General features: G+C 69.6%; 64 protein-coding genes and 1 tRNA gene (1 of these 65 only partly in view). 30 read left to right on the top strand and 35 right to left on the bottom strand.

Translation table 11 applies throughout. The features are described 5' to 3' along the window. The 4 genes in view from radA to alr are tightly spaced (each overlapping or abutting the next) and all read right to left on the bottom strand, a layout consistent with a single transcriptional unit that may run on beyond the window. Positions 1 to 1038, bottom strand: partial view of a DNA repair protein RadA gene (radA, locus tag FJM51_RS10850; protein WP_140454164.1) — the 5' portion only. The gene continues 369 nt to the left of window position 1, outside the view; only the first 1038 of its 1407 coding nucleotides appear in the window; it begins with the start codon at positions 1036 to 1038; its stop codon lies off the left edge, out of view. After that, the gene (locus FJM51_RS10845) at positions 1038 to 1808 is read right to left on the bottom strand and encodes an ABC transporter ATP-binding protein (protein ID WP_140454163.1); all 771 of its coding nucleotides are present in this window, start codon (positions 1806 to 1808) and stop codon (positions 1038 to 1040) included. Before FJM51_RS10845 ends, radA begins: the two co-directional genes overlap by 1 nt. Next, complete coding sequence (locus FJM51_RS10840) at positions 1808 to 2596, bottom strand: MlaE family ABC transporter permease (protein WP_140454162.1); 789 nt, start codon at positions 2594 to 2596, stop codon at positions 1808 to 1810. Before FJM51_RS10840 ends, FJM51_RS10845 begins: the two co-directional genes overlap by 1 nt. Further along, complete coding sequence (alr, locus tag FJM51_RS10835) at positions 2593 to 3663, bottom strand: alanine racemase (RefSeq protein WP_140454161.1); 1071 nt, start codon at positions 3661 to 3663, stop codon at positions 2593 to 2595. The genes FJM51_RS10840 and alr overlap by 4 nt, the downstream gene beginning before the upstream one ends. 221 nt (positions 3664 to 3884) lie before the next feature. Here alr and mgtE point away from each other — a divergent pair, with 221 nt between their 5' ends. Beyond that, positions 3885 to 5471, top strand: coding sequence for a magnesium transporter (mgtE, locus tag FJM51_RS10830; RefSeq protein WP_140454160.1), 1587 nt, complete (start codon positions 3885 to 3887; stop codon positions 5469 to 5471). Positions 5472 to 5489: 18 nt separating this feature from the next. On the opposite strand, the gene FJM51_RS10825 is transcribed toward mgtE, so the two are convergent. Beyond that, positions 5490 to 5633: an entericidin A/B family lipoprotein gene (locus tag FJM51_RS10825; protein WP_140454159.1), complete on the bottom strand. Its 144-nt coding sequence runs from the start codon at positions 5631 to 5633 to the stop codon at positions 5490 to 5492. An 87-nt stretch (positions 5634 to 5720) separates the two neighbouring features. After that, the gene (locus FJM51_RS10820) at positions 5721 to 7205 is read right to left on the bottom strand and encodes a replicative DNA helicase (RefSeq protein ID WP_140454158.1); all 1485 of its coding nucleotides are present in this window, start codon (positions 7203 to 7205) and stop codon (positions 5721 to 5723) included. Between the two features lie 173 nt (positions 7206 to 7378). Between FJM51_RS10820 and FJM51_RS10815 the strand changes: the two genes are divergently transcribed. Then, complete coding sequence (locus FJM51_RS10815; protein ID WP_140454157.1) at positions 7379 to 8047, top strand: DUF2270 domain-containing protein; 669 nt, start codon at positions 7379 to 7381, stop codon at positions 8045 to 8047. Between the two features lie 21 nt (positions 8048 to 8068). Here the strand turns inward: FJM51_RS10815 and FJM51_RS10810 are convergent, their stop codons facing one another. The 5 genes from FJM51_RS10810 to FJM51_RS10790 form a co-directional block, all read right to left on the bottom strand. Next, a complete protein-coding gene (locus FJM51_RS10810; RefSeq protein WP_210240266.1) occupies positions 8069 to 8656 on the bottom strand; it encodes a Uma2 family endonuclease in 588 nt (195 codons plus the stop codon). A 122-nt stretch (positions 8657 to 8778) separates the two neighbouring features. Further along, a complete protein-coding gene (rplI, locus tag FJM51_RS10805) occupies positions 8779 to 9360 on the bottom strand; it encodes a 50S ribosomal protein L9 (RefSeq protein ID WP_140454155.1) in 582 nt (193 codons plus the stop codon). A 10-nt stretch (positions 9361 to 9370) separates the two neighbouring features. Further along, positions 9371 to 9598, bottom strand: a complete 228-nt coding sequence (gene rpsR / locus FJM51_RS10800; protein ID WP_140454154.1) for a 30S ribosomal protein S18 — start codon at positions 9596 to 9598, stop codon at positions 9371 to 9373. 13 nt (positions 9599 to 9611) lie between these two features. Next, positions 9612 to 10004 (bottom strand): 30S ribosomal protein S6, encoded by a 393-nt coding sequence (gene rpsF, locus FJM51_RS10795; RefSeq protein WP_140454153.1) that lies wholly within the window; start codon positions 10002 to 10004, stop codon positions 9612 to 9614. A gap of 150 nt (positions 10005 to 10154) precedes the next feature. After that, complete coding sequence (locus FJM51_RS10790; protein ID WP_140454152.1) at positions 10155 to 11171, bottom strand: 1-aminocyclopropane-1-carboxylate deaminase; 1017 nt, start codon at positions 11169 to 11171, stop codon at positions 10155 to 10157. Positions 11172 to 11312: 141 nt separating this feature from the next. Here FJM51_RS10790 and FJM51_RS10785 point away from each other — a divergent pair, with 141 nt between their 5' ends. From FJM51_RS10785 to cysE, 25 genes are all read left to right on the top strand, one after another. Further along, a complete protein-coding gene (locus FJM51_RS10785; RefSeq protein WP_140454151.1) occupies positions 11313 to 11789 on the top strand; it encodes an Lrp/AsnC family transcriptional regulator in 477 nt (158 codons plus the stop codon). 184 nt (positions 11790 to 11973) lie between these two features. Then, the gene (gene fabD / locus FJM51_RS10780) at positions 11974 to 12912 is read left to right on the top strand and encodes an ACP S-malonyltransferase (protein WP_140454150.1); all 939 of its coding nucleotides are present in this window, start codon (positions 11974 to 11976) and stop codon (positions 12910 to 12912) included. An 11-nt stretch (positions 12913 to 12923) separates the two neighbouring features. Then, positions 12924 to 13658, top strand: a complete 735-nt coding sequence (gene fabG, locus FJM51_RS10775) for a 3-oxoacyl-[acyl-carrier-protein] reductase (protein ID WP_140454149.1) — start codon at positions 12924 to 12926, stop codon at positions 13656 to 13658. A gap of 176 nt (positions 13659 to 13834) precedes the next feature. After that, positions 13835 to 14068 carry an acyl carrier protein gene (locus FJM51_RS10770; protein ID WP_140454148.1) on the top strand — a complete coding sequence of 78 codons (234 nt, stop codon included), beginning with the start codon at positions 13835 to 13837 and terminating at the stop codon, positions 14066 to 14068. 128 nt (positions 14069 to 14196) lie between these two features. Then, entirely contained in the window at positions 14197 to 15465 is a 1269-nt protein-coding gene (fabF, locus tag FJM51_RS10765) for a beta-ketoacyl-ACP synthase II (protein WP_140454147.1), read from the top strand. A 9-nt stretch (positions 15466 to 15474) separates the two neighbouring features. Then, positions 15475 to 16482 (top strand): endolytic transglycosylase MltG, encoded by a 1008-nt coding sequence (gene mltG, locus FJM51_RS10760; RefSeq protein ID WP_140454146.1) that lies wholly within the window; start codon positions 15475 to 15477, stop codon positions 16480 to 16482. A gap of 164 nt (positions 16483 to 16646) precedes the next feature. Then, complete coding sequence (locus FJM51_RS24385) at positions 16647 to 16952, top strand: hypothetical protein (RefSeq protein ID WP_233713078.1); 306 nt, start codon at positions 16647 to 16649, stop codon at positions 16950 to 16952. After that, positions 16927 to 18255 carry a DNA-packaging protein gene (locus FJM51_RS10755; protein ID WP_306419429.1) on the top strand — a complete coding sequence of 443 codons (1329 nt, stop codon included), beginning with the start codon at positions 16927 to 16929 and terminating at the stop codon, positions 18253 to 18255. Before FJM51_RS24385 ends, FJM51_RS10755 begins: the two co-directional genes overlap by 26 nt. 139 nt (positions 18256 to 18394) lie before the next feature. Continuing rightward, positions 18395 to 19573: a phage portal protein gene (locus FJM51_RS10750; protein WP_140454144.1), complete on the top strand. Its 1179-nt coding sequence runs from the start codon at positions 18395 to 18397 to the stop codon at positions 19571 to 19573. Next, positions 19573 to 19824, top strand: a complete 252-nt coding sequence (locus FJM51_RS10745; RefSeq protein ID WP_140454143.1) for a GTA head formation protein, RCAP_rcc01685 family — start codon at positions 19573 to 19575, stop codon at positions 19822 to 19824. The genes FJM51_RS10750 and FJM51_RS10745 overlap by 1 nt, the downstream gene beginning before the upstream one ends. Positions 19825 to 19833: 9 nt before the next feature. Then, positions 19834 to 20406, top strand: a complete 573-nt coding sequence (locus FJM51_RS10740; protein ID WP_140454142.1) for an HK97 family phage prohead protease — start codon at positions 19834 to 19836, stop codon at positions 20404 to 20406. A 35-nt stretch (positions 20407 to 20441) separates the two neighbouring features. Next, positions 20442 to 21638: a phage major capsid protein gene (locus FJM51_RS10735; RefSeq protein WP_140454141.1), complete on the top strand. Its 1197-nt coding sequence runs from the start codon at positions 20442 to 20444 to the stop codon at positions 21636 to 21638. A gap of 145 nt (positions 21639 to 21783) precedes the next feature. Then, positions 21784 to 22383, top strand: coding sequence for a head-tail connector protein (locus FJM51_RS10730; protein WP_140454140.1), 600 nt, complete (start codon positions 21784 to 21786; stop codon positions 22381 to 22383). Further along, positions 22380 to 22721, top strand: a complete 342-nt coding sequence (locus tag FJM51_RS10725; protein WP_233713071.1) for a phage head closure protein — start codon at positions 22380 to 22382, stop codon at positions 22719 to 22721. The genes FJM51_RS10730 and FJM51_RS10725 overlap by 4 nt, the downstream gene beginning before the upstream one ends. Beyond that, positions 22718 to 23137 (top strand): DUF3168 domain-containing protein, encoded by a 420-nt coding sequence (locus tag FJM51_RS10720; RefSeq protein WP_140454139.1) that lies wholly within the window; start codon positions 22718 to 22720, stop codon positions 23135 to 23137. Before FJM51_RS10725 ends, FJM51_RS10720 begins: the two co-directional genes overlap by 4 nt. Positions 23138 to 23163: 26 nt before the next feature. Further along, positions 23164 to 23577, top strand: a complete 414-nt coding sequence (locus tag FJM51_RS10715) for a phage major tail protein, TP901-1 family (protein ID WP_140454138.1) — start codon at positions 23164 to 23166, stop codon at positions 23575 to 23577. Beyond that, positions 23577 to 23912, top strand: coding sequence for a gene transfer agent family protein (locus FJM51_RS10710; protein ID WP_140454137.1), 336 nt, complete (start codon positions 23577 to 23579; stop codon positions 23910 to 23912). The genes FJM51_RS10715 and FJM51_RS10710 overlap by 1 nt, the downstream gene beginning before the upstream one ends. After that, positions 23909 to 24130: a rcc01693 family protein gene (locus FJM51_RS10705; protein ID WP_140454136.1), complete on the top strand. Its 222-nt coding sequence runs from the start codon at positions 23909 to 23911 to the stop codon at positions 24128 to 24130. Before FJM51_RS10710 ends, FJM51_RS10705 begins: the two co-directional genes overlap by 4 nt. Then, a complete protein-coding gene (locus FJM51_RS10700; RefSeq protein WP_140454135.1) occupies positions 24120 to 24767 on the top strand; it encodes an RcGTA-type gene transfer agent tail tape measure protein in 648 nt (215 codons plus the stop codon). The genes FJM51_RS10705 and FJM51_RS10700 overlap by 11 nt, the downstream gene beginning before the upstream one ends. A gap of 8 nt (positions 24768 to 24775) precedes the next feature. Then, positions 24776 to 25405 carry a DUF2460 domain-containing protein gene (locus FJM51_RS10695; protein ID WP_140454134.1) on the top strand — a complete coding sequence of 210 codons (630 nt, stop codon included), beginning with the start codon at positions 24776 to 24778 and terminating at the stop codon, positions 25403 to 25405. Then, positions 25405 to 26292 (top strand): phage/gene transfer agent baseplate hub protein, encoded by an 888-nt coding sequence (locus tag FJM51_RS10690; RefSeq protein WP_140454133.1) that lies wholly within the window; start codon positions 25405 to 25407, stop codon positions 26290 to 26292. The genes FJM51_RS10695 and FJM51_RS10690 overlap by 1 nt, the downstream gene beginning before the upstream one ends. Further along, positions 26270 to 26734 (top strand): NlpC/P60 family protein, encoded by a 465-nt coding sequence (locus tag FJM51_RS10685; RefSeq protein ID WP_140454132.1) that lies wholly within the window; start codon positions 26270 to 26272, stop codon positions 26732 to 26734. Before FJM51_RS10690 ends, FJM51_RS10685 begins: the two co-directional genes overlap by 23 nt. Before the next feature lie 9 nt (positions 26735 to 26743). Continuing rightward, positions 26744 to 30634 carry a baseplate multidomain protein megatron gene (locus tag FJM51_RS10680; protein ID WP_140454131.1) on the top strand — a complete coding sequence of 1297 codons (3891 nt, stop codon included), beginning with the start codon at positions 26744 to 26746 and terminating at the stop codon, positions 30632 to 30634. After that, on the top strand, positions 30627 to 31340 hold the full coding sequence (locus FJM51_RS10675) for a DUF2793 domain-containing protein (protein ID WP_140454130.1): 714 nt from the start codon (positions 30627 to 30629) through the stop codon (positions 31338 to 31340). Before FJM51_RS10680 ends, FJM51_RS10675 begins: the two co-directional genes overlap by 8 nt. Positions 31341 to 31408: 68 nt before the next feature. After that, positions 31409 to 32221, top strand: coding sequence for a serine O-acetyltransferase (cysE, locus tag FJM51_RS10670; RefSeq protein WP_140454129.1), 813 nt, complete (start codon positions 31409 to 31411; stop codon positions 32219 to 32221). Between the two features lie 2 nt (positions 32222 to 32223). On the opposite strand, the gene FJM51_RS10665 is transcribed toward cysE, so the two are convergent. The 9 genes from FJM51_RS10665 to FJM51_RS10625 form a co-directional block, all read right to left on the bottom strand. Further along, a complete protein-coding gene (locus FJM51_RS10665) occupies positions 32224 to 32919 on the bottom strand; it encodes an ABC transporter permease (RefSeq protein ID WP_140454128.1) in 696 nt (231 codons plus the stop codon). Beyond that, positions 32920 to 33597: an ABC transporter permease gene (locus tag FJM51_RS10660; protein WP_140454127.1), complete on the bottom strand. Its 678-nt coding sequence runs from the start codon at positions 33595 to 33597 to the stop codon at positions 32920 to 32922. Positions 33598 to 33624: 27 nt separating this feature from the next. After that, entirely contained in the window at positions 33625 to 34395 is a 771-nt protein-coding gene (locus FJM51_RS10655; RefSeq protein WP_140454126.1) for a transporter substrate-binding domain-containing protein, read from the bottom strand. A 43-nt stretch (positions 34396 to 34438) separates the two neighbouring features. After that, the gene (locus FJM51_RS10650; RefSeq protein WP_140454125.1) at positions 34439 to 35236 is read right to left on the bottom strand and encodes an ABC transporter ATP-binding protein; all 798 of its coding nucleotides are present in this window, start codon (positions 35234 to 35236) and stop codon (positions 34439 to 34441) included. A 107-nt stretch (positions 35237 to 35343) separates the two neighbouring features. Continuing rightward, positions 35344 to 35529, bottom strand: coding sequence for a cbb3-type cytochrome oxidase assembly protein CcoS (gene ccoS / locus FJM51_RS10645; protein ID WP_140454124.1), 186 nt, complete (start codon positions 35527 to 35529; stop codon positions 35344 to 35346). Beyond that, positions 35526 to 37742 (bottom strand): heavy metal translocating P-type ATPase, encoded by a 2217-nt coding sequence (locus tag FJM51_RS10640; protein ID WP_140454123.1) that lies wholly within the window; start codon positions 37740 to 37742, stop codon positions 35526 to 35528. Before FJM51_RS10640 ends, ccoS begins: the two co-directional genes overlap by 4 nt. Beyond that, complete coding sequence (locus FJM51_RS10635) at positions 37742 to 38197, bottom strand: FixH family protein (protein ID WP_140454122.1); 456 nt, start codon at positions 38195 to 38197, stop codon at positions 37742 to 37744. Before FJM51_RS10635 ends, FJM51_RS10640 begins: the two co-directional genes overlap by 1 nt. Next, positions 38194 to 39606: a cytochrome c oxidase accessory protein CcoG gene (ccoG, locus tag FJM51_RS10630; RefSeq protein ID WP_181164526.1), complete on the bottom strand. Its 1413-nt coding sequence runs from the start codon at positions 39604 to 39606 to the stop codon at positions 38194 to 38196. Before ccoG ends, FJM51_RS10635 begins: the two co-directional genes overlap by 4 nt. Positions 39607 to 39684: 78 nt before the next feature. Further along, positions 39685 to 40572, bottom strand: coding sequence for a LysR family transcriptional regulator (locus FJM51_RS10625; RefSeq protein ID WP_306419425.1), 888 nt, complete (start codon positions 40570 to 40572; stop codon positions 39685 to 39687). Between the two features lie 133 nt (positions 40573 to 40705). Here FJM51_RS10625 and FJM51_RS24710 point away from each other — a divergent pair, with 133 nt between their 5' ends. Continuing rightward, positions 40706 to 40831, top strand: a complete 126-nt coding sequence (locus tag FJM51_RS24710; protein ID WP_267901407.1) for a hypothetical protein — start codon at positions 40706 to 40708, stop codon at positions 40829 to 40831. Between the two features lie 22 nt (positions 40832 to 40853). On the opposite strand, the gene ccoP is transcribed toward FJM51_RS24710, so the two are convergent. The 14 genes from ccoP to FJM51_RS24135 all read right to left on the bottom strand — a co-directional run bounded on the left by ccoP (position 40854) and on the right by FJM51_RS24135 (position 51837). Then, positions 40854 to 41723, bottom strand: coding sequence for a cytochrome-c oxidase, cbb3-type subunit III (ccoP, locus tag FJM51_RS10620; protein WP_140454120.1), 870 nt, complete (start codon positions 41721 to 41723; stop codon positions 40854 to 40856). After that, positions 41713 to 41895 (bottom strand): cbb3-type cytochrome c oxidase subunit 3, encoded by a 183-nt coding sequence (locus tag FJM51_RS10615; RefSeq protein ID WP_140454119.1) that lies wholly within the window; start codon positions 41893 to 41895, stop codon positions 41713 to 41715. The genes ccoP and FJM51_RS10615 overlap by 11 nt, the downstream gene beginning before the upstream one ends. Before the next feature lie 7 nt (positions 41896 to 41902). Beyond that, positions 41903 to 42730 (bottom strand): cytochrome-c oxidase, cbb3-type subunit II, encoded by an 828-nt coding sequence (ccoO, locus tag FJM51_RS10610; RefSeq protein ID WP_140454118.1) that lies wholly within the window; start codon positions 42728 to 42730, stop codon positions 41903 to 41905. Positions 42731 to 42740: 10 nt separating this feature from the next. Beyond that, positions 42741 to 44327, bottom strand: coding sequence for a cytochrome-c oxidase, cbb3-type subunit I (gene ccoN / locus FJM51_RS10605; protein ID WP_140454117.1), 1587 nt, complete (start codon positions 44325 to 44327; stop codon positions 42741 to 42743). 232 nt (positions 44328 to 44559) lie between these two features. Continuing rightward, positions 44560 to 45288, bottom strand: coding sequence for a transcriptional regulator FnrL (gene fnrL / locus FJM51_RS10600; protein ID WP_140454116.1), 729 nt, complete (start codon positions 45286 to 45288; stop codon positions 44560 to 44562). 58 nt (positions 45289 to 45346) lie between these two features. After that, the gene (locus FJM51_RS10595) at positions 45347 to 46420 is read right to left on the bottom strand and encodes a ribonuclease E/G (protein WP_140454115.1); all 1074 of its coding nucleotides are present in this window, start codon (positions 46418 to 46420) and stop codon (positions 45347 to 45349) included. Next, positions 46417 to 46983 carry a Maf family protein gene (locus FJM51_RS10590; protein ID WP_140454114.1) on the bottom strand — a complete coding sequence of 189 codons (567 nt, stop codon included), beginning with the start codon at positions 46981 to 46983 and terminating at the stop codon, positions 46417 to 46419. The genes FJM51_RS10595 and FJM51_RS10590 overlap by 4 nt, the downstream gene beginning before the upstream one ends. A 64-nt stretch (positions 46984 to 47047) precedes the next feature. Beyond that, on the bottom strand, positions 47048 to 47266 hold the full coding sequence (infA, locus tag FJM51_RS10585) for a translation initiation factor IF-1 (RefSeq protein ID WP_111428650.1): 219 nt from the start codon (positions 47264 to 47266) through the stop codon (positions 47048 to 47050). 136 nt (positions 47267 to 47402) lie between these two features. Beyond that, positions 47403 to 47888: an arsenate-mycothiol transferase ArsC gene (locus tag FJM51_RS10580; RefSeq protein WP_140454113.1), complete on the bottom strand. Its 486-nt coding sequence runs from the start codon at positions 47886 to 47888 to the stop codon at positions 47403 to 47405. Positions 47889 to 47895: 7 nt separating this feature from the next. Then, positions 47896 to 48402, bottom strand: a complete 507-nt coding sequence (locus FJM51_RS10575; RefSeq protein ID WP_140454112.1) for a UPF0262 family protein — start codon at positions 48400 to 48402, stop codon at positions 47896 to 47898. Then, the gene (gene hisD, locus FJM51_RS10570) at positions 48399 to 49712 is read right to left on the bottom strand and encodes a histidinol dehydrogenase (protein WP_140454111.1); all 1314 of its coding nucleotides are present in this window, start codon (positions 49710 to 49712) and stop codon (positions 48399 to 48401) included. The genes FJM51_RS10575 and hisD overlap by 4 nt, the downstream gene beginning before the upstream one ends. A 56-nt stretch (positions 49713 to 49768) precedes the next feature. Further along, positions 49769 to 50260, bottom strand: a complete 492-nt coding sequence (locus tag FJM51_RS10565; protein ID WP_140454110.1) for a DUF2948 family protein — start codon at positions 50258 to 50260, stop codon at positions 49769 to 49771. A gap of 19 nt (positions 50261 to 50279) precedes the next feature. Continuing rightward, positions 50280 to 51554, bottom strand: coding sequence for a UDP-N-acetylglucosamine 1-carboxyvinyltransferase (gene murA, locus FJM51_RS10560; protein ID WP_140454109.1), 1275 nt, complete (start codon positions 51552 to 51554; stop codon positions 50280 to 50282). Positions 51555 to 51636: 82 nt separating this feature from the next. Then, the gene (locus FJM51_RS24135) at positions 51637 to 51837 is read right to left on the bottom strand and encodes a hypothetical protein (protein WP_140454108.1); all 201 of its coding nucleotides are present in this window, start codon (positions 51835 to 51837) and stop codon (positions 51637 to 51639) included. 122 nt (positions 51838 to 51959) lie between these two features. On the opposite strand from FJM51_RS24135, the gene FJM51_RS10550 reads away from it, so the two are divergent. Further along, positions 51960 to 52034, top strand: a tRNA-Thr gene (locus tag FJM51_RS10550). Between the two features lie 97 nt (positions 52035 to 52131). Then, positions 52132 to 53595 (top strand): DUF6538 domain-containing protein, encoded by a 1464-nt coding sequence (locus tag FJM51_RS10545; protein ID WP_181164525.1) that lies wholly within the window; start codon positions 52132 to 52134, stop codon positions 53593 to 53595. Here FJM51_RS10545 and FJM51_RS24130 read toward each other — a convergent pair. Continuing rightward, a partial coding sequence (locus tag FJM51_RS24130; protein WP_210240265.1) for a hypothetical protein occupies positions 53592 to 53901 on the bottom strand: 310 nt, incomplete at its 5' end. The two genes, FJM51_RS10545 and FJM51_RS24130, sit on opposite strands and share 4 nt — an antisense overlap.

Genomic DNA, 53901 nt, shown 5'->3' with positions numbered 1-53901 from the left:
GATGCCGCAGCGCGATTCGAGTACCGCGAGCACCGTGGCGAGCCGGCCGGAATCCCAGCCCACGACGCTGCGCCTCGGCGTGCCGAGCGCGGAGGGGGCGACGAGCGCCTGCACCTCGACGAGCAGCGGCCGCGTGCCCTCGATCCCGGCGAAGACGACCGAGCCCGGCGAGGGCGTGCCGCGTTCGGAGAGGAAGAGCGCCGAGGGGTTGGTCACCTCCGCGAGCCCCGCGCCCGTCATCTCGAAGACGCCGATCTCGTCGGCCGGGCCGAAGCGGTTCTTGACCGAGCGGAGCAGGCGGAACTGGTGCCCGCGCTCGCCCTCGAAATAGAGCACGGTATCGACCATGTGCTCGACCACGCGCGGGCCCGCGATCTGGCCGTCCTTGGTCACATGGCCGACGAGGATCACCGCCGTGCCCCGCCGCTTGGCGAAGGTGACGAGTTCATGCGCCGCGGCGCGGACCTGGGCGACGGAGCCCGGCGCGCTCTCGACGTGATCGGCCCACATGGTCTGGATCGAATCGATGATCGCGACGGCGGGCCGCTCGGCCTCCAGCGTGGTCAGGATGTCGCGCAGGTTCGTCTCCGCCGCGAGCCGGATCGGTGCCTCGGTGAGGCCGAGCCGCGCCGCGCGCATCCGGATCTGCGCCGAGGCCTCCTCGCCGGAGACATAGATCGGCGCGGAGCCGCCCGCGCGGGCGAAGGCCGCGGCCGCCTGCAGGAGCAGCGTCGACTTGCCGATGCCGGGATCCCCGCCGACGAGGATGGCCGAGGCGGGCACCAGCCCGCCGCCGAGCACCCGGTCGAGCTCGGCGATCCCCGAGAGCGTCCGGGGCGGCTCCGGCTCGGCATGGGAGAGATCGGAGAGCGCGACGCGCCTGCCGCGCGCGCTTCCGAGCGATTTCGCCGGGCCGGACGAGAGCCCCGCGTCCTCGACGATCGAGTTCCACGCGCCGCAGGCATCGCAGCGCCCGGCCCATTTCGCATGGGTCGCGCCGCATTCGAGGCAGGCGTAGCGGGGACCGCGGGCGGCCATCAGCGGATCGCGGCGATCGGCCCGGTCGCCCGCCCGTGGATGAACTGGTCGAGGTAGGGATCCGTCGCGGTGTCCATGTCGGCGACCGGCCCGTGCCAGCGCACCAGCCCGTCATGGAGCATCGCCACGTCGTCCGCGACCGTGCGCACCGTCGTCATGTCATGGGTGATCGTCACCGCCGTCGCGCCCATCTCTGTCACGAGTTCGCGGATCAGGTCGTTGATCACGCCGGCCATGATCGGATCGAGCCCCGCCGTCGGCTCGTCGAAGAAGATCACATGCGGATCGGTCGCGATCGCGCGGGCGAGGCCGACGCGCTTCTGCATCCCGCCCGAGAGCTCGGCCGGGAACAGGTCCGCCGTCTCCGCGCCGAGGCCGACGCGGGCGAGTTTGGCGATCGCGCGCTCCCGCGCCTCCTTCTTCGAGAGCGAGAAGGGCTTGCGGCGCAGCCGGAAGGCGACGTTCTGCCAGACGGTGAGGCTGTCGAAGAGCGCGCCGCCCTGGAAGAGCATGCCGAAGTCGTTGAGGAAGGCCTCGCTGTCCACCTCGGCGAGCGGCGCGCCGTCGATCAGCACCTGGCCCTTCTCCGGCTTCAGGATGCCGAGCATGCATTTGAGCGTCACCGACTTGCCCGTGCCCGAGCCCCCGATGATGACGAGGCTCTCGCCGGGCATCACGTCGAGGTTCACGCCCGCGAGCACGCGTTTCGGCCCGAAGGACTTGTGCACGTCGACGAGCTGGAGCTTCGGCGTCTGGCTGGGATCGGGCATCAGAAGAAGGCCTGCGTCAGCGCGTAATTCGCGGCGAGGATCAGGATCGAGGAGGAGACGACCGCGTTCGTCGTCGCCTGGCCGACGCCGAGCGCGCCGCGGCCGGAGTTGTAGCCGTGGTAGCAGCCCATCAGCCCGAGGATGAAGCCGAAGGTGCCGGCCTTCACCAGCGAGGAGACGACGCTGACCGTGTCGATATAGTCGAGGGTGTTCTTGATATAGGCGCCCGGATTGAAGCCGAAGGTGCCGACCGCGATCAGATAGCCGCCCATGATCCCGATCACGTTCGCCACCGCGACGAGGAGCGGCAGCGCGACGAGCGAGGCGAGCACGCGCGGCAGCACGAGATACTTGAGCGGGTCGGTCGAGAGCGTGGTCAGCGCGTCGATCTGCTCGGTCACGCGCATCGTGCCGATCTCGGCCGCGATGGCCGAGGAGATGCGGCCCGCGACCATGAGCCCGGCGAGCACCGGCCCGAGCTCGCGCACGATGCCGATCGCGACCACCGAGGGAACGAGCTGCTCGCTCGCGACCTGCCCGCCGCCCGCCTTGATCTGCAGCGCGAGCGCGGCGCCGGTGAAGAGCGCGGTCATGCCGACGACCGGAAGCGAGAAATAGCCGATGGTCAGCATCTGCTTGCCGAACTCGCCCGGGTAGTAGGGCGGACGCACCGCGTGCGACAGCGTCTCCAGCGTGAAGAGCGCCACCCGCCCGGTCGCGGTCAGGAGCGCGAGGACGGACCGGCCGATGGAGGCCAGGAAGCCGATGACGAAGGTGGCGAGATTCATGCGGGGTCCAATCGGGAGGCCGCGCCCTTGTAGACGCGTTCGTAGCGGTCGCCAAGGCTGGTCAGGATCTCGTAGCCGATCGTGCCGGCGGCGCGGGCGAGATCGTCGACGCCCTGGTGCGCGTTGAGGATCTCGAGCTCGGCCGGCACCTCGGCGAGGTCGGTGACGTCGACCGTCAGCAGGTCCATCGAGACCCGGCCGATCAGCGGGCAGGCGGTCTCGCCCGCGTAGAGCGCGACCCCGCCCGAGGCGATCGCGCGGAGAAGGCCGTCGGCGTAGCCGCCGGAGACGGTCGCGACCACCGAGGGGCGCTCGGCGGTCCAGGCGGCGCCGTAGCCGACCGGCTCGCCCGGCGCGACCGCGCGGGTCTGGATCACCGGCAGCGCCAGCCGGACCACCGGCAGGGCGGCGGCGAAGGGCAAGCCGCCGAAGAGCCCGATCCCCGGCCGGACGAGGTCGAAATGCCAGGCGGGGCCGAGCAGCGTGCCGGGCGTCGCCGCGAGGCTGCGCGGCACGCCCGGAAAGAGGGCGGAGCCTTCGGTGAAACGGTCGAGCTGGACGGCGTTGCACGGATGGCCCGGCACGTCGGCGCAGGCGAGATGGCTCATCACCAGATCGGGGCGCAGCGCGCGCAGCCGCCCGGCGCAGGCGGTGAGCTCGGCGGGGGCGAAGCCGAGGCGCCGCATCCCGCTGTCGATCTGGAGGGCGCAGCGGGCGCCGGGAAGCTCCGCCTCGAATTCGGCGAGCTGCGCGGGGCTGTTGAGGCAGGGCGTGAGCGTCGCCTCGCGGCAGAGCGCCGCGTCGCCCGGCATCAGCCCGCCCAGCACGCGGATCGACGGCCCCGGCCCGAGCGCCGCGCGGAGCGCCGCGCCTTCCTCGGCGAGCGCGACGAAGAAGGACCGCGCCCCGGCTGCGGCCAGCGCCGGGCCGACGCGGTCCGCGCCGAGCCCGTAGGCGTCGGCCTTCAAGACGGCGGCGGTCTCGACCCGGGGCCCGGCGATCGAGGCGAGGGCGCGCCAGTTCGACGCGATCGCGTCGAGGTCGATGGTCAGACGGGCGCGCGCCAAGGTGGAACCTCCTCTTTCGCGGATGCGAACACTGGGACCGATGCCGCGCCGGGGGTCAAGCCCCGACCCGCGGAGCGGGACGCCGGAGCGGGCGCCACACCTCCGGAAACATTCGCGAAAAACCGACGGCGGGACGCGGAATCTTGAGCGAGGCGGCTTTCTGTCCGGGGCGATGTCCGTGTAAATGGCCGCGGGCTTGCGCGGTCGGCGAGGAGAAGGTGATGAGCGAGGACGAGAAGAAGATCCCGACGCCCGACGACGCGGAAGAGTCGCGCGCCCGCCCGTCCGGGGCGCCGGAGGGGGACCGGACGCCCGAGGAGGCCGAGGCCGGGGACCGCGCCGCGGCGCGCGCCGAACGCGCCGCCGCCGAGGAAGCCGCACGCGCCGAGAGGGCGGCCGCGGAGGAAGCCGCGCGCGCCGAGGAGGCGGCGCGGCTCGAAGCCGAGATCCTGGCCGAGATCGAGGGCGACAAGCTTACCCGGCGCAAGGTCGAGGCGGTGCTGGAGGCGGTCGAGGCGGAGGACCGGCCCCGGCTCGAGGAACTGCTCGAACCGCTGCACGCCGCGGACATCGCCGACCTGCTCGAACAGATCAACCGGGGCGAGCGGCGCGACCTGATCAAGCTCTGGGGCGACGGGTTCGACGGCGCGGTGCTCTCCGAACTCGACGAGGGCGTGCGCGACGAGATCCTCGAGGAACTGCCCGATCCGGTGCTGAAGGCCGCGGCGCAGGAACTCGAGACCGACGACGTCGTCGACCTCGCCGAGGATCTCGACGAGCCGCAGCGCGAACGCCTGCTCGGCGCGCTCGACCTCGCCGACCGCGTCGCGGTCGAACGCTCGCTCGCCACCTACGAGGATTATTCCGCCGGCCGCCTGATGCAGCGCGAGGTCGTGCTCGCGCCCGAGCACTGGCGCGTCGGCGAGGCGATCGACTTCCTGCGCGGCGAGGATGAGCTCCCCGAGAGCTTCTACGACATCATCATCGTCAACCCGCAGTTGCGCCCGACCGGCCTCGTCGGCCTCGGCCGGCTGATGGCCGCGCCCCGCGCCGCGCGGCTCGCCGATCTGATGAGCGAGGATTTCCGTACCTTCCAGGTCGACCAGACCCAGGAGGAGGTCGCGCGCGAGTTCAACAAGTACCATCTGATCTCGGCCCCGGTGGTGGATGCCGACGGCCGCCTCGCCGGGGTGGTCACGATCGACGATGCGATGGGCGTGCTCGAGGAGGAGACCGAGGAGGACTACCGCCTGCTCGCCGGCGTCGGCGACGAGGGGCTGAACGACAGCGTGAGCGAGATTGCGCGGAGCCGCTTCATCTGGCTCACCGTCAACCTCGGCACCGCCATCCTCGCCTCCGCCGTGATCTCGGTCTTCACCGGCGTGATCGAATCGGTGGTCGCGCTCGCCGTGCTGATGCCGATCGTGGCCTCGATGGGCGGCAACGCCGGGACGCAGACGCTGACGGTGGCCGTGCGCGCGCTCGCCACGCGCAATCTCACCGCCTCGAACATGCCGCGCGTGATCGGGCGCGAGGCGGTGGTGGGTCTGCTAAACGGTCTGGGCTTCGCGCTGATGATCGGGACGATGAGCGGGCTCTTCTATCAGGACGCCCGGCTCGGCGCGGTCATCGCCTTCGCGATGGTCGGGAACATGGTGATGGCGGCGCTCGCGGGCGTGCTGATCCCGATCGGGCTGGAACGGGCCGGCGCCGATCCGGCGCTGGCCTCCGGTACCTTCGTGACGACGATCACCGACGTCTTCGGCTTCTTCGCCTTTCTCGGCCTGGCGACGCTCTTCCTGACCTGAGCGCCGCCGGCCCGAATATCACATGCTGCGCTGGGTCTCGGTGGCCTGGTCCGAAATCGCGCTCCCGCCGGACTGGATGTCCTCGCCCGCCCCCTTCATCGTGTTGCAGGCGGAAAGCCCGAGGACGAGGCCGAGAGCCAGGATGGAACCGGTGATACGCATTTGAAAACCTCTTCTTCGCGTTGTCCGCTTCCAACGCGGCGGCGGGGAAAGGGTTTCACCTCCCGCGCCGCCCCCGGGTCCGCGGCCTCAGCCGAAGTCGATGTCCGAGCCCGCCTGATAGGGTTTCACGAGGTTCGAGAACCGCGTGAACGCCCCCTCGAAGGCGAGCCGCACCGTGCCGACCGGCCCGTGGCGCTGCTTGCCGATGATGCATTCGGCCTTGCCGTGCAGATCGCCCATCTTGGTCTGCCATTCGGCGTATTTCGGATCGTTCTGCGGCGGCTCCAGCCGCTCGTGGTAGTATTCCTCGCGGAAGACGAACATCACCACGTCCGCGTCCTGCTCGATCGAGCCCGACTCGCGCAGGTCCGAGAGCTGCGGCCGCTTGTCCTCGCGGCTCTCGACCTGCCGCGAGAGCTGGGAGAGCGCGATCACGGGAACGTTCAGTTCCTTCGCAATCGCCTTCAGACCCTGCGTGATCTCGGAGACCTCCTGCACGCGTCCCTCCGAGCGCGACGAGGCGGGGCGGGCGAGCTGGAGATAGTCGATGAAGAGCGCGTCGAGCCCGTGCTGGCGCTTCAGCCGCCGAGCGCGGGCGGCGATGGTCGAGATCGGCAGCGCCGGCGTGTCGTCGATGAAGAGCGGGCAGTTCTCGAGTTCGCGCGCCGCCTGGATGAAGCGGCGCATCTCCTCCTCGGTCATGTCGCCGCGGCGGATCTGGTCCGAGGGCACCCGGCTCGCCTCCGACAGGATGCGCGCGGCGAGCTGTTCGGAGGACATCTCGAGCGAGTAGAAGCCGACGACGCCGCCCTCGACCGCGCCTTCGCTGCCATCGGGCCGGATGCCGCGCTTGTAGGAGCGCGCGATGTTGTAGGCGATGTTGGTCGCGAGCGCGGTCTTGCCCATCGAGGGGCGGCCGGCGAGGATCAGCAGGTCGGAAGTGTGCAGGCCGCCCAGCCACTTGTCGAGATCGGCGAGGCCGGTCGAGATGCCGGCGAGTCCGCCGTCGCGCAGGTAGGCGGCGTTGGCGACGTTCACCGCCTCCGTCACCGCGCGGCGGAAGGTGACGAAGCCCTTGTCGACCTTGCCCTGCTCGCCGAGCTGGTAGAGTTCCTGCTCGGCGGCGACGATCTGGTCGCGCGGCTCGCTGTCGACCTCCATCCGCATCGCCTTCTCGGCGATGCCTTGGCCGATCAGGATCAGCTCCCGCCGGATCGCGAGATCGTAGATGAGCTGCGCGTAGTCCCGCGCCGCGAAAAGCGAGATCGCCGCGCCCGCGAGGCGGACGAGATAGGCGGGACCGCCGAGTTCCGCGAGGCCCGCGTCCTCCTCGAAGAAGGCCTTCAGCGTCACCGGGGTCGCGAGCGCGTTCTTCTTGATCCGCTCGCCCGCCACCTCATAGATCCGCGCATGCACCGGATCGAAGAAATGGTCCGCGCGCAGAATCGCGGACACCCGGTCAAAGACGTCGTTGTTGACCAGAAGGGCGCCCAGAAGCGCCTGTTCCGCCTCGACATTATGCGGAAGCGTGCTGCCCGAAAGCTCCTCGGGCGCGGTCGGTCCATCGGCCATCTGCTCTCTCCTCGAAGCGGTCGTTATAGCCCGGTTGCTCGCCGGCGCCGCCTGTTAATCGCGGGGATAACGGGGATGACCGGGTGGCGGCAAGTGCTGGCCGCGGGCCGCGGCCTCGGCCATAGTGGCGGAAAACCCGGCGGCGCGGCCGGGAACGACAGGGGGGAGATGCGATGGACGGGATCACGTCGGGGAAGGAACTCGATTCCTCCGAGATGGGCATGCTCGCGCATATCTACCGGGGCGAGGTCTACCGCAGCACGATCTGGCGCACCCGGCTCGACCAGACGACGAACTGGGCGGTGGTGACGACGGGCCTCGCGCTGTCGCTCACCTTCTCGGGGCCCGGCGCCTCCCCGCTGCCGCTCATCCTGGTCGGGCTGCTCGTGATGGTCTTCCTGCTCTTCGAGGCGCGGCGCTACCGCTATTTCAACGTCTGGCGCGCGCGCTGCCGCCTGCTGGAGACGGATGTCTGCGGTCCGCTGCTGCGCGGCGAGGGGGTGCGGCTCGACGGGCGCTGGAACACGCTGCTCGCCCATGACTACGAGCATCCGGATTTCCACATCAGCTATCTCCGCGCGATCGGGCGGAGGCTGCGCAAGAACTACGGCTACATCCTCGCGGTGCAGGCGGTCGCCTATTACGGCAAGCTCGCGATCCATCCGATCTCGGTGCCGAACTGGGACGTCTTCTTCATCCGCGCGGCGATCGGCCCGCTCCCGGGCGTGGCCGTGGTGCTGGCGGGGCTGGTGTTCCACGGCACCTGGATCGTCATCGCCATCCTGACCGCCCGGCAGGACCGGCGGGCCTGGAGGGCACGCCGGTCGCCGGCCGTGGGATGAGGGTTTCCCTCCGGGACCGCCTCAGAGCCCGGCGAAGATGTCGGCGACCCGAACGCGGACCCCCGGCGGATCGAGCGCGATCTCCCCGTCGCGCAGGATACGCGCCGTGATCGTCCCGTCCTCTTCCCGGCGGTGATGGGTGACGCCGCGCCCCTCGGTGTCGACGATCAGATAGTGCCGCGCGCTCGGCAGGGAGAAATACCGCGCGAGCTTCAGCCCGGTATCGACGCCGCGGCTCGACGGCGACACCACCTCGACCAGGATGACCGGATCGTCGATCTCGGTCGCGTCGCCCGGCGCGGGCGGGCCGCAGCGGACCAGCGCGTCGGGCTCGTAGACGGTATCGGCGTCGATCCGGACCGTCACGCCGTCCGGCATCGCCTCGCAGGGCAGGCCGCGCGCGGCGAGGGCGGCGCGGAGGGCGAGCCAGATCTGGGCCTTCGCGCGTGCGTGGTTCACCCGCTCGGGCGCCATCGCGAAGATCCTGCCGTGATGGAGTTCGTAGCGGCCCGAGGGCTGTTCGAGCGCCCAGGCGATGAACTCGTCGGCGGTGAATCTCTCTGGCCGCGGCTCTTCCATCGGGGTTTCCTGAAGCTGTCGGTGTCGCATGCTACCATCTCCGCCGGTCGCGCGCGAGTTTCGCCGCGGCGGGGCCGAGGAAACGTGAACGCCAAGAAAAAAGCCCCGCCGGGCGGCGGGGCTTTTCCTGTTCCGAAGCTCGGAGCGGACGCTCAGCGATCGTCGTCGCCGGGCTCGACCGCGCCGCCGATGTCGTCGAAGAGCTCCTGGATGTCGAATTCGGCCTCGGCGTCCGCCTCGGCCTGGAGTTCCTGGATGCTCTTGCCGGAGGCCTGCATCTCGGCTTCCTCGGCGCTGCGCGCGACGTTCACGGTGATCGCCGCCGTCACCTCGGGGTGCAGGTGCACCTCGATCTCGTGCAGGCCGAGATCCTTGATCGGCTGGTTCAGCACCACCTGGCGCTTGTCGAGCGAGAACCCGCCCTCGGTCGCGGCGTCCGCGATGTCGCGGGTCGTGACCGAGCCGTAGAGCGCGCCGCCGTCGGAGGCGGAGCGAATCACGACGAAGCTCTGGCCGTCGAGTCGGCCCGCGACCTTCTCGGCCTCGCCCTTCGCCTCGAGGTTGCGGGCCTCGAGCTGCGCGCGCTCGTTCTCGAAGCGCTTCAGGTTCGCTTCCGTGGCGCGGAGCGCCTTGCCCTGCGGCAGCAGGAAGTTGCGGGCGTAGCCCTGCTTGACGTTCACCACCTCGCCCATCTGGCCGAGCTTGGCGACGCGTTCGAGAAGTACGACTTCCATCTCCGTCTCCTTACTTCACGGCGTAGGGCAGGAGCGCGACGAAGCGGGCGCGCTTGATCGCGCGGGCGAGCTCGCGCTGCTTCTTCGAGGAGACGGCGGTGATGCGCGAGGGCACGATCTTGCCGCGTTCGGAGATGTAGCGCTGCAGCAGCTTCACGTCCTTGTAGTCGATCTTCGGCGCATTGGCACCCGAGAAGGGGCAGGACTTGCGACGACGGAAAAACGGTCTGTTCGCCATGGGTTGACCCTCCTCAGTTGCTGCCGCTGTTGCTGTCGTCGTCGCGGCGCGGACGGCGGCCGCGGTCGCGCTCGTCGCGCTGGTTCTTCGACTGGATCACCGCCGAGGGGCCTTCCTCGTGGGCCTCGACCTTCACGGTCAGGACGCGCATCACGTCCTCGTGGAGGCGCATCAGGCGCTCCATTTCCTGCACCGCGCCCGAGGGGGCGTCGGACTTCAGGAAGGCGTAGTGCCCCTTGCGGTTCTTGTTGATCTTGTAGGCCATCGTCTTGAGGCCCCAGTATTCCTGACCGACGACCGAGCCGCCGTTGTCCTTCAGGACCTGGCCGAAATGCTCGATGAGCCCTTCGGCCTGCGCGTTGGAGAGATCCTGACGCGCGATGAAGACATGCTCGTAGAGAGACATGCGTGCCACCTTTTCCAAGCGGGCTTCAAAATGGAACCAACACCCTCCGGGTCCATACGAGAGGCCGCGCGACGCAATCCTTGGAGGGATGCGGGCCTATGTCAGATCGGGGGGCAAAAGGCAAGACTCGGACTGCGCGGTGCCTCGGGGTCAGCCGTTGCGATATGTATATGCATATCCGTTGAGCGCCGGGGCGCCGCCGAGATGGGCGTAGAGGACACGCGAGCCCGCGGGGAAGAAGCCCTTCCGGGTGAGGTCGATCAGCCCCTGCATCGATTTCCCCTCGTAGACCGGATCGGTGATCATCGCCTCGGTCCGGGCGGCGAGGCGGATCGCCGCGTTCGTCTCGGCCGAGGGCACGCCATAGGCGGGAGAGGCGTAGTCGGGGTTGATATGGATGTCGCCCTCGGTGATCTCCTGGCCGAGGTCGACCAGTTCCGCGGTGTTCCGGGCGATCTCCGCGACCTGGGCGCGGGTCTGGTCCGGCGTGCCGGAGCCGTCGATACCGATCACGCGATCGGCGCGGCCGTCGGCCTTGAAGCCGACGATCATGCCGGCCTGGGTCGAGCCGGTGACGACGCAGACGATGACATAGTCGAAGGCGAAGCCGAGCGCCTTCTCCTGTTCGCGCACCTCCTCGGCGAAACCGACGTAGCCGAGGCCGCCGAGGCGGTGGACCGAGGCGCCGGCGGGGATGCCGTAGGGCTTGCCGCCCTCGGCGCGGACCTCCTCCATCGCATCCTCCCAGCTCTTCCGGATGCCGATGTCGAATCCGTCGTCGATCACCCGGCTGTCGGCGCCCATCAGGCGGGTCATCAGGATGTTGCCGACGCGGTCATAGACCGCGTCCTCGTGCGGGACCCAGCTTTCCTGGACGAGCCGGCATTTCAGGCCGAGCTTCGCGGCGACGGCCGCGACCATGCGGGTGTGGTTCGACTGCACGCCGCCGATCGAGACGAGCGTGTCGGCGCCCGAGGCGAGGATGTCGGGCACGATGTATTCGAGCTTGCGGAGCTTGTTGCCGCCCAGGGCGAGGCCGGAGTTGCAATCCTCGCGCTTGGCATAGATCTCGACCGCGCCGCCGAGGGCTTCGGTGAGGCGCGGCAGGTGCTCGATCGGGGTCGGGCCGAAGGTGAGGGGATAGCGGTCGAATTCGGCGAGGCGCATGGGCGGGCTCCGTTCTGGATGGGTCGGAGGGGAGCTAGCACGAGCGGGGCGAGGGGTGCTTTCAAACTTCGGCCCACGGTTGGCAGACAGGCTCGTCTGGAGGCTGGAAGAGGAAGATATGTTTCGGATAGAGGCTACGGAATGGAAGATTCTCTCACACCCGGTCTCGACCGAATCGACCTTCGCATCCTGCGGCTCCTGCGCGAGGACGGGCGCATGGCGAACGCGGAGCTCGCGGAGCGGGTGAACGTCAGTCCCGCGACCTGCCACCGGCGGGTGCGGCGGCTGGTCGAGGCCGGGGTGATCCGGGCTTTCCGGGCCGAGATCGCGCCGGAGGCGGTCGGGCTCGGCACCGCGGTGCTGGTGGGCGTGGTGCTCGACCGCTCGACGCCGGAGAGTTTCGCGGCCTTCGAGGCGGCGGTGCTGACGCTGCCGATGGTGCTCGACTGCCATCTGGTCGCGGGGGATTTCGACTATCTGCTGAGGATCCGGGTCCGCGACATGGCCGATTTCAACAAGCTCCACGCCGAGGCGCTGATCGCGCTGCCGGGCGTGCGGCAGACGCGGACCTTCTTCGTGATGAAGGAGGTGAAGGAGGGGGGCGGGCTCGCGTTTTGACGGCGAGGGATGGACGAGGAGCGGCCGGCGGGGGGGAGGCGGGGAGGACGGCGGACCGAGGTCCGCCCTACGCGGGGTGGCGAACCGGCGGGCGGGCGGCGGGGAAGGCGGACCGAGGTCCGCCCTACGGGGTGGACGGTGGGGCGGGCGGGCGCTAGTCAGGCGGAAAACATGGGGGACCGCTATGAAACGGGCGTTCGTCTTTCCTGGGCAGGGCGCCCAGGTGATCGGCATGGGCAGGGATCTCGCGGAAGCCTATCCGGCCGCGGCTGCGGTGTTCGAGGAGGTCGACGCCGCGCTGGGCGAGAAGCTCTCGGCGCTGATCTGGGAGGGCGACATCGCCGAGCTCACGCTGACCGCGAACGCGCAGCCGGCGCTGATGGCGACCTCGCTCGCCGCCTTCCGGGCGATGGAGGCGGAGGGTTTCGGGATCGAACGCGCCGCCTTCGTCGCGGGCCATTCGCTCGGCGAATATTCGGCGCTGGCGGCGGCGGGGGCGCTCAGCGTGACCGACGCGGCGCGGCTGCTCCGGCTGCGCGGCCGGGCGATGCAGGAGGCGGTGCCGGTCGGCGTCGGCGCGATGGCCGCGCTGCTCGGGCTCGATCTCGCGGGGGCCGAGGCGGTGGCGGCGGAGGCCGCGCAGGGCGAGGTCTGCGCGGCGGCCAATGACAACGATCCGGCGCAGGTGGTGGTTTCCGGCGACAAGGCCGCGGTCGAGCGGGCCGTGGAGATCGCCAAGGCGAAGGGCGCCAAGCGCGCGCTGCTCCTGCCGGTGAGCGCGCCGTTCCATTGCGCGCTGATGGCGCCGGCGGCCGAGGTGATGAAGGACGCGCTGGCGGAGACGGAGATCAGCGCGCCGGCGGTGCCGGTGGTCGCGAATGTCCGCGCCGGGGCGGTGAGCGATCCGGAGGAGATCCGGCGGCTCCTGGTCGAGCAGGTCACGGGCCGGGTGCGCTGGCGCGAGAGCGTGCTCTACATGGCCGGCGAGGGCGTCGGCGAGATGATCGAGATCGGCGCGGGCAAGGCGCTGTCGGGGATGATCCGGCGGATCTCGAAGGAGGTCGCGGTGCGCGCGGTGAACGGGCCGGCCGACGTGGCGGCGCTGGCCGCGGTCGAAGCCTGAGGGGAGAGAGCATGTTCGACTTGACGGGAAAGACGGCGCTGGTGACGGGCGCCTCGGGCGGGATCGGCGGCGCGGTGGCGAAGGCGCTGGCGGGCCAGGGCGCGAAACTCGCGCTCTCGGGCACGCGGGTCGCGCCGCTCGAGGCGCTCGCGGGCGAGATCGGGGAGGCGGCGGTGCTGCCCTGCGATCTCTCCGACGCGGAGGCGGTCGAGGCGCTGCCGAAACGGGCGGCCGAGGCGCTGGGCGGCGTCGATATCCTGATCAACAACGCCGGCGTCACGCGCGACCAGCTTTTCATGCGCATGTCCGACGAGGACTGGGCGCGCGTGATCGCGGTCAACCTCACCAGCGTGATGCGGCTCTCGCGCGGCGTGCTGAGGGGCATGATGAAGGCGCGCTGGGGGCGGATCGTCAACATCAGCTCGGTCGTCGGCGTCACCGGCAATCCCGGCCAGGCCAATTACGCGGCGAGCAAGGCCGGCGTGATCGGCATGTCGAAGAGCCTCGCCCAGGAGGTCGCGAGCCGGGGGGTGACGGTGAATTGCGTGGCGCCCGGCTTCATCGCCACGGCGATGACGGACGCGCTGAACGAGGAGCAGCGCGGGCGGATCCTCGGCGGCATCCCGGCCGGACGGATGGGGAGCGCGGAGGAGATCGCGGCGGCGGTGGTCTATCTCGCCTCGGCCGAGGCGGCTTACGTGACGGGGCAGACCTTGCACGTAAATGGTGGAATGGCCATGATTTAGGCACCGTTCGGCGGCGCCGGGGGCCGCCCGCATTAGCGTTTGCGGCGGCTCACGGTTATGCTATAGCGCGCGACGAGGTTTACGCGACCTTCGGACCGGCGCGAAGCGGCGGATCGGGCCGGGGATCGGAAACGGACGGCAAGAATCCCGGACCGGGATCCAAAGAGGAAGAGACAATGAGCGATATCGCAGAGCGCGTCAAAAAGATCGTCGTGGAACATCTGAGCGTGGACGAGTCGAAGGTTACCGACAATGCCTCGTTCATCGACGACCTGGGCGCGGACAGCCTCGACACGGTCGAGCTCGTGATGGCGTTCGAGGAAGAATTCGGCATCGAGATCCCGGACGACGCGGCCGAGACGATCCAGACCTACGGCGACGCGGTCAAGTTCATCACCGCGAATTCCTGATCGATCGTTCCGGTTCGGAGCGACGGCGTCCGGGGAACTTCCCGGGCGCCGTTTTCGTATGAGCGGGTGGGCTTGTCGCTCCGCGGGCTTCGGGATAAACGGTCGCGAAACGGGAAGAGGGCGCGAAAATGACGAAGCGGCGCGTGGTTATCACCGGTCTTGGCCTGGTCACGCCCCTGGCCTGCGGGGTGGAGGAGACGTGGAAGCGGCTCGTCGCGGGCCAGTCCGGCGCGGGCAAGATCACGCGGTTCGACGCGAGCCATCTCGCCTGCGACATCGCCTGCGAGGTTCCCCGCGGCGACGGGACCGGGGGAACGTTCAACGCCGACGACTGGATGGCGCCGAAGGAGCAGCGCAAGGTCGACGATTTCATCCTGTTCGCGATGGCGGCCGCCCAGCAGGCGATCGAGGACTCCGGCTGGATGCCCGAGGACGAGGCGGAGCGCGAGCGGACCGGGGTCATCATCGGCTCGGGGATCGGCGGGCTCGACAACATCGCCCAGACCGCGATCACGCTGAAGGAGAAGGGGCCCAGGCGCGTCTCGCCCTTCTTCATTCCGGGCAGCCTCATCAATCTCTGCTCGGGCCAGGTCTCGATCAGGTACGGGTTCAAGGGACCGAACCATTCGGTGGTGACGGCCTGTTCGACCGGCGCGCATGCGATCGGCGACGGGGCGCGGATGATCGGGTACGGCGACGCCGACGTGATGATCGCGGGCGGCGCCGAGGCTGCGATCTGCGAGATCGGCATCGCGGGTTTCGCGGCCTGCAAGGCGCTCTCGACCGGGTTCAACGACACGCCCGAGAAGGCGAGCCGGCCCTATGACAGGGATCGCGACGGTTTCGTGATGGGCGAGGGCGCGGGGATCGTCGTCCTCGAGGAATACGAGCATGCGAAGGCGCGGGGCGCGAAGATCTACGCCGAGGTGATCGGCTACGGCCTGTCGGGCGACGCCTATCACATCACCTCGCCGGCGCCCGACGGCAACGGCGGCTACCGCGCGATGGCGGCGGCGCTCAGGGATGCCGGGATCGCGCCGGCGGATGTCGACTACGTGAACGCGCATGGCACCTCGACGCCGCTCGGCGACGAGATCGAGCTCGGCGCGGTGGCGCGGCTGCTCGGAAACGCGGCGAGCAAGGTGACGATGTCCTCGACCAAATCGGCGACCGGGCATCTCCTCGGCGCCGCGGGGGCGATCGAGGCGATCTTCTGCGTGCTGGCGCTGCGCGACCAGGTGGCGCCGCCGACGCTCAACCTCGACAATCCGAGCGTGGAGACGCCGATCGATCTGGCGCCCAAGGCGGCGGTGGAGCGCGAGATCGACATCGCGCTGTCGAATTCCTTCGGCTTCGGCGGCACCAACGCGTCGCTGGTCCTGCGCCGGATGGCCTAGGCGCGCCGCATGTTCCGCCACATCGCCGCCAACGCGCTGACCATCCTGATCGTCGCGCTCGCGCTGCTCCTCGGCGCGATCGTCTGGGGGCAGCGGCAATACGCCGCCCCCGGCCCGCTGACCGAGCCGCTGGTGATGGAGGTCGACCGGGGCGAGGGGCTCTCGAGCGTCGCGGCGAAGCTGCGCTCCGAGGGAGCGATCCGCAACGACACGATCTTCCGCGTGGCGGCGCGCTATTCGAAGCTCGATCAGGGGCTGCGGTACGGGGAATACCAGATCCCGCCCGGGGCCTCGATGAAGGACATCCTCGAACTGATGAACCGGGGCGGCAATGTCGTGCGTCAGGTCATCGTGCCGGAGGGCTGGACCAGCTGGCAGGTCGTCGAGATGCTGAACAACCGCGACGACCTGTCGGGCGAGGTCGCGGAACTGCCCGGGGAGGGCTCGCTGGCGCCGGCGGGCTACGATTTCCAGCGCGGCGACACGCGGCAGTCGCTGATCGACCGGATGCGGGCGCGGCAGGACAGGATCCTGGCCGAGGCCTGGGCGAACCGCGAGCAGGGCCTGCCGCTCAGGACGCCGGAGGAACTGCTGATCCTCGCCTCGATCGTCGAGAAGGAGACCGGCCTGCCGGAGGAGCGGGCGATGGTGGCCTCGGTCTTCGAGAACCGGCTGAGGGAGGGGATGCGGCTGCAGACCGACCCGACGGTGATCTACGGGCTGACGCTCGGCAAGGAGACGCTGGGCCGGGGCCTCAGGGCGAGCGAGCTTGCGAAGCCGACGCCCTACAACACCTACCTGATCCAGGGATTGCCGCCGACGCCGATCGCCAATCCCGGCGAGGCGGCGATCGAGGCGACGGCCCATCCGGCGGAGGGCGACATGCGCTACTTCGTGGCGAACGGCACCGGCGGGCATGTCTTCTCGGCGACGCTGAGCGAGCACAACCGGAACGTGGCGGCCTGGCGGCGGATCGAGGCGGAGCAGCGGCGGGCGGCGCAACCGGCGAGCGACTGAGGCGCGCGGGAAAATCGCACAACCTCAGATTTAGTTCTTGACGCGGCGAACGCTCCAGGGTATACCTTCGGGCAAGCTGGTAGAAATGCGACGGCGGGCACGCGGAATGGCGTGCGCCGCCGTTTTCGTTTCGGCCCGGGCGGAGCAGCCAGGGCGACTATCACATGACAATCTCAGCTGATGAATCGGCGGCGCCGGGCGATCTGCTCGGGCGCGCGCGAGTATTGTATCGTGATCTCACCGTGGCGCTTCACGGTCGGATCGCGCACGGTGCCGGGTGGGAGCCCGGCGGCGGCTGGCGGGACGAGGCCCTGATCCGGGCACATGGAACCGCGCTGCGAGCCGTGCTCGACATCGAGGCGGGTCTTGACGAAAGAAGCAGAAGGGACGGGGCGGGCGGAGAGCTCGACCTCGACGCCGCGCGCGCGGAAATCCTTGCGCGACTTGCTCTCTGGTCTGAGCGCGGCTGAGCGCGAGGCCTTTCTCGACGGGCTGTCCCCGAACGCGCTCTCCGCGCTGCCCTGGCTCTTCGAGCACTGGGCGCTCGCGGGGCACCAGCTGCCCCCCGCGGGCGACTGGACCACCTGGGTGATCCTCGGCGGGCGCGGCGCGGGCAAGACACGCGCGGGCGCGGAGTGGATCCGCGCCCGCGTCGAAGGCGCGCGCCCGGCGGATCCGGGCGAGTGCGAACGCGTGGCGCTGGTGGCGGAGACGCTCGACCAGGCGCGCGACGTGATGGTTTTCGGGGAATCCGGGATCCTCAACTGCTCGCCTCCGGACCGGCGTCCGGAATGGCAGGCGACGCGCCGGCGGCTGGTCTGGCCGAACGGAGCCGAGGCGCGGATCTTCTCGGCGAGCGATCCCGAGAGCCTGCGGGGGCCGCAGTTCGACTGCGCCTGGAGCGACGAGCTCGCGAAATGGCCGAAGGGACAGGCGACCTGGGACATGCTGCAGTTCGGGCTCCGGCTCGGGCTCCGGCCGCGGCAGCTGGTGACGACGACGCCGCGCAACAACGCGCTCCTGCGCGCGCTCCTTGACGACGCGGAGACGGTCTCGACCCATGCGCCGACCGAGGCGAACCGGATGCATCTCGCGAGGAGCTTTCTCGAGACGGTGACGCGGCGCTACGCCGGCGGCCGGCTCGGGCGGCAGGAGCTCGACGGGGTGATGCCGAACGACGCGGAGGGCGCGCTCTGGACCTGGCCGATGCTGGAGGCGGCGCGGGTGCCGCGGCCGCTGGAGCTCAGCCGCGTCGTGGTCGCGGTCGATCCGCCGGTCAGCGCCGGGGAGGAGGCCGACGAATGCGGGATCATCGTCGCGGGGGTGGCCCAGGGCGGCGCGCCGAAGGACTGGATCGGCGAGGTGATCTTCGACGGCAGCCTGAAGGGTGCGACGCCCACCACCTGGGCGGCGCGGGCGGTGGAACTCTACCACCGGTTCAGGGCGGACCGGCTGATCGCGGAGGTGAACCAGGGCGGAGACCTGGTCGCGACGGTGGTGCGCCAGATCGATCCGCTGGTGTCCTATCGCGGGGTCAGGGCCTCGCGGGGCAAGGCGGCGCGGGCGGAGCCGGTCGCGGCGCTCTACGAACAGGGGCGGATCCTGCATCGGGGCGCCTTTCCGGCGCTCGAGGACCAGATGCGGGCGATGAGCGCCGCGGGGTTCACCGGCCGGGGCAGTCCGGACCGGGTCGACGCGCTGGTCTGGGCGATGACGGAACTCATGATCGACCCGGCCGAGGGCTGGCGGAACCCGCGGGTGCGGCGGCTCTGAGGCGGCGGGGATGGCGGACCGAGGTCCGCCCTACGGCGGGCGGGATGGCGGACCGAGGTCCGCCCTACGGTTGGGTGGCGCGAGCGCGGGCGGACCGAGGTCCGCCCTACGGGTTCATGACAATTCGGGAGCGGGCTTCATGGTCTTGCAAATCTTTCGCGCGCGCGCCGAGGCGGCGCCGGAGGCGAAGGCCTCGGCGGCGGCGCCTCTGATCGCGTTCCAGGGCGCGGGGCGGGTCGCATGGTCGGCCCGCGACAACGGCACGTTGACGCGGATCGGGTTTCTCGACAATCCGGTCGGACATCGCTGCGTCAAGCTGATCGCCGAGGCGGCGGCGGCGGTGCCGGTGATCGCGCAGGACGTCGATCGCCGGTTCGACGTCCATCCGGTGCTCGACCTGATCGCGGCGCCGAATCCGGGGCAGGGCGGCGCGGCGCTGCTCGAAATGTTCTACGGCAACCTGCTGCTGACCGGGGACGCCTATCTGGAGGCGGCGGGAAGGCACGCCTCGGGCGGGCCGCGCGAGCTCTACTGCCTCCGCTCGGACCGGATGAGCGTGGTGCCGGGGGCCGATGGCTGGCCGGTCGCCTATGAATACAGCTTGGGCGCGCGCAAGCATGTGTTCGACATGCGCGGTGGGGATCATCCGCCGATCCTGCATGTGCGGAGCTTCCATCCGACCGACGATCATTACGGGCTGACGCCGCTCAGGGCGGCGGCGAGCGCGGTCGACGTGCACAATTCCGCGGGCGCCTGGTCGAAGGGGCTGCTCGACAACGCGGCGCGGCCCTCGGGGGCGATCGTCTATCGCGGCGCGGACGGGATGGGGGCGCTGGGACAGGAGCAGTATTCGCGGCTGATCGACGAGCTCGAGAACCATCATCAGGGGGCGCGCAACGCCGGACGGCCGATGCTGCTCGAGGGCGGGCTCGACTGGAAGCCGATGGGCTTCTCGCCCTCGGACATGGAGTTCCACCGGACGAAGGAGGCGGCCGCGCGCGACATCGCGCTCGCCTTCGGGGTGCCGCCGATGCTGCTCGGCCTGCCGGGGGACAACACATATGCGAACTATCAGGAAGCGCACCGGGCCTTCTACCGGCTGACGGTGCTGCCGATGGTGGCGAAGACGCTGGCGGCGCTGTCGTCCTGGCTGCCGGGCTTCTACGGCGCGGCGTTCCAGCTTCGCGTCGACGAGGACAATGTGCCGGCGCTCTCGGCGGAGCGCGAGGCGCTCTGGGCGCGGATCGTCGCGGCGGATTTCCTGAGCGAGGCGGAGAAGCGGCTGATGCTCGGCCTGCCGGCCGCGAGGGAGGCGTGATGCGGCAGGCGGCGACGGCCCGGGGCGGCGGCTCGCGCTTTCTCTACGAGCCCTTCGACGTGGCCTCGGCCCGGATCGAGGTGAACGAGCGGATCGCGGAGGAGCGCTGGGCGCAGCTCGAGCGCCGGCTCGTGCAGATCGAGGTCGGGATCGACCGGCTCGAGCGGCGGATCTGGGTCGCGGTCTATGGCGCGGCTTCGCTGATCCTCGCCGACATCGCCTACGGGCTCCTGAACATCGCGGGTTCCTGAGGAGGAAGCATGAATTTCGGATTGCAGGGCGCGCTCGAGACCAAGTTCGCCCGGTTCGGCGGCGATTTGGGCCTCGGCGAGGGCGCGGAGATCGCGGGCTATGCGAGCCTGTTCGGCGCGACGGACCAGGGCGGCGACGTGGTCGCGGCGGGCGCCTACGGCGCGTCGCTCGGCCGGCTCGCCGCGGCGGGCGGCAGGGTGAAGATGCTGTGGCAGCACGATCCGGCGCGGCCGATCGGCGTCTGGGACGAGGTGCGCGAGGACGGGCGCGGGCTCTTCGTGCGGGGGCGGCTGCTGACCGAGGTGCAGGCCGCGCGCGAGGCGCTCGCGCTCCTGCGCGCGGGTGCGATCGACGGGCTCTCGATCGGCTATCGGACGCTCACCGCGGAGAAGTCGGCGGGGGGTCGGGTGCTGCATGAGGTGGAGCTCTGGGAAGTGTCGCTCGTCACCTTCCCGATGCTGCCGGAGGCGCGGGTGCGCGCGGGGGTAGAGGCCGGGGCGGCCGAGGCCGGGACGGCCGAGGAGGATCTGGCGCTCACGCTGGTCGAGAGCCTGCGGGCGGCGCGGGAGATGCTGGCGTGAGGGCCGGCGGGATCAACATCAAGGAAGTGAGCGCGATGCAGACACCTGAGTTCAAGTCCCGGGCCGAGGTGCCGGGCGCGAGGGACCCGCGGGGTGAGGTGAAGGCCGCCCTCACGGGGTTCCTCGGCGAATTCGCCGCCTTCCAGTCGGAAATCAAATCGAAGCTCAAGGAACAGGAAGCTCAGCTCGCCATGCTCGACCGGCAATCCATCGCGCTCTCCCGGCCCCATCTCTCGCGTTCCGCCGAGGCGGAGATCCCGCACAAGAAGGCCTTCGCGGCCTACCTCCGCACCGGCGACGACGACGGTCTGCGGGGGCTCGCGCTCGAAGGCAAGGCGATGTCGAGCGCGGTGGCGGCGGATGGCGGCTATCTGATCGATCCGCAGACGGCCGCCGAGATCGTCGGCGTGCTGCGCTCGACCGCCTCGATCCGGGCGATCGCCAACGTGGTGAGCGTCGAGGCGAGCGCCTTCGATGTGCTGGTCGATCATACCGAGGCGGGCGCGGGCTGGGCGACGGAGACCGCCGAGCGGACCGAGACCGGCACGCCGCAGGTGGACCGGATCTCGATCCCGCTGCATGAGCTCTCGGCGCTGCCGAAGGCGTCGCAGCGGCTCTTGGACGACTCGGCCTTCGACGTCGAAGGCTGGCTCGCGCAGCGGATCGCGGACAAGTTCAGCCGCGCCGAGGCGCAGGCCTTCCTCAACGGCGACGGGGTCGACAAGCCGACGGGGGTGCTGAACTATCCCAAGGTCGACAACGATCTCTGGGCCTGGGGTTCGCTCGGCTACGTTCCGACCGGCGCGGATGGCGATTTCCTCGCGAGCGATCCGGCGGATGCGATCGTCGATCTGGTCTACGCGCTCGGCGCGCGGTACCGGGCGAACGCGACCTTCGTGATGAATTCCAAGACCGCGGGCGCGGTCAGGAAGATGAAGGACGCGGACGGGCGGTTCCTGTGGTCGGACGGGCTGGCGGCGGCCGAGCCCGCGCGGCTCATGGGCTATCCGGTGCTGATCGCCGAGGACATGCCGGATATCGCGCCGGACGCCTACGCGATCGCCTTCGGCGATTTCCGCGCCGGCTATACCGTCGCGGAGCGGCCGGACCTCAGGATCCTGCGCGATCCCTTCTCGGCGAAGCCGCATGTGCTCTTCTACGCCACCAAGCGGATCGGCGGCGATGTCAGCGACTTCGCCGCGATCAAGCTGCTGAGGTTCGCGGTGGCCTGAGGCCCGAGCCGCGAAGGGCCGGCTTCCCCGGAAGCCGGCCCGGACGTCCCCGCGCTCGACCAGCCGCTGCTCCTCCTTCCGCCCGGGGAGCGCGGGGACGCCCCCATTGCCGGGACTTGCCGAACCGCGAGCGAGGAAGATGCCGATGATCCTGACCGAAGTGAGCGCCCCATCCCGGGAGGCGATGCCGATCCGCGCCTTCGGGGAACACCTGAGACTCGGGTCCGGCTTCGCCGATGACGGGTCGCAGGATGCGATCCTGGAACTCTACCTGCGCTCGGCGATGGCGGCGATCGAGGCCCGGATCAGCCGCGCGCTGCTGGCGCGGTCCTTCGTGGTGGCGGTGAGCGACTGGCGGAGCGACGCCTGCCAGCCCCTGCCGCTGGCACCCGTCCGGTCGGTCGAATCGGTGGCGCTGCTGACGGGCGAGGAGGACCGCGCCGAGGTCGCCCCGGAAAGCTGGTCGCTGATGCGCGACGATGCGCGGCCGCGGCTGGTCGGGCGGTTCGGGCGCAACCTGCCCCGGATCCCGCGCGGCGGGCGCGCCGAGATCCGCTTTGTCGCCGGATACGGCGCGGCCTGGGGCGATGTGCCGGCCGACCTGCGGCAGGCGGTCTTCCTGCTCGCCGCGCATTTTCACGAGAACCGGGGCGAGGGGGCGCTGTCGGGCAGGATGATCCCGTTCGGCGTGCTCATGCTGATCGAGGCCTATCGCGCGATCCGGATCGGACGGGGCGCGGCGTGACCGGGGTGTCGGACCTGACCCGGGCGCTGGTGCTCGAGGAGCCGGAGCGGGTGCCCGACGGCTGCGGCGGCTTCGCCGTGACCTGGATCGGCGTCGGGACGCTCTGGGCCAGCGTCGTGGCGCGCAGGGGCCGCGAGGCCTTCGTCGCCGGACGGACCGAGGCGCGTGTGACCTATCGCATTCTGGTGCGCGGCGCCCCGCCGGGGGCGCGATCCCGGCCGCGGGCGGATCAGCGCTTTCGCGAAGGGAGCCGGATCTTCGACATCGTGAGCGTGGCGGAGGCCGATCCTCGGGGCCGGTTTCTCGAGATCATCGCCGAGGAGGGGCGGATGTCATGACCCTGTCATTCGGAGTGGGATTGCAGGCGGCGGTCCATGCGCGGCTCGTGTCCGACGCGGCGCTCGCGGCCCTGATCGGGGCGGCGGTCTATGACGCGCCGCCCGATCCGGCGCGGGTGGCGCGGCTCGCCCATGTGACGCTCGGCGAGGAGCGGGTCCGGCCCTTCGACACCAAGACGAGCTCCGGCGCCGAGCACGATTTCGCGGTCACCGTGCATTCCGGCGAGGACGGGTTCGCGACGGCGAAGCGGATCGCAGCGGCGGTCTGCGCCGCGCTCGTGGACGCGCCGCTTTCGCTCGCGCACGGCAAGCTGGTCTCGATCAGCTTCCGGCGCGCCACGGCCGAGCGCGCGGCGGCGCCGGAGAAGCGGCGCGTCTCCCTGATGTTTCGCGCGATCATCGATCAGGACGCGTGATGGCACTCAATTACAGGACGAAAGCAATGGCGGCCCAGAGAGGCAAGGACCTTCTTCTCAAGCTCGATCTGACCGGTGGAGGCGCATTCCAGACCATCGCGGGGCTCCGGGCCTCGCGCATCACCTTCAACGCGGACACGGTCGACGTGACCCATCTCGGCAGCGAGGGGCGCTGGCGCGAACTGCTCGGCGGCGCGGGCGTCCGGAGCGCGTCGATCAGCGGCTCCGGCGTGTTCCGCGACGAGGCGACGGACGAACGCGCCCGCGCGATCTTCTTCGCGGGCGAGATCCCGCGCTTTCAGGTGATCATTCCCGATTTCGGTGTCGTCGAGGGGCCGTTCCAGATCACGAGCCTGGAATACGCGGGCGATCACGATGGCGAGGCCACCTACGAGATCGCGCTCGCCTCGGCCGGGGCGCTCGGTTTCGAGGTGCTGTGATGGTCAATCCGTATCGTGGCGAGGTCACGCTCGGCGTCGATGGCGCGCCGAGGGTCATGCGCCTGACGCTCGGCGCGCTGGCGGAGCTGGAGGCGAAGCTGGAATGCGACTCGCTGCTCGAGATGATCGCGCGGTTCGAGAACGGCGCGTTTCGGGTCCGCGACCTGATCGGGCTGCTGACCGCAGGGCTGAACGGCGGCGGCTGGCGCGTGGATGAGGCGGAACTGATCGAGCATCGGATCGACGGCGGGCCGCTGGCCGCGGCGCAGGCGGCGGCGCGGCTGCTGAAGCTCACCTTCACGCTGCCGGGGGACGAGCCGGACGGCGGGCAGTGAGGCGGATCGACTGGCCGCGCCTGATCCGCCTCGGCCTCGTGGATCTGCGGCTGAGGCCGGGGGACTTCTGGGAGCTGACGCCGGCCGAGTTGCTGCTCCTCGCCGGGCATGGCGCGGGGCCCGAAGCGCTGACCCGCCGCGGTCTCGCCGAACTCCTCGCGCGCTTTCCCGATGCGCGGGACGCGCCAATTCAGGAGGGACAAGAGAGTGGAATATGAGAGCGAGCTCGCGCGGATCGAGGCGCAGTTCATCGGGCTGGAAGGGAGTCTGTCCGGTCTGGAGGGCGTGGCCTCGTCCTTCCGCCGGGAGATGGAGAGCGTCGGCGGCACGATGAAGGACGCGGGCCGGGAGGCGTCGGGCATGTCACGCTCGATCTCCACCTCGCTGCGCCAGGCGTTCGAGGGTGTGATCTTCGACGGGGAGTCACTCTCCGACGCGCTGGCGGGGATCGGCCGGAGCCTGAGCGGCGCCGCGCTGAACCAGGCGCTCGCGCCGGTGCGGAATTCCGTCGGCTCCGCCGTCCAGTCCGCGCTCGGCGGCCTGCTCGGCTTCGCGAAGGGTGGCGCGTTTCATGGCGGCCGGGTGAGCGCCTTCGCCCAGGGAGGCGTGGTCGACCGGCCGACGACCTTTCCGATGCGGGGCGGGACCGGGCTGATGGGCGAGGCGGGGCCGGAGGCGATCATGCCGCTGGCCCGCGGCGCGGATGGCCGGCTCGGCGTGCGCGCGGGTGGCGGCGGGGCCGTGAACGTGACGATGAACATCACCTCGCCCGATGTCGCCGGGTTCCAGCGGTCGCGGACGCAGGTCGCGGCCGAAATGGGTCGCGCCATCCAGCGCGGCCGGCGCAATCTCTGAGGTCGAGCATGAATTTTCACGAGGTCCGGTTTCCCGCGCCGCTGTCGATGGGGTCGAGCGGCGGGCCGGAGCGACGCACCGAGATCGTCGCGCTCCGCAACGGGGCCGAGGAGCGCAACACGCCCTGGCGGCATTCGCGGCGGCGCTACGACGCCGGCCTCGGGGTGCGGTCGCTGGACGATCTCGCCGAAGTGATCGCCTTCTTCGAGGCGCGGCGAGGCCAGCTTTACGGATTCCGCTGGAAGGACTGGGCGGATTTCAAGTCCTGCGCGCCCTCGGCGCGTCCCGCGGCCACGGACCAGCGGATCGGGACCGGCGACGGGGTGACGCGGGCGTTCCCGCTTGCCAAGAGCTATGGCGCGGACGCCGACGCCTATGCCCGGCCGATCCGCAAGCCGGTGGCGGGAAGCGTGAGCGTCGCGGTGGCGGGCGAGACGCTGGTGGCGGAGGCGTTCACGCTCGATCCGGCGAGCGGCCTCGTCACGCTGGCCGAGGCGCCGACGGAGGGGGTCTTCGTCACCGCGGGGTTCGAATTCGACGTTCCCGTGCGTTTCGACACGGACCGGATCGCCGTCAGCGTGACGGGCTTCGCGGCGGGCGAGATCCCGAGCGTTCCGGTGATCGAGGTGCGTGTCTGATGCGGATCCTCGACGCGGCGCTGCGGGCGCATCTGGAAGGCGGCGCGACAAGTCTCTGCCGATGCTGGCTGGCGCGGCGCGCGGATGGCAGGGCCTTCGGTTTCACCGATCACGATGACGACCTGTCCTTCGAGGGGCAGATGTTCCGCGCCGGCAGCGGCATGGACGCGAGCGCGCTGAAGAGCGCGACCGGACTCAGCGTCGACAACCTCTCGGTCATCGGTGCCCTGACGGACGCGGGCGTGACGGAGGCCGATATCGGCGCAGGGCGGTTCGATGGCGCGGAAGTCCTGCACTGGCTCGTCAACTGGCGCGCGCCGGAGCAGAGGATCCTGGTCTTCCGGGGAACCTTCGGCGAGATCAGCCGGAAGGATGGCGGGTTCGAGGTCGAGTTGCGGGGACCCGCGGAGGCGCTGAATCTTCCCGTCGGCCGCAACCTGCTCCGCCGCTGCGACGCGACCCTGGGCGATACCCGGTGCGGCGTCGATGTCTCGGACGCGGCCCATTCGGCGGTCGCGCGCGTCCGGAACGCGAAAGGCGCCAGGGTGTCCTTGGCGGAGCTCGGGCATTTCGAGGCGGCTTGGTTCACGGGCGGACGCGTTGTCTGGCGGAGCGGCGCGAATGTCGGACTGGAGGGGCGGGTGAAGGTGGACGCGGTAGAAGCCGGGGGGCGCCTGCTCGTTCTCTGGCAGGAACCGGCCTTCACGCCCGAGCCTGGCGACGAGGCGGTCGTGATCGCGGGCTGCGACGGGCTCGCCGCGACCTGCCGCGCGAAATTCGGCAATTTCCTCAACTTCAGAGGGTTTCCGCACATTCCCGGCGAGGATTGGGTGACGGCGTATCCCAGGGAGGGGGAGGTGCATGATGGCGGAAGCCGCTCACGATGAAGTCCGCGCTCAGGGAGACCTGATCGTCGCGCGCGCGCGCCTCTGGATCGGCACGCCCTATCGGCATCAGGCGAGTTGCCGCGGAGCGGGCGCGGATTGCCTTGGCCTGGTCCGGGGCGTCTGGCGCGAGGTGCGCGGCGCGGAGCCCGAGGAGGTTCCGCCCTACACCGCCGACTGGTCCGAAGCCGGGGGACCCGAGGATCTGCTGAACGCGGCCCGTCGCAACCTCCGCTCCGTCGCGCGCGAGGAGGCGGCCCCGGGGGACATCCTGGTGCTTCGGATGATCGAAGGCGGGCTCGCGAAGCACGTCGGCATTCTGGGACGCGCGCCGGGGGGGTTCGAGACGCTCATCCATGCCTATTCGGGTCACGGCGTCGTCGAGTCGCCCCTGACCCCCGCCTGGCGCCGCCGCGTCGCCGGCGCATTCCGTTTTCCGCGCTGAGGAGATCCGATGGCCACGTTGTTACTGGCGGCGACCGGCGCCGCGCTGGGCGGAGGTATCGGCGGCTCGATCGCGGGGCTCACCGCGACCGCGCTCGGAAAGGCCGCGGGAGCGACGCTGGGTTCGCTCATCGACCAGCGGCTCCTGGGTCTGGGCTCGGAGCCGGTGGCGACGGGCAAGGTGGAGCGGTTTCGCGTCATGGGCGGCGCCGAGGGCGCGCCGCTGCCGCGGGTTTTCGGACGGACCCGCGTCGCCGGCCAGATGATCTGGTCGAGCAGGTTTCTCGAGACGGTGACGAGCTCGAACGTCGGGGGCAAGGGCGGGCAGCAGGTTCGGGAATACGGCTACACCGTGAGTTTCGCCCTGGCGATCTGCGAGGGGCCCGTCGTCAGGATCGGGCGCATCTGGGCCGATGGCCAGCCGGTCGACCAGTCCTTGCTCAACTGGCGGCTTCATTCCGGTACCGAGGATCAGTTGCCCGATCCGTTGATCGCCGCGATCGAAGGTGACGCGGGCGCGCCCTCCTACCGGGGCACGGCCTACGCCGTCTTCGAGGATCTCGATCTGGCGCCGTTCGGCAACCGCATTCCCCAGCTGAACTTCGAGGTCTTCCGCCGCCCGCCGCGTCCGGCGGGGGTCGATCTGCCGCCGCATCCGGCGGATGAGATCGCGGGTGTCGCCCTCGTGCCGGGGACCGGGGAGTATTCCCTGGCAACGGAAATCGTCAGCTTCGATCGGGGCAAGGGGGATGTGGAAATCCTCAACGCGCACAACGATCTCGGCCTTCCTGATCTTGTCGCCTCCACGGGGCAGATGGTCGCGGAGTTGCCCAACCTCGGCTCGGTCTCCCTCGTCGTGAGCTGGTTCGGGAACGATCTGCGCTGCGGCGCATGCGCGTTGCGGCCCGCCGTGGAGCAGGCGGCGGAGGATGCCACGATGGCCTGGCGGGTCGGCGGGCTGGGACGCGATCAGGCGCAGGTGGTGAACTGGAAGGACGGCCGTCCGCTGTTCGGCGGCACGCCGGCCGACACGGCGGTGGTCCAGGGGATCGAGCATCTGCGCGGCCTCGGCGTGGCGGTCATGTTCTATCCCTTCATCCTGATGGATATCCTGCCGGGCAACGGTCTGCCCGATCCGTGGTCGATGGCGGCCGAACAGCCGGCGGTGCCGTGGAGAGGAAGGATCACACTCTCGGTCGCACCGGGCCGGGACAATTCCCCGGACCAGAGCGCGCTCGCCGCCGCGGAGGTCGCGAACTTCTTCGGGACCGCGCAGGTCGAGCATTTCGACATCTCCGGGGGAACGGTTCAGTACCGCGGGCCGGATGAATGGTCATATCGCCGGTTCATCCTGCACTACGCCCATCTCTGCGCGCTGGCGGGGGGAGTGGATGCGTTCTGCGTCGGATCGGAGATGCGTGGCCTCACCCAGATCCGTTCCGGGAAAGGCATTTATCCGGCCGTGGCGGCGCTTCGCGAACTGGCCCGGGATGTGCGACGGGTGCTCGGGCCGGATGTCAAAATAGGCTACGCGGCCGACTGGTCGGAATATTTCGGGCACCATCCCCAAGACGGATCGGGCGATGTCTACTTCCATCTCGATCCACTCTGGGGCGATCCGGAGATCGATTTCATCGGCATCGACAACTACATGCCGCTGTCGGACTGGCGGGCGGGGGACGACCATCTGGACGCGGCCCATGGCTCCATCTACGACCTCGGGTATCTCCGCGGAAACGTCGCCGGCGGCGAAGGCTACGACTGGTATTACGCCGATGAAAGCGCCCGCGAGGCGCAATCGCGGACGCCCATCCGCGACACCGCCGCGGGGGAAGACTGGATCTTTCGCTGCAAGGATATCCTGAACTGGTGGTCGAACCCCCACCACGACCGTTCGGGGGGAGTCAGGGAGCCCGAACCGACGGCCTGGCAGCCCCGTTCGAAGCCGATCTGGTTCACGGAACTCGGATGCCCGGCGGTGGACAAGGGGACGAACCAGCCGAACGTCTTCGTCGATCCAAAATCCTCGGAAAGCTTCCTGCCCTACCATTCCGATGGCGCGCGCGACGATTTCATCCAGCAGCGCTACCTGCAGGCGATGTTCGCCCATTGGGCGGATCCGGCCAACAATCCGCGATCCGGGATCTACGACGGGCGGATGGTCGAGATGCGCCGCGCCCATGTCTGGGCCTGGGATGCGCGCCCATGGCCCGATTTTCCCGCGCGGCTCGAGGTCTGGGCGGACGGGGGAAACTATCCGCTCGGACATTGGCTGAACGGCCGCGCCGGGCTGGTCTCCTTGGCCGAGGTGGTCGCGGAGATCGCGAGCGAGACGCGCCCGCTCGACCTTGCGAGGCTCCACGGTGGGGTCACGGGGTACACGGTCGAGAGTGTCGAATCCGCGCGCCAGAGTCTGCAGCCCCTGATGCTGGCTTATGGCTTCGACGGTTACGCCTCGGGCGAGGGGCTCGCCTTCGTATCGCGCGATGGCCAGCCGGTCTGCTCGGTCAGCGAGGAGGACTTCGCATACGACGGCGAGTCTTCCCTCCTGTCGCGCACGCGGGCGCCGGCGTCGGAGGCGGTGGGCCGTGTGACGGTGGGATTCGTCAAGGCCGACGCGGACTATCAGGCCGGCGCGGTCGAGGCGGCCTCTGGGGCGGCGCCGAACGTCTCCCAGTCATCGACGGCGATCGTGTTTCGCGACTCTCAGGCTCAGGCCGTGGCGGATCGCTGGCTGCATGAGGGTCTCATCGCCCAGGAGGTGATCGAGTTCGCCGTGTCCCCATCCAGACTTGCCGTTCAGCCGGGCGACGTGCTGAACGTGATCAGCGCGGCGGGCGAACGGCTCTATCGGATCGACAAGATCGAGGACGCCGGCGCGAGGCGGCTCTACGGTGTTCGAGTCGAGCGCGAGGCATATGTCAACGGTGGGACTGCCGACACGCGCGATACGCCGACGGTGATCGACTCGCCGCCCCCCGTCTACGCCGAGTTTCTGGACCTTCCCCTTCTGACGGGCGAGGAGGTGCCGCACGCGCCTCACATCGCGGCGGTCGGCGGGCCCGGTGGTGGAATCGCCGTCTATTCGGCTAGCGAGGACAGCGGCTACACGCTGAACCGGACGCTTCGGAAGCGCGCGACGATCGGCGAGACGCTCGGTCCGCTCATGCGCGCGGAGGCGGGCCTGTGGATGCCGGCGAGCCTCGATGTGCGACTTCGGCGGGGGGCGCTGCAAAGCAGATCCGTGTCGGACGTGCTCAATGGCGCGAACGCGGCGGCGGTTCGGTCATCGGGGGATGACTGGGAGGTGATCCAGTTCCTCGGTGCGGAGTTGATCGGGAACGGGGTATACCGGTTGTCCGGTCTGCTGCGGGGGCAGGCCGGTACCGATGGCACAATGCCGGAGATCTGGCCCGCGGGAAGTGATTTCGTCCTGCTCGACTCGGCGGTGACACAGATCGATCTGGCGCTGAGCGCGAGGGGCCTTGCGCGGAACTATCGCGTCGGACCCGCGGGGCGGCCTTACGATCATCCGAGTTTCGTTCATTCCGTACGGGCTTTCGACGCCATCGGACTGCGTCCCTACGCGCCGGCGCACCTGAGAGCGCGTCGGCGGTCCGACGGAGACATCGTTCTGAACTGGATTCGACGGACACGAATCGACGGGGACAACTGGCAGGGGGAGGAAGTGCCGCTCGGAGAGAGTTCCGAGCGTTATGCCGTGCGCGTCCGGAGTCGCGGCGTGCTCGTCCATGAGTTCACTGTTACCTCCACCGCCGCCGTCTACACTCTCGCGGAGCAGGAGCGCGACTCCGCCGAGGGGCCGCTCGTCTTCGAAGTCGCGCAGGTCTCTGACCAGTTTGGCCCAGGACCCTATCAAAGGATTTCCCTTGATGGCTAAGACTACCAATCTGGCGCTACCCTTGATCTCGCCCTCTCAGGCGCAAAAGCATGTGACTGTGAACGAGGCGCTCGCGCGCCTCGACGCGGTCACCCAGATGAGAGTGCTGGCCGATGACCTTCGCACGCCGCCCGCGAGCGCGGAGGAGGGTGCGGGTTATGTGATTCCGGACTCGGCGAGCGCTTCCTGGGCGGAGCGACACGGCCAGATCGCGGTCTGGAGCAACGGGGGCTGGGTCTATCTCTCGCCCGTCGCCGGATGGAGGGCCTGGCACATCTCCCGCGCCGCCTGGCTCGTCTACGATGGGGCGGAGTGGGTATCCGACGCGATCAGCGTATCGAGAGGCGGCGCCCGCACCACGAGCGAGATCCTTGAATTCGATCAGAGGCTTGGCGCCGGGGCGAGTCTCGAGACGGAAGCGCGGATTCCGGCCAACGCGCTGGTAACAGGTGTGACGGGCAGGGTTCTCGAGACTCTCGAGGGCACGATGACGGGCTGGCGGCTGGGTGTGTCCGCCGCGGGTGACCGCTATGGCACGGGGCTGGGCCTCGCCGCGGGATCCTACCTCCTAGGCCTGTCGGGCTCCCCGACCAGCTACTACGCTGAGACGCCTCTGGTGATCGGCGCCGAGGGGGGTATATTCGCCGCGGGCAAGATTCGCCTCGCCATTCACCTGACCCGTCTGGCTGCGCCGCGCATGGAGTGAGGTCTCGCGTGACTTGATTTCGCCGGGCGGACCGCCGAAATTGTCCGAAGTCGCTTGTGAGGTGTGTCATGGCTCAATTGAAACCGAACCTTGCCAGTCTGGATCCGGTTTGGGCGATGATCCGCCGCGAGGCCGAGGACGTCGCGCGGGGCGAGCCGCTGATGGCGAGTCTTGTGCATGCGGGGGTGCTGTACCACGCAAGCCTCGAGAGGGCTCTCAGCTACCGCATCGCGCAGAAGCTCGCGTCGTCGGACATGAGCGAACTGATCCTCCGCGAGATCGCCGACGAGGCCTATGTGGCGGAACCCGGGCTCGGGGCAGCGGCGCGCGCGGACATCATGGCCGTCTACGAGCGCGATCCCGCTTGCCATCGCTATATCCAGCCGCTGCTTTTCTTCAAAGGGTATCAGGCCCTGCAGTGCTATCGGATCGGGCATTGGCTCTGGACCAGTGGGCGCCATGACATGGCGTATTTCGTTCAGATGCGTACCTCGGAGGTGTTCGGCGTGGATATCCATCCGAACGCCCGAATGGGGCAGGGCATCCTGATCGACCATGCTCATTCGATCGTGATCGGTGAGACGGCGGTCGTCGGAGACAATGTTTCCATGCTTCACTCGGTCACGCTGGGCGGCACCGGAAAGGAAGACGGAGATCGGCATCCCAAGATCGGAAACGGCGTGCTGATAGGCGCGGGCGCCGCGGTTCTCGGCAATATCCTGATCGGCAATTGCAGCCGGGTCGCGGCGGGATCCGTCGTGCTGGAAAGCGTTCCGCCGTGCAAGACGGTCGCCGGCGTTCCCGCGCGGATCGTGGGGGATGCTGGCTGCGCGGAACCCTCGAAACTGATGGACCAGATGCTCCTGAAAGGGCAGATCTGAACTCACCGCGCCAGTGTCATGTAGCGGTTGTAGCGACGTTCCAGCCAGTGGAACAGGCTGGTGATCGCCATGGTCAGGCAGTAGTAGATGATGCCAGCCAAGGCGAAGACCTGGATCGGCTGGTAGGTCGCCGATGCCGCGAGCTGGCTCGCCCCCATCAGTTCGAGAAGCGTGATCGTGGAGGCGAGCGAGGTGCCCTTCAACAGGATTATGATCTCGTTCGAATAGGCTGGAAGGATCAGGCTGAACGCGCGGGGCAGGATCACGAGCCGGTACGCCGTGAAAGCGGACATTCCGGTCGCGCGGGCGGCCTCGATCTCGCCGCGCGGGACGGAGAGTATCCCTCCTCGAATGACTTCGCTGGAATAGGCGGCCGTGTTCAGCGTCAAGGTGATGATGGCGCAGACATAAGCCTCTCGAAGGAATGGCCACAGGAATGATGTGCGTATGAAGGCGAACTGGCCAAGACCGTAGTAGATCAGAAAGAATTGAACCAGAAGCGGCGTTCCACGAAAAAATATCGAATAGGCGCTGCTGATCCAGTAGAGGGGCAGGTTTCGCGACATTCTGGCGAGAGCCAAGGGGATGGCCATGGCTGCCCCGAGGAGGGCGGAGATGACGACCAGTTGGATGGTCAGGACCGTTCCCCAGAAGAAGTCCGGGCCGTATTCCCTCACCATCTCGAGAAAAGCGTCCATTCAAGTGCGCCGATCACTTTTCGAAGCCCGTTTCTCAAGTCGCGTGAAGATCGCCATCGACAGCAGGGTCAGAACCAGGAAGATCAGCGCGGCGGCCATATAGAATGTGAAGGGTGCGCGTGTTGTCTGCGCGGCCTGATTGGCTTTACGCATGAGATCATCCAGACCTACGATCGATACGAGGGCGGTGTCCTTGAGGGAGCCTTGCCAGAGATTGCCGATTCCCGGCAGGGCCAGCCGCCATATCTGGGGAAGCTGAACGATCCTGAAGGCCTGCCAGGCACTGAAGCCGTAGGCCCTCGCCGCTTCGATCTGCCCCTTGGGCACGGACTGGTAGGCGCCCCGAATTGTCTCCGACGCGTAGGCTGCGAATACCAGGGTCAGCGCCGTCAGCCCTGCGATCCAGGGGCTGACGTTCACCACGCCCGGCCCAAGCGCCGTGTCCAGAACCTGCGTCCCGCCGAAGTAGATCATGAGGAGCACGAGAAACTCGGGAATGCCGCGCATGAAGTTCGTGAAAACGAAGGCGCTTCGAGCCAGCCACCCATGCCTGGACAGCTTGGCCAAGGCGAGCAGCATGCCGAGGACAAGGCCCAGCAGCATCGTGCTTACGGCCAGGAGGAGGGTGAGCCTCAGACCCTGGATGAGCAGCGGCAGGTAGGCGACTAGGTCTTCCAAGCGCGGCGTCCCGATTAAACGACCTGCTCAGTGAGGCAAGATGCTTACACTGAGGTACTTTTCGTTGATCTGCTTGTATTCGCCTGACGCGATGATCTTCGCCAAGGCGTCGTCGAAGCGCTTTTTCAGCGCGTCGTCTCCTTTGCGGATCCCGATTCCCGCCCCTCCGCCGAGCAGTTCGGAATCGTAGACGGGTTCACCGACGGCGGTGAAACCCTTTCCGTCACCGGAGGCGAGAAACTCGTCTATGACGACGGAATCGGCGAACACCAGGTCAACGCGTCCACTGGACAGGTCGAGGGTCGCGGCCTCGAGCGTATCGTAGAATTGCGAGCGCGCATCCGGAAATTTCTCCTTCACGTAATCCGCCATCGTCGTGCCGCGCTGAACTCCCACGAACTTTCCGTCCATTCCCTCCGGGGTGAGCTCGACATCGCTGCCCTCCGCGGCGACGAAGAGCGCGGGCGTGATGTAATAGGGGCCGGCGAAATCGATCGCCTTCAGGCGATCCTCCGTGATCGACATCGACGCGATGATCGCATCGATCTTCTTGGAGTTCAGCGCGGGGATCAGGCCGTCGAACGACTGGTTGACTATCTCGCAATCGGCTTCCATCGCGGCGCAAAGGGCCTTCGTGATGTCGATGTCGAAACCTGTGAGTTCGCCCGAGGGCAACACGTAAGCGAAGGGCTTGTAGGCCGCCTCGGTGCCGATCCTCAGCGTATCCGCGACGCCGGGCGCGGCCGCGGCGCAGAGGGCGATTCCAAGCCCCGTCACGAACCCCATCAACGTTTTCATGAATGCTCTCCCTCGTTAGCGGCGACTTGGCCGGCCGAACTGATCATTTGAGGCTTCCGGAGAGAAACTGCCTGAAGCGTTCCGAATTCGGGTTGGCCATGATCTCGCGCGGTGGGCCCTCGTCTTCGACGAGACCCTGATGCAGGAACAGCATGTGGCTCGCCGCCTCGCGCGCGAAGCCCATTTCGTGGGTCACGATCAGCATCGTGCGCCCCTCCGCGGCGAGATCGCGCATCACCTTGAGGACTTCGTTCACGAGCTCGGGATCGAGCGCGGAGGTGGGCTCGTCGAACAGCATTACCTCAGGATCCATCGCGAGGGCGCGGGCGATTGCCACCCGCTGCTGCTGTCCGCCCGACAACTGGCCCGGGTAGTGTCCACGCTTGTCCGCCACGCCGACCTTCGCGAGCATCGCCTCGGCTTTCTCCACGGCGCTCTTCCTGTCGCGTCCGAGAACGTGGATCTGCGCCGCCGTGACGTTCTCCAGAATGGTCATGTGCTGCCACAGATTGAACTGCTGGAACACCATGCTGAGGCGGGACCGGATCCGGTCGACCTGCTTCATGTCGGCCGGGACCAGCATGCCGCCGCGCTGCCTCATCCGGATCAGTTCGCCCTTCAGGCGGACCTCGCCGCCGTCGGGCGTTTCCAGCAGGTTGATGCAGCGCAGGAAGGTAGACTTTCCGGAGCCGGAGGAGCCGAGGATCGCGACCACGTCATGCTCGCGCGCGGCGAGGGAGATCCCCTTCAGAACTTCATGGCTTCCGAATGACTTGCGGATGGATCTGACGTCGAGGGCGACCGGAATCTCCCGTGGTGCCGAAGGCCCATCACCCGCCATCGAAATTCCTTCGCAACGTGCCCCGTCCCCCCTGGACGCGACGGTGATCCCGCCCCGAGATTAACGGGATCGGAGACAAGTGCAAGCTCGCGGTGCGGTTCCTCGGTTCAGTCGGGCGACCGGCGCGAACGCGGATCGGCGGCCGGTTCCCGATCGTGACGATCATCCAGAATCCGCATCGCCTCGCCCTGGGGATCCTCGAACTGGTCGTGGCGCAGCATCCAGACGAAGGCCAGCAGCGCAAGCCCCCCCAGCGCGAGGGATGCCGGGATCAGCAGCGCCAGAATGGTCATCGGACGTCACCCCGTGCGAGCCGCAGCGCATTCAGGCTCACGACGATGGAGCTGGCGGACATGGCAATCGCGGCGATCAGCGGGCTGACGTGGCCCATGAATGCGATGGGCACCGTGATCAGGTTGTAGCCGAACGAGAAGGCGATGTTCTCGATCATGCGGCGGCGCGCCACGCGAGACATGCGCCAGGCGACGACGGCGTCGGCGAGCCGGTTGGACATGAGGACAATGTCGGCGGAGGCGCGGCTCGCATCGACCGCGGAGGCCGGCGTGATCGATACATCCGCAATCGCAAGGGCGGCGGCGTCGTTGAGCCCATCCCCGATCATCAATCCGCGATGTCCTTCGTCGTGCATCCCACGGAGATAGGCGCTCTTGTCGATCGGCGTCGCGCCCGCGTACCAGAGGTCGATCCCTACGTGGGCCGCGAGCTGGCCCACCGCCCCCTCGCCGTCACCCGACAGCAGCGCCACGTGCATCCCCTCGTCGCGAAAACCCGCCACGGTCTCGCGCGCGTCGGGGCGCGGCTCGTCCGTGAAGCGCAGCGCGATCGGCGCCTGGCTTCCCAGCCGCAGCCAGGAGATGGTCTCCGCCGCGTTCTCCGCGCCCGTCCCCACCCAGGCTCCGCGACCGAGGCGAACCTCGCCCTCCCGGGTCCGGCCCCGGATCCCGAGGCCCGGAACTTCCTCCACCTCCGTCACCGGCGCCGCCGGCACCTCCGCCGCGAGCGCCGCCCTTTCGATCGCGCGCGCCAGCGGGTGACGGCTGAACCGCGCGAGCCCGGCCGCGAGCGCCAGCGTGCCGGGATCGATCGCTTCCGGTTCGAGCAGCACCGGGTTCCCGGTGGTGAGCGTGCCGGTCTTGTCGAAGATCACGGTATCGATCCGGGCGAGCTTCTCCAGCGCGGTTCCGTCCTTCAGCAGGACGCCCCGGCGGAACAGCCGGGCCGAGGCGGCGGTCTGGACGGTCGGCACCGCCAGGCCCAGGCCACAGGGGCAGGTGACGATCATCACCGCCGCCGCGATGTTGAACGCGCTCCGCCAATCCCCCGAGGTCAAACCCCAGTAGGCCAGCGCGCCGAGCCCGAGCAGGTTCACGAGCGGCGCGTAGGCCCGCGCGGCGCGGTCGGCCAGGGTCGCGCAGCTTCCGCGCGCCAGTTCCGCCGCCTCGACCAGATGGGTGATCCGGCGCAGCAGCGTCTCCTCGCCCAGGCCGACGATCCGCACGCGCAGCGCGCCGGTCAGGTTCACCATTCCCGCGTGAACCGTGTCGCCGGGCGAGACCGCGCGCGGCAGGGTCTCTCCCGTCAGCATCGAGCAGTCGAGCTCCGAACGCCCCTCGGTCACCTGGCCATCGACGGGCACGCGACCGCCCGGTACGACGACGATCTCTTCCCCCGCCCGCAACGCATCCACCGGCACCGTCTCGATCGTGCCGTCCGGACGCCGCCGTTCGGCCCGGCGCACTTCGAGCGCCGCGAGTTCGGCCGCGGCCGAGCGCGCCGAGAGCCGCGCGGCATGTGCGAGATAGCGCCCGACGAGCAGGAAGAAGGTCAGCATGATCGCCGCTTCGAAGAAGGCCTGCCTGCCCGAAAGGATCGTCTCCGACAGCGAGACCGCCGCGGCGAGGATGATCGCCGTCGAGATCGGGACATCCATGTTCATCCGGCCGGCCAGAAGCGCCCGCCCGGCGGATCGGAAGAACGGGGTCGCGGCGAAGGCCACGGCGGGCAGCGTGATCAGCGCCGACAGCCAGTGCATGAGATCCCGCGTCGCATCGGTCGCGCCCGACCAGACCGCGACCGACAGCAGCATCACGTTCATCGAGGCGAAGCCCGCGACGCCGATCCGCGCGAGCAGGGCGCGCCCCTCCGGATCCGCCCGCGTTCCGGCGAGACGTGCGCCGTCGAGCGGCCGCGCCTCGAAACCGCGCGCGCGCAGGAGCGCGATCAGCCGCTCCTCGGCTTCCGGCGCGTCGGCCACGGTCACGTTCACCCGCTTGCGGGTCAGGTTGACCCGCGCCGCCAGAACCGAGGCGTCGCTCAGGAGCGCGCGCTCGACGCCCGAGATGCAGGCCGCGCAGTGGATCGCGGGCAGCGACAACTCGACCCGCCGCTGACGCGGCGTCGCCTCCGGTCTGGCCCGCGCCGCGACCTCGGGATCCGGCGCCGCGGCGCAGGCGGGGCAGGCCATGCCGAGGGCCGCCTCGGCCATCACTCGGCCCCCACGTAGAAGCTCCGGCTCTGGCGGAAGCGCGTCCCGTCCAGGGCCTCCGCCGCGATCTCCGCCCGCCATCCGCCCTTCGGGAGCGGATGCGCCGCGACATATCCCCGCCCCGTCTCGTCCATCGGCATCGTGGCGTCCTCGGCGTTGGTGCCGGGCCTGCCGACCGTCACCGAGACCTTCGCCGGGCGCGGTGTCCGGCCGGCGCCATCGGTGAAATCGAGGTGGAGATAGCCGCGCTCGACACGCGGCGTCACCTGCCAGCCGAGCCCGCGCTGCGCGTCGCGTTCCGCGTCGAAGGTCTGGCTCGACAGGTAGGAATTGTCGACGACCGTGCCGGAGAATGTGTCGACGGCGACGACGGCGAGCACGGCGTTCGCCGCGATGATCACGCCGAAGGCGCCGACCGCGATCGCCGCCACCCTCCGTCCCGTGAGTTCGCTCACCGTTGCCTCCCGTGAAAGACCGTCTCCTCCGCCGCCCGCGCGTCCCCGGCGGTGTCCGTCGCGATCATCTCGACGGGCATCGAGACCTCGGCGTTGGCCGGGCTCTCGGGCGCGCTGGTCAGATAGGCGCGCTGGCGCAGCGTCTCGTTCGCGGGCACCGTCACGGTCAGCCCCTCCACCCCCTGCAGTTCGAGGCTGAGCGGCGTCTCGGAACGCGCGGACAGGGCGACGTCGCGCGGATAGCCCGTCATGTTGCGCAGCCGCAGTTCGTAGGCGTTGCGGATCGACCCGTCCGAGAGCGTGACGTTGATCGGATTGCGGATCGGCTCGACCGCGAGCGTCATGTCGACGCGCATCACCAGCGCCGCCAGCAGGCCGATCCCGATCCCCGACCACAGCACCGCGTAGAGCAGGATCCGGGGCCGCAGCACCCGGCGCCAGGTCAGCCCGCCCGTTCCCGCCTCGTCGGCGAGCGCCACGTAGTCGATGAGCCCGCGCGGCTTGTCGATCTTCGCCATCACGTCGTCGCAGGCGTCGATGCAGAGCGCGCAGGTGATGCAGGCGAGCTGCTGGCCGTCGCGGATGTCGATCCCCATCGGGCAGACGTTCACGCAGGCGCGGCAGTCGATGCAGTCGCCGAGCGGCGTGGCGGAGCGAGCCTGATGCTTGCCCCGCGGCTCGCCCCGCGCCTCGCGGTAGCCGACGGTGATCGTGCCCTCGTCCATCATCGCGGCCTGGATCCGGGGCCAGGGGCACATGTAGACGCAGACCTGCTCGCGCATGAAGCCGCCGAAGACGAAGGTCGTCGCCGTCAGCACCGCGATCGAGCCATAGGCGGCGCCGGGCGCCTCGAAGCGGACCAGCTCGCCGAGAAGGGTGGGGGCGTCGGTGAAGTAGAATACCCAGGCGCCGCCCGTCGCGAGCGCGATCAGCAGCCAGAGCGTCCATTTGATGGTCCTGAGCCGGATCTTCGTCGCGGTCCAGGGCGCGTTCCAGAGGCGGACGCGCGCGTTGCGATCCCCCTCGACCCAGCGTTCGACCAGGATGAAGAGGTCGGTCCACACCGTCTGCGGGCAGGCGTATCCGCACCAGACCCGGCCGAGCGCGGCGGTGAAGAGGAAGAGGCCGAGCCCCGCCATGATGAGCAGGCCGGCGATGAAGTAGAATTCCTGCGGCCAGATCTCGATGAGGAAGAAGTAGAACCGGCGGTTCGCGAGATCGACCAGCACGGCCTGGTCCGGCAGGCTCGGGCCGCGGTCCCAGCGGATCCATGGCGTGACGTAGTAGATCGTCAGCGTCACCGCCATGATCCACCATTTCAACCGCCGGAACGTGCCGGAGACGCGCCGCGGGAAGATCGGTTCCCGCGCCGCGTAGAGCGGTGGTGGTTCGCTGGTCGGATTCGTCACGGCACACCCCATCGGGGGCGGAAGCCCCCCTTCGCCGGCAGGCATCGCACGCCCCCTCCCGCGCCGCCTTGATCCGGATCAAGCCGCGCCGAGGCCGGTTTCCCGCGCGGCCTCTCCCGCCCGGATGCGCCGGAGCCAGGACAGGAACGCACGCAGCGGCGGCCGGGCCACGCCCGGGCGGGTGACGATGTGATAGCCCGCCCCCGGCTCGTCATCGGCGAGCAGCACGACGAGCCGGCCGGCCGCGATGTCCTCTTCCACGAAGACCCGCGGCATCGCCGCCGCGAAGGGCTCGCCCCGACGCAGCGCGTCGAGCGTCAGGTTGCCCGGCAGGTGCGTGATCCGCATCTTGCGCCCCGCGGCGATCCCGCGCCGCTCCAGCCAGGAGGTGACCTCGTTCGTCCCCGTCTCCTGCAGCCAAGGCAGGTCGGCGAGCAGCGCCGGGTCGTCGGCGCTTCGTCCGGCGAGCAGGGCGGGCGGCGCCACCACCACCACCTCCGTCGGCACCAGCGGTTCCGCCTCCAGCCCCGGCCAGTGGCCGAGGCCGTAGCGGATCGCCACGTCCACCCCGCCCGGCGTCAGGGGCACCAGCGCCGCCGTCGGGTTGATCATGATCTCGACGTCCGGGTTCTCCTGCTGGAACGTCACCAGCCGGGGCATCAGCCAGCCGGTGGCGAAGGTCGGCGTCACCGAGACCTGCAGCGGACGCGTCCGCTCGAGGTCAGTCAGCGCCGAGACCGCCGCCTCGATCTCGCCGAAGGCCGAGTTGAGCGCGCGGGCGAGTTCGACCCCCGCGGGCGTCAGCGCCAGCCCGCGCCCCTCCCGCGTCGCCAGCGTCGTGCCGAGCCGCTCCTCGAGCGCGCGCATCTGCTGGCTGACGGCGGCGTGGCTTACATTGAGCGCCCGGCCCGCCTGGGACAGCCCGCCCGTTTCCGCCAGCGCCGCGAAGGCGCGCAGCGCGGTCATGGATGGAAGGTTCCGCCAGTTCATCATGTCAGATCGATCTGAAAGATCCTCTTACAGGTCTCTAATTTTCCTGCGTCGCGAAAGACTGATTTCTATCCGATAATCAGGCTTCGAGACAACGGGGAGTCGTCCAATGATCACAGTTCTCGCCGACAGCTTCGCCATTGCCACCCGCGCCGAGGCCTGGAGCCCCGCCCTCCGCGGAGAAGCCCCGGTCGCGCGCTGGCGCGACTGGCTTTCGCGCTGGTTCCGGCTGTGAGCCGTGCTTACAGCCGGACCGCCTATTCCCCGCCGCCGAGGGTATGCACGTAGATCGCGACCTTGCGGATGTCGGAGGGGCTGAGCCGGCCGCCGAAGGCCGGCATGATCCCGAAATGCGCCTGGGCGATCGAGGCATGGACATGGGACGGGTCGCCGCCATAGAGCCAGATCCGGTCGGTCAGGTTCGGCGCCCCGAACTCCCGGCCCCCGGCGCCGTCCTCGCCATGGCAGGCGGCGCAGTTCTCGGCGAAGAGCGGCGCGCCCTCGGCCGCGAGCGCGGCGTCGCGCGGATTTCCCGACAGCGATTCGACATGCTGGACCAGCGCGTCGATCTGGGCCGGCTCCAGCATCTCGCCGAAGCTCGGCATCTGGCTGTAGCGCGTGTCCGGATCGGCCTCGTAGCGGATGCCATGCGTGACCGTCTGCTCGATATCCGCCGCGGCGCCCCCCCAGAGCCAGTCGTCGTCGACGAGGTTGGGATAGCTGAACAGCATGCCGCCGCCGCCCGCGCCGTGGCATTGCGAGCAGTTGTTGCGGAACACCGCCCCGCCGCCCGCCATCGCGAAGGACAGAAGCTCGGGATCCTGCTCGACGGCGGCGATGTCGGTCCGCATCAGCCGCGCGTCGAGCGGCGCGTTGGTCTCGGCCGCGTGCCTCAGGTCGGCGGCCACGTTCGCCCGGCTGGAATAGCCGAGGATCCCCGGCGTCGCGCCGTGGACGAGCGGCCAGGCCGGAAACAGGATCACGTAGACGATCCCCCAGACGATCGTCCCGTAGAAGGTCCAGAGCCACCAGCGCGGCATCGGCGTGTCGAGCTCGCGGATCCCGTCCCATTCGTGCCCGGTGGTCTCGGTCCGCGTCGCCTCGTCGAACTCGCGTTTAGTGGCCATCGGGATCGTCCTTCGGCTTGTCTTCGTTCTGGAAAATGGAACTGGCGATCTCGTCGTGGACCTTCCGGGATCCCGGCCGGTACACCCAGACGATCAGCCCGGCGAAGAACAGCGCCAGCGCCAGCAGGGCCCAGCTGTCGGCGAGATGGCGCAGGAAGGTGTAATGCTCCATCGCGGCCTCAGCGGCTCGCATCCGGCTCGAAGGTCGAGAAATCGACCAGCGTGCCGAGCATCTGCAGATAGGCGATCAGCGCGTCGAGTTCGCTCACGCCCGGCTGGCCGTCGAAATTGCGCGCCACGGCCTTCGGATAGCGCGTCTGGAGCGCGTCCACGTCGCCGGTGTCGGGATCGGCCTGCGTCCGGAAGTCGACCCGGGCGCTCGCGATCATCTCGTCGGTATAGGGCGTGCCCGCCGCGCGCTCGGTCTCCATCAGCTGTGCGACCTGCTCCGAGCTCACGGGCGTGCGCTCCAGCCAGGAATAGGCCGGCATGACCGATTCCGGCACCAGCGCGCGGGGATCGCGCATGTGCTCGACATGCCAGTCGTCCGAGTAGCGCCCGCCGACGCGTGCCAGATCGGGGCCGGTGCGCTTCGATCCCCACTGGAACGGATGGTCGTACATCGATTCGGCGGCGAGCGAGTAATGGCCGTAGCGGTCCACCTCGTCGCGCAGCGCCCGGATCATCTGGCTGTGGCAGACGTAGCAGCCCTCGCGGATGTAGATCCGCCGCCCGGTCAGTTCCAGCGGGCTGTAGGGCCGCATCCCCTCGACCTTCTCGATCGTGTTGTCGAGATAGAACAGCGGCACGATCTGCACGAGCCCGCCCACCGAGACCACGATGAAGGAGAGCACCAGCAGCAGGAAGGCGTTCTTCTCGATCAGGTGGTGATGCTTGAAGAGCCAGCTGTGGTGCGGCAGCTCGTTCGGGATCTCCTCGGGAAGGTCGCTGACGGTCGAGACCTTCGGATCCTTCTCCGGGTCGCGGATCTGGTCGTTGTCGGACATGGGTGCGCTCCTATTCCGCGGCCACGGGGGTGGTCGCGGCCCCGGGAACGCCCCGGGCCGTCTTCCACAGGTTGTAGAGCATGATCACCGCGCCCGCGAGGAAAAGCACGCCGCCGAGCGCGCGGACCACGTACATCGGATGCGCCGCGGCGACCGAGTCGGCGAAGGAATTGACGAGGAAGCCCTGGTCGTCGACCTCGCGCCACATCAGCCCCTGCATGATGCCCGAGACCCACATCGACGAGGCGTAGAGCACGATGCCGATCGTGGCGAGCCAGAAGTGCCAGGAGACGAGGCTGAGCGAATAGAGCCGCTCGCGGTGCCAGAGCCGGGGCACGAGATAGTAGAGCGCGCCGAAGGTGATCATCCCGTTCCAGCCGAGCGCGCCGGAATGCACGTGGCCGATCGTCCAGTCGGTATAGTGGCTGAGCGAATTGACCGAGCGGATCGACATCATCGGCCCCTCGAAGGTCGCCATGCCGTAGAAGCCGACCGAGACGACGAGCATCCTCAGGATCGGATCGGTGCGGAGCTTGTCCCAGGCGCCCTGCAGCGTCATCAGCCCGTTGATCATCCCGCCCCAGGACGGCATCCAGAGCACGATCGAGAACACCATGCCGAGGATCTGCGCCCAGTCGGGCAGCGCGGTGTAGTGCAGATGGTGCGGGCCCGCCCAGATGTAGAGGAAGATGATCGCCCAGAAGTGGATGATCGAGAGCTTGTAGCTGTAGATCGGCCGCTCGGCCTGTTTCGGGACGAAATAGTACATCATCCCGAGGAAACCGGCGGTCAGGAAGAAGCCGACCGCGTTGTGGCCGTACCACCACTGCACCATCGCGCCCTGCACGCCGGGGAAGAGGATGATCGATTCCGAGGACCAGATCGAGACCGGGATCGCGAGGTTGTTGATCACGTGCAGCATCGCGATCGTCACGATGAAGGCGAGGAAGAACCAGTTCGCGACGTATATATGCGGTTCGCGCCGCTTCACGATCGTGCCGAGATAGACCGCGAGATAGACGACCCAGACGATGGTGAGCCAGAGATCGACGTACCATTCGGGCTCGGCGTATTCCTTCGACTGGGTGGAGCCGAGCAGGTAGCCGGTCGCGGCGAGCACGATGAAGAGGTTGTAGCCCCAGAACACGAACCAGGCCGCCCGTCCGCCCCAGAGCGGCGCCGCGCAGGTGCGCTGGACGATGTAGAACGAGGTCGCGATCAGCGCGTTGCCGCCGAAGGCGAAGATCACCGCCGAGGTATGGAGCGGCCGCAGCCGGCCGAAGCTGGTCCAGGGCAGGCCGAGGTTCAGCTCGGGATAGGCGAGCTGGAAGGCGATGATCACGCCCGCGAGGAAGCCCACCACGCCCCAGACCGCCGTCGCGATCACGCCGGCCCGCACGACGTCGTCGTTGTAGCCTCCGCCGGCGGGAACCCTCGGCGTGCCCGCCGTCCGGATCGCCCAGACCGTTCCCGCGCCCGCCAGCGCCATGAGCAGCAGCGCATGGAGCCGATAGGCCTCATCGGCGCCGAAATTCGCCGCCATCGCAAAGAAAAGTGCCAGAACGCCAAATCCAGCGATCTTGAACACATCCACCATCGTCGCCCCCGACTCTCTTCGCTCGCGGGGCACCGAGGCCTCGCCGTTTTCGCGCAACAGGGAGGCCTTGCATCAAAAACCCGTGACTCTCATTGATTCAGATCAAGCAACGGGAGCGGGGAAGGGCTGGCGGACGGGCGGAAAACGCGCGCGGCCCGGCGGGACGGCGCGCGGGGACACCTCGGCGCGGGGGCGCTCCGGAGGCGGAATCGTCGTGGAAGGAGGTCTGGCCTTACTCCGGTCCGCCCGCTTCGCGGCGCAGCGCGGCGAAATCGCTGATTTCCACGCCCCGGCTCTCGAGCAGGCGGATCAGCCCCTCCCGCCGCAATTGCGAGAGCTGCCGGCTCACGGTCTCGATGGTGACGCCGAGATAGTCGGCCATCGCCTCGCGCGTGATGCGCAGCGGGAAGCGGATCGTGCCCGACGTCCCGTCCCGCGCCCCGGCCTCCCGCTCGCCGAACATGACGAGCAGGCTCGCGATGCGCTCGCGCGCGGTCTTGCGGCCGAGCAGCACCATCCATTCCCGCGCCACGTCGAGTTCGTCGAGCTTCATTTCCAGCAGCCGGTGGGAGAGGCGCGGGCTGCGCTCCAGCAGCCGCTCGAACTCCTGGGCGCGGAACATGCAGAATGTGACCTCGGTCGCGGCCTGCACGTCGTAGCCGGCGCGGTCGCGGCCGGGCCGGCCGAGGAAATCGGAGGGCAGCATCAGGCCGACCGTCTGCCGGCGTCCGTCCGGAAGCGTGGAGGAGAGGGAGGCGACGCCCTCGATCACCGAGCCGATCATCGGCATCCGCTCGCCGGCCCAGGCGATCATCTCGCCCGCCGCGAAGCGGCGGTACAGCTTGATCCGGTCCAGCTCCTCGAGTTCCGCGGGCGCGCAATCCGCGCAGATCGCACGACCGCGGACATCGCAGCGCTGGCAGCTGACGCGAACCGCCGGAAATTGCACTCCATCGGCCATTTCGCGGGCGTTCCCTCGCTATCCTGTCAGCGCAGGTTACACGCCCGCTCCCCGGGGTTCAAGCGCGCCGGGACATTTCCGCCCCGCGGCCCCGGCCCGCGCCCGCCCCCTCGGGGATCGCGCCGATCGGCCGGCGGGAGCGGCGGCGCAGCAGTTCGAGATGGCCGAGCGGCGTCCAGCCGGCGAGCGTCGTGTCGATTCCATCCGCGCGCAGCGCCGCGTTCAGCGCCTTCTCGACCTGGGCGCGCTCGGCCTTGGCGAGCGGCGCGAAGTCGATCGTGACCTGTCCGCCGAGCCCGCGGAGCCGCAACTGCCGGGGCAGGTCGCGCGCGGCCGCGAGATTGGCCTTCAGCGCCGCCGCGGGCGAGGTGTCGCCGCCGGTGTTCACATCGACCGCGACGAGCGCGCGCGTCGGCTCGATCGCCATGAAGCCCGCGCCGATCGGCGCCCGCGGATCGGCGAGCGCGGCGACGGCGTCCCAGAGATCGCCCAAGCCCTCGACCATCTTCTCGCCGGGGGCGAGCCATTCGCGCGCCGCCTCCGCCGCCGCGCCGGGCGCCGGGCGCAGCTCGCCGCCCGGCCCCTCCGGCGTCAGCCGTTCCGCCTCGGCGCGCAGCGCCGCGATCTCGGCCGCGATCGCCGCGTCCGCGAGATCGCCCGCCGCCGAGCGCAGGATGAGCCCGAGCCCCTCCGGCGCGCCGCGCATCGCCGTCTCGGCGAGCGCCGCGAGCGCCGCGCGCCGCTCCGGGTCGCGCAGCGAGCGGGCGATGTTGTGCCCCGGCGCGCCCGGCGTCAGGATCGCGGCCCGCCCCTTGACGAGCGGCCGGTCCGAGACGGGCGGCGCCTTGCCGTCCTCCGCCCAGGCGCTCACCTGGACGATCACGCCCGCGCCGGGCCGGGGCGGGCGCGGGGTGCGCAGGAAGCCGGTCCGGTTCCGCCCGAGTTCCAGCATCACGCCGCCGATGCCCTTCATCGGCCGCCCGGCGACCGCGCGGAAGATCGCCTCGGGCCGGGGGGTCGGATCGGCGGGATCCGGATCGATCAGCAGATCCTCGAGCCGCCCGTCGACGGCGAGCGCGGCGATATGTCCGCCGCGCGCCAGCGCCTCGACGCGGACCTCGCGCCCCTTCATGGCCGGAGCCCCGCCGCGCGCATCAGATTGGCGGTCTCCACCAGCGGCAGGCCCACGACATTGCTGTGCGAGCCGCCGATCCACGGGATGAAGGCCGCGGCCCGCCCCTGGATCGCATAGCCGCCCGCCTTGCCGCGCCATTCGCCGCTTTCGAGGTAACCGGCGATCTCGCCGTCCGAGAGCGGCTTCATCCGCACGATCGTCTCCACCACCCGGCTCCACATCCGCTCCGCGCCCCTGAGCGCGATCCCGGTATAGACCCGGTGCCGGCGCCCCGAGAGCAGGCGCAGGAAGGCCTCCGCCTCGGCCGCGTCGCGGGGCTTGCCGAGCTGCCGGCGCCCGAGCGCCACGACCGTGTCGGCCGCGAGCACATGATCGCCGGGCCCCGCCGGCACCGCCGCCGCCTTGCGCTCGGCGAGGCGCAGCGCCAGCGCGCGGGGCGCCTCGCGGGGCAGGGGGGTCTCGTCGATGTCGGGGCTGACCACCTGATCCGGCCGCGCCCCGATCTGCGTGAGCAGGTCGAGCCGGCGCGGACTGGCGGAGCCGAGGATGAAACGTGTCACGGGAAAAAGGCTCCGTCGCGGAGCGGTCCGGGCGCGGAAGGCACGGCCCGGAGAGCGGTCTGTCTTACTTGAAGCGGTAGTTGATCCGGCCCTTGGTCAGGTCGTAGGGGGTCATCTCCACCTGGACCTTGTCGCCGGCGAGCACGCGGATGCGGTTCTTGCGCATCTTGCCCGCGGTATGGGCGATGATCGTATGGCCGTTCTCGAGCTCTACCCGGAAAGTCGCGTTTGGCAGCAGCTCGGTCACGACCCCGGGAAATTCGAGAAGCTCTTCCTTGGCCATGTTCTGTCCGATGCAGTTTCAGAAACGCGCCCCAAGACAGGCGGGAATCGCCCGAATTGTGCGCGGGCGAAAAATGGTGCCGGCGGCGCGAAAATACAAGGGCAAACCGTCCCGACCCGCGCCGGAGCGGGGTAATTCACGCGGTCGCCGCGTTCTTCTTCGGGCTCGGCGGCGGATCGGGCGGGCCGAAGCGGCGGATGATCCGGTCGCGGATCTGGTCCCGCGTCCGGCGATAGGCGGTGAGCTTCGCCTCGCGCGTCTCGCCGAGGCCGGTCGGATCCTCGACGGGCCAGTATTCCACGTCGATCGCATGATAGCGGGTGTATTCGAGCGCCTGGCGCTGCGCCGCGGGGGAGAGCGCCACGATCAGGTCGTAGGCGTCGATCCGGTCGCCCCATTCCTCCATGTCGTGAAAGGAGCGCACCTTGTGCCGCTCCAGATGCACGTCGATCTCGGCGCAGACGGCGACCGAGAACCCGTCGATATCGAGCTCGTTGCGCACCCCGGCGGACTGGACGAAGATCCGCCGGGGATAGAACTTCCGCGCCATCGCCTCCGCCATCGGCGATCTTACCGCGTTGAAATCGCAGCAGAACAGCACGGATTGCGGGGCGAGCGGCAAGGCTGGTTCATCCCTTGAAATGCAGCACGCATATGAGGGTGAAGAGCCGGCGCGCGGTGGCCATGTCGGTCTCGACCTTGCCCTCCAGCCGTTCGAGCAGGACGCGCGATCCCTCGTTGTGGATGCCCCGCCGTCCCATGTCGATCGCCTCGATCTGGGCCGGGGGGAGGTGTTTGACCGCGTCGAAATAGCTCTCGCAGATCTGGAAATAGTCCTTCACCACCTGGTTGAACGGCGTCAGCGACAGGTGGAACTCGCCCGCGGGTGTCCCGTCCTCGGTGGCGAGCGCGAAGACCAGCCGGCGGTCGCGGATCGAGAGCGTCAGCCGGTATGGGCCGTCCGGCGCCGGCCGCCCCTCGCGGGGCAGAAGCCCGAAGCGGTTCTCCTCCAGCAGGTCGTAGATCGCCACCCGCCGCTCCTGCTCGATCTCCGGCGTGGGCGGCGCGAGGCCGCTTTCGTCGAGCGTCACGTCGACGAGGCGGGCGGCGGGCTTCTTCTCCCCGGCCCCGGTCATCCGGCCATCTCCGCGTTGAGCCGCGCCAGCCGCGCGCTGACCGAGAGCCCGTGCGCCTCGAGCCCCTCGGAGCGCGCCAGCGTCTCCGCCGCCGGCCCGATCGCGCGCAGCGCCGCGGGCGTCATCCGCGCGAGCGTCGTGCGCTTGAGGAAGTCGAGCACCGAGAGCCCGCTCGAGAACCGCGCCGAGCGCGCGGTCGGCAGCACGTGGTTCGGCCCGCCGACATAGTCGCCGATCGCCTCCGGCGTCAGCGCGCCGATGAAGATCGCGCCCGCGTGGCGCACCCGCTCCGCCAGCGCCTCGGCCTCCGCGGCGCAGATCTCGAGATGTTCCGGCGCGATCCGGTTCGCGAGCGCCACCGCCTCGTCCCAGTCCGCGACCGTGACGATCGCGCCATGGTCGCGCCAGCTCGCCCCGGCGATCGCGCGCCGTTCGAGCGTCTCGAGCCGCCGTTCCACCGCCGCGGCCACCGCCCGCCCGAAACCCGCGTCGGGCGTGATCAGGATCGACTGCGCCGAGGCGTCGTGCTCGGCCTGCGCGAGCAGATCGAGCGCGAGCCAGTCGGGATCGTTCGCGGCGTCCGCGAGGATCAGCACCTCGGAAGGGCCGGCGATCATGTCGATCCCGACCTTGCCGAAGACGCGGCGCTTGGCGGCGGCGACGAAGGCGTTGCCGGGGCCGGTGATCTTGTCCACCGGCTCGATCGTCTCGGTCCCGAAGGCGAGCGCGGCGACCGCCTGCGCGCCGCCGACGCGGTAGACCGTGTCCACCCCCGCGAGCCGCGCGGCGAGCAGGACCAGCGGATTGACCCTGCCGCCGGGCGTCGGCGCGCAGATCACCAGCCGCTCGACCCCCGCGACGCGGGCCGGGATCGCGTTCATCAGCACCGAGGAAGGATAGGAGGCGAGCCCGCCCGGCACGTAGAGCCCCGCCGCCGAGACCGCCGACCAGCGCCAGCCGAGCTCGGCGCCGGAGAGGTCGGTCCAGCGCCTGTCCTCCGGCATCTGCCGGCTGTGATAGGCGCGGATGCGCTCGGCCGCGAGTTCGAGCGCCGCGCGCTCGGCCGCCGGCACCTCGGCGCAGGCCGCGTCGATCTCCGCCTTCGAGAAGGCGAGCGTCTCCGGCGTCAGTTCCAGCCGGTCCCAGCGCGCCGTCATCTCGATCAGCGCCGCGTCGCCGCGCGCCACGACCTCGGCGATGATCTCCTGGACGGCGGCGTCCACGTCGGCGTCGCTCTCGCGCTTGCGCGTCAGCAGATCGGCGAATTCGTCGGCGAAGCCGGGGTCGTTGGTGTCGAGAAACTGGGGCATCGGCGGACCTCCTCGGGCGGCAGGCTTATCGGCTCGGCTCCGCGCGCTCAAGCGCCTCACGAGTCCGGATGGCGCGGCGCCCGTCCGGAGGGGGCGGGATAGGGCCGGGTGACATCGGTCAGCGCCACGTCGAGGCATTCGACGTCGAGCACGATCTCGCCCTCGCCCGCGAGCACCAGCGTCAGCGCGCCCGCGCCGTCCTCTCTGGGGACGAAGGCGAGCGAGAGCAGCGAGACGACCAGATCGCGGTCCTTCGGATCGATCCCGTTCGCCCGCGCCCGCAGCACGCCCTCGATGGTCAGGAGCGCCCGCGTCCGCTCCACCGGCCGCCCCTGCCGCCCGGCGGCGGTGGCGTCCTCCCAGCGGAAGCGGTTGAGCAGCAGCGTGAAGCGCCGCCGCCTCGGCAGCCAGGCGATGTCGGAGGTCTGGCCCACCGCGTCCTGCGTCAGGGCGGAGATCACCTCGAGATCGGCCGCGGTCTCCGCGCGGAGCCTCAGCGCGGGCTCTCCCCCGTCCTCGAACCGCGCATCCTCGAATTGCCCGCTCATCCCCAGTCCCCCCGGCGGCTCAGGCCGCCCTCTCGGTGATCCGCTCGATCCGCGCGCCGCAGGCCGAGAGCTTCTCCTCCACCCGCTCGTAGCCCCGGTCGAGATGATAGACCCGCGCGACCCGCGTCTCCCCCTCGGCGGCGAGGCCGGCGAGGATGAGGCTCACGCTCGCGCGCAGGTCCGTCGCCATCACCGGCGCGCCGCGCAGCTGTTCCACCCCGGTCACCGTCGCCGTGCCCCCATGCACTTCGATACGCGCGCCCATGCGCGTCAGTTCCGGCGCGTGCATGAAGCGGTTCTCGAAGATCCGCTCCTCGAGATGGCTCACCCCGTCCGCGAGCGTCAGCAGCGCCATCATCTGCGCCTGCAGGTCGGTCGGAAAGCCGGGATGGGGCGCGGTCACCACGTCCACCGCCTGGATCCGGCCGTTCCGCCGGCTGACCCGGAGGCCGGCCTCGGTATCGGCGACCTCGACCCCCGCCGCCTCCAGCCGCTCGGCGAAGGCCTCCACCAGTTCGCGCCGCCCGCCGATCAGCTCGACCTCGCCGCCGGCGATGGCCGGGGCCAGCATGTAGGTGCCGAGTTCGATCCGGTCGGTCACGACCGGATGGGTGGCGCCGCTCAGCCGGTCCACCCCCTCGATCTCGATCACCTCCGTGCCCTCGCCCTCGATCCGCGCGCCCATCCGGCGCAGGCAGCGGGCGAGATCGACGATCTCCGGCTCCCGCGCCGCGTTGACGAGCCGCGTGGTGCCCCTGGCGAGCGTCGCCGCCATCAGCAGGTTCTCGGTCGCGCCGACCGAGACCGTCGGGAAGGTGAAATCCGCGCCCCTGAGCCCCCGGCCCGCCGTCGCATGGACATAGCCGTCGCGCAGTTCCAGCTCCGCCCCCATCGCCGCGAGCCCGGCGAGATGCAGATCCACCGGCCGCGCTCCGATCGCGCAGCCGCCGGGCAGGCTCACCTCCGCCTCGCCGTCGCGCGCCAGCATCGGCCCGAGCACGAGGATCGAGGCGCGCATCTTGCGCACGATCTCGTAATCCGCGCGGTGGTTCGAGATCCGCTCCGCGCCGACGACCAGCACCCGCCCGCCCTGCAGCGCCGCGACCTCGCAGCCGAGGCTTTCGAGCAGGTCGGTCATCGTGCGGATGTCCGAGAGCCTCGGCGCGTTGGTGAGCGTCAGCGGCTCGTCGCAGAGCAGCGCCGCCGGCATCAGCGCGAGGCAGGCGTTCTTCGCCCCCGAAATCGGGATCCGGCCGCTCAGCCGCTGTCCGCCCCGCACGAGAATGCTGTCCATGCCCCGGTTCCGCCTCTTCGCGGGCCTCGCGCCCGCCGCCGCCTCGTTCCGCCGCCCTCCGGTGCCCGGGGGCGGCTCTCGTTCATTCCGGCCGCTCGTCCGCCGCCAGGTCGCCCGCCACCGTGTCGTCCACCGCCGTGTCGTCCGCCGCCGCCTCACCCGCGGCGCGCGCGCGCGTCCGCGCCTTGCGCCGCGCCAGATTGGCGCGCAGCGCCTCGGCGAGCCGCCGCGCCTTCTCGGCCTCGCGCTCCGCCTTGCCGGGGTTCGGGGTCTTCTCCGTCATGGCTTCTCTCTAGCGCGCGCGCGCGGGAAGGAAAAGCGTCGCCGCCCCCGCGGATTGCCCTTGCGCCCCCGCGCGGATCGGTTAAAAGGCGCCCGTCCGGCCAAGACGGCCGACACGACGGCGCTGCGGTAGCTCAGTGGTAGAGCACACCCTTGGTAAGGGTGAGGTCGAGAGTTCAATCCTCTCTCGCAGCACCATTTTGTCTCCAATCTTGACAAAGACTTAGCGATCTCAGAGGGTTCCGGGCGAGCCGGTGGGCCACAAAGGTGGTTCACGTCCATGCCGAGATTGCCGATGCCGAGCCCGTGGAAGCATCCGAAGACCGGAGGGTATTACCTCCGGGTCCGCGTCCCCTCCGATCTGGTCGAATCGGTAGGCCAGACGTGGGTCAAGCGAACGCTGGGGACGAAGGACCCCGCCGAGGCCAAGCTCCGCTTCCCGCCCGCCCTCATGGAGATGCAACGCCAATGGGAGGCGCTGAGGAACGGGCCGCAGCCGTTGAACCGGCAACAGGTGATGGCCCTCGCTGGCGAGACGTACCGCGAGCTTGTCGGCCTCGGCGGTCAGGTGGCGGAGGGCGATGCCGAGGTCTGGCAGGCCATGCGGACCCTCTACGAGCACCTTCACACAGCCCCTCAGGAGGCCCGCGAACGGTTTCTTGGCGAGCACGTTGACGGGCTCCTCCGGACCCATGGCCTTCTGCCCGACGAGGCATCCCGCCGGGCCGTGATGGCTGAGGTGGTCAAGGCGTCGATGCTCGCGGCGGAGCGTGGCGGAGCCATCGCCGAGGGAGACTTCTCGCCCGACGAGGTAGTGAGGCGGTTCCCCGAGATGCCCGCTAGCGAGCCCCCCAAGGCCCCCGCTGGCCCGTCCATCGCGGAGGTGTTCGAGGCATGGGAGCGCGACCACAAGGCCGCCGGAGGGTCGGAGAAGACCGCTCGGGACTGGCGGAGGATGGTGGAGAACTTCGCCACGTATCAGCGCGGGCAGGGGCGTTCGGAGGCCGCCGGGGAGGCGACGCCGCAGCATGTCACGGCCTACGCCAATCACCTCCGCCATGAGCGGAAGCTCGCGGCCAAGACGATCAACGACAAGCACCTCACGGCGCTGAGGACGATCTACCGCCACGGGAAGCGGGTCTTCATGGTCGAGGTCAACCCAGCCGAGGATGTCGCGGTCAGGCCCGACAAGCTGCGCGTCACGCGCCCCAAGGGGTTCACGGACGAGGAGGCGCGGGCCATCCTCAGGGCCGCGAGGGGAGTTGATAAGGCGCCCCTGCGGTGGGTCCCCTGGCTCGGCGCCTTCACGGGGGCGAGGGTCGGGGAGTTGCTTCAGCTTCGGCGGGAGGACTTCCGCGAGGTGGACGGTATCCCCTTCGTCCGCGTCACGCCCGAGGCGGGCAGCGTGAAGACGGGGAGGTATCGGGATGTCCCGCTCCACCCCCAGCTTGTCGAGGAAGGGCTTCTGGACTTCGCGAGGTCGAGCAAGCCCGGCGCCTTGTTCAAGCGGGGCGATCTCTCCTCGGTCAACCGCTTCGTCCGCGATGCCCTCGGCCTGAAGCCGGGGGAGGCCGGGCCTCAGCCGAACCACGCATGGCGCCACCGCTTCAAGACGCTCGGCCGAGGGGCCGGTATCGACGTGAAGCTGATAGACGCGATCCAAGGCCACGCGGACAGCACGGCCTCGGGAGGGTACGGGGAATGGCCGCTCGCGGCTCTCTACAGGGCCATGAAGGGCATCCCCCGGGTGAACCTCTAGCGAAACCTTCCGGGCTTCCTCAGCGCCACCTTCGCAGAGGCGCTACGCCAGTCGCTGACGAGCTTCTTCGCCTTGGCTACTCCTTCCCCCCGGGCAATCGCTCGGGCCGCCTGACGGCTCGCTGCGAGGCGCTGAGGGTCAGCGTTCAGCCATGCGTCATAGGCCCGCTGCTCGGCGGGGTCGGTCATGCCGCAGGCTTCGGCGGCGGCGGAGCGCATTCCCTCGATTGCCTGGGACACACGGGCCGAGGCGTCCTCAGGGGAAACCCCAAGGTCAGCCGCGAGCTTCCCGATGGAGGCAACCGAG

The organism is Amaricoccus solimangrovi, from assembly GCF_006385685.1.
GTDB lineage: Bacteria > Pseudomonadota > Alphaproteobacteria > Rhodobacterales > Rhodobacteraceae > Amaricoccus > Amaricoccus solimangrovi.
The sequence above is the reverse complement of the archived record's forward strand: the minus strand, read 5'-3'. Positions and strand labels throughout refer to the sequence as shown.

Coding starts and splice junctions, on each gene's coding strand:
- FJM51_RS10845 (WP_140454163.1), bottom strand. CDS start 1,808: ATGCCCGATCCCAGCCAGACGCCGAAGCTCCAGCTCGTCGACGTGCAC.
- FJM51_RS10840 (WP_140454162.1), bottom strand. CDS start 2,596: ATGAATCTCGCCACCTTCGTCATCGGCTTCCTGGCCTCCATCGGCCGG.
- mgtE (WP_140454160.1), top strand. CDS start 3,885: ATGAGCGAGGACGAGAAGAAGATCCCGACGCCCGACGACGCGGAAGAG.
- FJM51_RS10825 (WP_140454159.1), bottom strand. CDS start 5,633: ATGCGTATCACCGGTTCCATCCTGGCTCTCGGCCTCGTCCTCGGGCTT.
- FJM51_RS10820 (WP_140454158.1), bottom strand. CDS start 7,205: ATGGCCGATGGACCGACCGCGCCCGAGGAGCTTTCGGGCAGCACGCTT.
- FJM51_RS10815 (WP_140454157.1), top strand. CDS start 7,379: ATGGACGGGATCACGTCGGGGAAGGAACTCGATTCCTCCGAGATGGGC.
- FJM51_RS10810 (WP_210240266.1), bottom strand. CDS start 8,656: ATGCGACACCGACAGCTTCAGGAAACCCCGATGGAAGAGCCGCGGCCA.
- rplI (WP_140454155.1), bottom strand. CDS start 9,360: ATGGAAGTCGTACTTCTCGAACGCGTCGCCAAGCTCGGCCAGATGGGC.
- rpsR (WP_140454154.1), bottom strand. CDS start 9,598: ATGGCGAACAGACCGTTTTTCCGTCGTCGCAAGTCCTGCCCCTTCTCG.
- rpsF (WP_140454153.1), bottom strand. CDS start 10,004: ATGTCTCTCTACGAGCATGTCTTCATCGCGCGTCAGGATCTCTCCAAC.
- FJM51_RS10790 (WP_140454152.1), bottom strand. CDS start 11,171: ATGCGCCTCGCCGAATTCGACCGCTATCCCCTCACCTTCGGCCCGACC.
- FJM51_RS10785 (WP_140454151.1), top strand. CDS start 11,313: ATGGAAGATTCTCTCACACCCGGTCTCGACCGAATCGACCTTCGCATC.
- fabD (WP_140454150.1), top strand. CDS start 11,974: ATGAAACGGGCGTTCGTCTTTCCTGGGCAGGGCGCCCAGGTGATCGGC.
- fabG (WP_140454149.1), top strand. CDS start 12,924: ATGTTCGACTTGACGGGAAAGACGGCGCTGGTGACGGGCGCCTCGGGC.
- FJM51_RS10770 (WP_140454148.1), top strand. CDS start 13,835: ATGAGCGATATCGCAGAGCGCGTCAAAAAGATCGTCGTGGAACATCTG.
- fabF (WP_140454147.1), top strand. CDS start 14,197: ATGACGAAGCGGCGCGTGGTTATCACCGGTCTTGGCCTGGTCACGCCC.
- mltG (WP_140454146.1), top strand. CDS start 15,475: ATGTTCCGCCACATCGCCGCCAACGCGCTGACCATCCTGATCGTCGCG.
- FJM51_RS24385 (WP_233713078.1), top strand. CDS start 16,647: ATGACAATCTCAGCTGATGAATCGGCGGCGCCGGGCGATCTGCTCGGG.
- FJM51_RS10750 (WP_140454144.1), top strand. CDS start 18,395: ATGGTCTTGCAAATCTTTCGCGCGCGCGCCGAGGCGGCGCCGGAGGCG.
- FJM51_RS10745 (WP_140454143.1), top strand. CDS start 19,573: ATGCGGCAGGCGGCGACGGCCCGGGGCGGCGGCTCGCGCTTTCTCTAC.
- FJM51_RS10740 (WP_140454142.1), top strand. CDS start 19,834: ATGAATTTCGGATTGCAGGGCGCGCTCGAGACCAAGTTCGCCCGGTTC.
- FJM51_RS10735 (WP_140454141.1), top strand. CDS start 20,442: ATGCAGACACCTGAGTTCAAGTCCCGGGCCGAGGTGCCGGGCGCGAGG.
- FJM51_RS10730 (WP_140454140.1), top strand. CDS start 21,784: ATGATCCTGACCGAAGTGAGCGCCCCATCCCGGGAGGCGATGCCGATC.
- FJM51_RS10720 (WP_140454139.1), top strand. CDS start 22,718: ATGACCCTGTCATTCGGAGTGGGATTGCAGGCGGCGGTCCATGCGCGG.
- FJM51_RS10715 (WP_140454138.1), top strand. CDS start 23,164: ATGGCGGCCCAGAGAGGCAAGGACCTTCTTCTCAAGCTCGATCTGACC.
- FJM51_RS10710 (WP_140454137.1), top strand. CDS start 23,577: ATGGTCAATCCGTATCGTGGCGAGGTCACGCTCGGCGTCGATGGCGCG.
- FJM51_RS10695 (WP_140454134.1), top strand. CDS start 24,776: ATGAATTTTCACGAGGTCCGGTTTCCCGCGCCGCTGTCGATGGGGTCG.
- FJM51_RS10690 (WP_140454133.1), top strand. CDS start 25,405: ATGCGGATCCTCGACGCGGCGCTGCGGGCGCATCTGGAAGGCGGCGCG.
- FJM51_RS10685 (WP_140454132.1), top strand. CDS start 26,270: ATGGCGGAAGCCGCTCACGATGAAGTCCGCGCTCAGGGAGACCTGATC.
- FJM51_RS10680 (WP_140454131.1), top strand. CDS start 26,744: ATGGCCACGTTGTTACTGGCGGCGACCGGCGCCGCGCTGGGCGGAGGT.
- FJM51_RS10675 (WP_140454130.1), top strand. CDS start 30,627: ATGGCTAAGACTACCAATCTGGCGCTACCCTTGATCTCGCCCTCTCAG.
- cysE (WP_140454129.1), top strand. CDS start 31,409: ATGGCTCAATTGAAACCGAACCTTGCCAGTCTGGATCCGGTTTGGGCG.
- FJM51_RS10665 (WP_140454128.1), bottom strand. CDS start 32,919: ATGGACGCTTTTCTCGAGATGGTGAGGGAATACGGCCCGGACTTCTTC.
- FJM51_RS10655 (WP_140454126.1), bottom strand. CDS start 34,395: ATGAAAACGTTGATGGGGTTCGTGACGGGGCTTGGAATCGCCCTCTGC.
- FJM51_RS10650 (WP_140454125.1), bottom strand. CDS start 35,236: ATGGCGGGTGATGGGCCTTCGGCACCACGGGAGATTCCGGTCGCCCTC.
- ccoS (WP_140454124.1), bottom strand. CDS start 35,529: ATGACCATTCTGGCGCTGCTGATCCCGGCATCCCTCGCGCTGGGGGGG.
- FJM51_RS10640 (WP_140454123.1), bottom strand. CDS start 37,742: ATGGCCGAGGCGGCCCTCGGCATGGCCTGCCCCGCCTGCGCCGCGGCG.
- FJM51_RS10625 (WP_306419425.1), bottom strand. CDS start 40,572: ATGACCGCGCTGCGCGCCTTCGCGGCGCTGGCGGAAACGGGCGGGCTG.
- FJM51_RS24710 (WP_267901407.1), top strand. CDS start 40,706: ATGATCACAGTTCTCGCCGACAGCTTCGCCATTGCCACCCGCGCCGAG.
- ccoP (WP_140454120.1), bottom strand. CDS start 41,723: ATGGCCACTAAACGCGAGTTCGACGAGGCGACGCGGACCGAGACCACC.
- FJM51_RS10615 (WP_140454119.1), bottom strand. CDS start 41,895: ATGGAGCATTACACCTTCCTGCGCCATCTCGCCGACAGCTGGGCCCTG.
- ccoO (WP_140454118.1), bottom strand. CDS start 42,730: ATGTCCGACAACGACCAGATCCGCGACCCGGAGAAGGATCCGAAGGTC.
- ccoN (WP_140454117.1), bottom strand. CDS start 44,327: ATGGTGGATGTGTTCAAGATCGCTGGATTTGGCGTTCTGGCACTTTTC.
- fnrL (WP_140454116.1), bottom strand. CDS start 45,288: ATGGCCGATGGAGTGCAATTTCCGGCGGTTCGCGTCAGCTGCCAGCGC.
- FJM51_RS10595 (WP_140454115.1), bottom strand. CDS start 46,420: ATGAAGGGGCGCGAGGTCCGCGTCGAGGCGCTGGCGCGCGGCGGACAT.
- infA (WP_111428650.1), bottom strand. CDS start 47,266: ATGGCCAAGGAAGAGCTTCTCGAATTTCCCGGGGTCGTGACCGAGCTG.
- FJM51_RS10575 (WP_140454112.1), bottom strand. CDS start 48,402: ATGACCGGGGCCGGGGAGAAGAAGCCCGCCGCCCGCCTCGTCGACGTG.
- hisD (WP_140454111.1), bottom strand. CDS start 49,712: ATGCCCCAGTTTCTCGACACCAACGACCCCGGCTTCGCCGACGAATTC.
- FJM51_RS10565 (WP_140454110.1), bottom strand. CDS start 50,260: ATGAGCGGGCAATTCGAGGATGCGCGGTTCGAGGACGGGGGAGAGCCC.
- murA (WP_140454109.1), bottom strand. CDS start 51,554: ATGGACAGCATTCTCGTGCGGGGCGGACAGCGGCTGAGCGGCCGGATC.
- FJM51_RS24135 (WP_140454108.1), bottom strand. CDS start 51,837: ATGACGGAGAAGACCCCGAACCCCGGCAAGGCGGAGCGCGAGGCCGAG.
- FJM51_RS10545 (WP_181164525.1), top strand. CDS start 52,132: ATGCCGAGCCCGTGGAAGCATCCGAAGACCGGAGGGTATTACCTCCGG.